A 57671-nucleotide genomic window follows, 5' to 3' on the forward strand; every position below is an offset into this window, starting at 1 on the left:
CCGGACGGTTTTCGACCAGGTCGTCCGGCAGGTCCGGCGCTGACCTCGGCATCGTGGGGTTCCCGTCGGGGCGAGGCAGGTCCCCGAGGCCGACCACACGGCTCTCTCGTGGACGCGGCTCACGCCGCAGACATAACCCAGGACACGACAGATGACCGACGCGTCCCACCCGCATCGCGACGACGGTCCGTTCGCCACCGCGGCGGCCGGCGACTTCGTGTGCTGATAATTTTCAGCACCGTTCTGAACGACCGCTCGACCGCTCGGCCTTGCCCAAAGCAGTCGGACTGCTGTCCACCACTTCCGCTGTCCGGCCGGAGTCGACCCAAGTGCGACGTACTGCCCGCCATAGCGTCTATCCGAAACCGGCCGTTCGCCTGCCCCCTGCAGCGCCTTCCAACGACCCCGATTTACGACGCACCTGCAACATCAGGGACCGCGCATCCCGTTAAGATCCCAGGCAGGCATCAATCTTCGCCGCTGACTGTGCGGGCCATCGTGGCTATGCTGCCGCTCACAATGGAAGTGCCGCTCATGAAAGCTCGGAGCCTGTGCATGATGCTCGTCGCGTTCGACATCGCGTGCGCGTCGCAGGGTGTGTGTGCCGAAGCTGTGACGGAGCCCGACCTGAAGGGCTTCGGCGTCAAGGGCGTGACTGGCGCTACGCTGGCCGACATGCTGGCCCGTTGCAGCGCGGCCGGGCACGGCGCGGCGCCGCTTGAGAAAGGTGAAACCCCGGCCCTGCTCGACGCCCGCTGCGCCCAACTCCGGCGCTCGTTGAAGACTCAGCCCGGCAACAGCCCGTCTCCGACACGCCGCTGATCAGAACCAGAACCGCAGACCGGTGAGGGCGCGCAGGTCGCCGCGTCCCTCGCCGTCGCGGCGCCGGTAGTCCGCGGTGCCGCCGAAGAAGCGCTGGTAGGCGACGCCGACGTAGGGTGCGAACTCGCGCGTGAACTCGTAGCGGAGCCGCAGGCCCGAATCGATGTCGGAGAGCCCCGAACCGAGTTCACGCCCTCGGTCCGCCTTGGAATACACGTTCGCCTCCATCTGTGGCTGCAGCACGAGGCGCTGGGTGACGTAGAGGTCGTAGGACGCGTTGGACCGGAGAGCGAAGTGGCCGCCGTCGCTGGCGTAACCCGTCAGCTCGAGGTTCCAGAAGCCCCAGGACAGGCCCTGCAGGCCCAGCGCCGCCCAGGTGCGGTTGCGCAGGCTGTCGATGTCGGAGCGAATACCTCCCTGCACGTCGAAGTAGGTCGACACCGGCCGGTCGTAGAGCAGTTCTTGGTCGCCGTCCGACACGAGGCCGCGGCCGTCTGCATTGTAACGCCCCTCGGTCTTGAGCCATAGCTTGTTGTAGTCGTCGCCGATCCAGCCCTGGCCGTCCCAACGGAAATAGGAGCCGTTCGCCAGCCGTCCCTCGAACTGGTCGAAGAAGACGTTGCCGTAGACGCGCTGGTCCGCGATGGGGTTGCCGTAGGGCGCGGCGCCGCCGAGCGTGTTCGCGGTGTCGAGGTGCGTGCCGCCGTTGATTAGGTCCAGCAGATCCTGCGCTGCGGCTGGCTCCGAGGCGATAAGGAGGGCGGCGAGAGGCAGGAGCCGAAGCATCGTCACGCGTCTCGCGGCAGCACGCGCAGCGTGCGGAACATGCCGGCCTCGAAGTGGTACAGGATGTGGCAGTGCAGCGGCCATTGTCCTGTCGCCACAGGCGTGATCAGCACGGACAGCTTCTCAGCCGGTTGAACGCTCAGCGTGTGGAGGTAGGGCCGATGGCGGCCCTGGCCGTTCTCCAGCTCCATCCACATGCCGTGCAGATGGATGGGGTGGGTCATCATGGTCTCATTGATCATGACGAGGCGGAAGCGCTCGCCCACCGTGACGTCGATGGGCCCGACCTCTGTGTACTTCTTGCCGTCGAAGCCCCAGATCATGCGCTGCATGTTGCCGCTGAGCTTGAGCGTGATGGTGCGCGTCGGCGGCCGGTCGTCGACGGCCGGCAGGATCGAGCGCAGGTCCGAGAAGCTGAGCTCGCGCCGAGGCAGGAAGTTCAGCCCGTCGCCGGGCGTGCGCATCCGCTCCGTGAGCATCTTGGGCTTCATCTGCACCTCGACCCCCGGTTCGTCGAGTTCAACGCCCTCGGGCGGCTTGGCCATGGGCTGGTGTCCGGCGAGCTTGCCGAGGTTCTTCTTGCCGATCACGTCGGCCGCGTGCTCGCCCATGATGCCGCCGATGCGCGACCCGTTCGGGTGAGACGCGCCGATCTGATCCTTCCCCATCATGCCCTGCATGCCCATGTCGGTCATGGTGCGCAGTGGGCGCGGATCGTGGACGGGGATCTCGGCTTCCATGCCGTCGCGCGGCGCCAGCGTGCCCCGCGCGTAGCCGGAGCGGCCGAGGTCTTCGGCATAGATCGTGAAGGCGCGATCCTGCGTCGGCCGCACCACGACGTCGTAGGTTTCGGCGACGCCGATGCGAAACTGGTCCACCGCCACGGGCACGACGTCGTTGCCGTGCACGTTGACGACGCTCATGGCGAGGCCGGGAATGCGCACGTCGTAGTAGGTCGCCGCCGAGGCGTTGATGAAGCGCAGGCGCACCCGCTCCCCGGGTCGGAACAGCGCCGTCCAGTTGGCGGAGGGCGGCTGTCCGTTGATGAGGTAGGTGTAGGTTTCGCCCGACGGCGCCTCCAGGCCCGACGGGTCCATGCGCGACTCGTTCTCGTGGAAGCGCTCCTTCAACACCGGTTCGAGGCCGGAGCGCTCGACGTCGGCGAAGAAGGACGTCACCGTACGCTTGCCGAAATTGTAATAATCGGACTGGTATTTGGTCTTGTTCTGGATGTCCTTGGGATCCTCGTCGGTCCAGTCGGACAGCAGGACCACGTAGTCGCGGTCTGCTTGTACGAAGTCGCGGCCGACGGGATCAATCACCAGCGCCCCATAGACGCCCTTCTGCTCCTGGTAGCCCATGTGACTGTGATACCAGTAGGTGCCGCTCTGCAGCACGGGGAAGCGGTACTGGTAGGTTTCGCCGGGCGCGATGCCGGCGAACTCCAGGCCCGGCACGCCGTCCATGTCGTTGGGCAGGATAATGCCGTGCCAGTGCAGGCCCGTGACCTCCGGCATATCGTTGCGGACGTTGAGCGTGACGACGTCGCCCTCGCGCCAGCGCAGGGTCGGGCCGGGCGTGCCGCCGTTGATCGTGTTGGCCCAAGTCTCGGTGCCGGTCTTGTTGGCTGTGCCGCGCGCGACGACGAGATCGTAGGACGAGGTGACCGGCACGATTGCCTCGCCGGGGCTCTTCAGCGCGAAGGCGGCACGGGCTTGCCGGAGCCCGAGCAGGCTGGATGCCGCCGCGGCGCCGAGCCCGGCGACGAAGCGGCGGCGGGTGAGCGCAGGACGCGGCGGGGCGGAACGGTGGGCCATGGCGCCTATCATGCAGCTGACAGTCGGGGCAGCGTCAAGCCGCCTGCCAGACCGGAGCATTTTTCATCCACGGTTGGGCAACACTGCCCCGTGGCAAGGTCGTTGGACGGCATCGTCCGCCACCGCGAGCCGGAGTCTGGTTCCGCGATCCGAGAGACTCGTCATGTCCTACCTGCACCAGATCGGCCATGCCCTGCTGATGAGCCTCGGCATGATGTGGCAGACCGGGTGGACCCTGGTGCTCGGCTTCACCGTGTCGGCCCTGCTGCAGACCGTGGTGCCGGCCGACAAGATGCGTGAAGCGTTGGGCCGCGGCGGCGCGAAGGACATCGCGGCCGCCACCGCACTCGGCGCTGCGTCCTCGAGCTGCTCCTACGCGTCCGCCGCAATCATGCGGACCCTGTTCAAGAAGGGCGCCGCGCTGTCCACCTCGCTCGCCTTCATGTTCGCATCCACCAACCTCGTGCTGGAGCTCGGCATCATTCTGTACGTGCTGATGGGCTGGCAGTTCACGGCCGGCGAATGGATCGGCGGTGTGGTGCTCGTCGCCGTGATGAGCCTGCTCTTGAAGCTGGTCTACCCGGAGGCGCTGATCGAGGAAGCGCGCCGGCACGAGGAGGCGGGGTCGGGACACCACCACATGTCCATGACGGTCGAGGGCGACACGTGGTGGGAGCGGCTGCGCAAGCCGGAGACGCGGGTCCGCATCGCCCAGAACTTCGCCATGGAATGGTCGATGCTGTGGAAGGACCTGCTGATCGGTTTCGCCGTCGGCGGCTTCCTCGCGGCCTTCGTGCCGGACGCGTGGTGGAAGGCCATGTTCCTCCAGGACGCCTCGCCCTGGATCAAGGTGCCGTTCGACGGGCTGATCGGCCCCGTGGTGGCTTGCCTGACCTTCGTGTGCTCGATCGGCAACGTGCCGCTCGCGGCCGTGCTGTGGGCGGGCGGTGCGAGCTTCGGCGGCGTGCTGGCCTTCCTCTACGCCGACCTGCTCGTGCTGCCGCTGCTGGACGTCTACCGCCGCTACTTCGGCTGGCGCATGGCGGCCTTCATGGCGGGGCTGTTCTTCGCCACGATGGCGCTCTCGGCGGTGGTCATGGATCTCGCCTTCACGGCGCTCGGCCTCGTGCCGTCCCACGACGTCGACGTGCGGGCACGGCTGACGACGTTCAGCCTGAACTACACATTTTGGCTCGACCTCGCCTTCGGCGCGCTCGCCGTGTACCTGTTCTGGGTGAACCGGCAGCACCCGATGGATCACGGCCACCAGGGTCATCAGGGCCACGACGCGTCGCGCGATGGACACCGGCGCGGCACGGCGCCTGCACGGGCCTGATGCAGGGCGCCGGTGGACCTTGGCGCCGAGCCCGTCCTCCAGCTAGAGCCTCGGCCGATGGGCGCGCTGAGCGGACAATGCCGGACAGGGCGGGTAACAGCTTGAGCAGGTAGATTCGCGTGTAAACGTCGAGCAGCTGGTGAAAGAATGTTGCTCTCTTTTGAAAATCGATCCAAGTCGAGGGTAGACGGCCACTTTGTGCGTGCGGGTATCGGACGTTTTCCGGGCAAGAACTCGTCTTCCCAGTCCTTGTGCAGGGTCGACATGAGGCTCGAGGACCGCACGGTCGAGCTGATGGCCAGCCGTTTCAGACTGGGGCTGGGGATCGGAGGACTGGTCGAGCGCGGAATGATCTACCGTCCGGCTATCCGACAGTGGCGCTGGCCTACACGGTGAGACGAAGGGACTCCTTGAAGACGATCGAACTCGACCGCAAGGCGGCGTATCCAGAGCCCGCCCAGATGGAAGATGTGCCCCGGCCGACGCCCGAAACCGCAGCGCTAGCACCGAAGCGGGGCGAGCGACGCAAGGCAGCCCAAGGCTCTCTCTTTCGCAGCTCCGAAGAGGCGGACGGCCCTACTTGCCGGTGCTGCTCGACATGCCGTTACCGCCGGCGCCGCCCGTCCCACCAGCCCCCCCGGTCCCGCCGACGCCGCCAGCAGCCGCCCCGGTCGTGCTGCCGGGCGACGCACCGGGCTGGGTCTGGTCGGGCATTTTATTCATGCCTGCGCCGCCGCCGGCCTGGCCGGTGCCGGGCATCGGCGTGCCGGTCGCGCCCGTCGAAGTGCCAGCGCCCGTTCCGGTGGCGCTTTGGCCCAGCGCAACTCCGGCCGAGAGCAGGCCTAAAATCGTCGTCACGGCAAAGATCGAAGCTGACTTCATCATCGTTCCTCTCTCGATGCCCGCGCCGATCCTCGCGAGGCGATTTCAGCAAAACGTGGACTGACTGAACGAGTCCGGTCGGCACCGAGGGAGCGAGAGCACATCGATCCGCCGTAGCTTTCCGGTCGGGGGGAGGACCTATTCCCACAGGCCTCCCCCCAGGCGCCTCACTTCGGCATGAGGACGCTGTCGATGACGTGCACGACGCCGTTCGACTGGTACACGTCCGGCGTCTCGACAAAAGCGCCGCCGCCCTTCTCGTCGATGAGGGCGATCCTGTCGCCGTCCATCTTGGCCGTCAACGTGCCGCCCTCGACGGTCTTCATGTTGTAGGTGCCGCCGCCCGCCTTGATGTCCTTGGCGAGTTCGGCCGCATCCACCTTGCCTGCCACAACGTGGTAGGTCAGCACCTTTTTGAGGTCGGCCTTCATGTCGGGCTTCATCAGCGCCTCGACCGTGGCCTTGGGCAGCTTGTCGAAGGCCGCGTTGGTGGGCGCGAACACCGTGTACGGGCCGGGGCCCTCCAGCGTGTCGACGAGCCCGGCTTCCTTCACGGCGGCGACCAGCGTGGTCAGGTTCTTCGCCTGCGATGCGTTCTGGACGATGTTCTTGCTGGCCATCATCGGCGCGCCGCCCACCATCGGATCGGCCGCGTAGGCCGCCGACGCCGTCCCCATCGCGAGGGCGGTGGCGAGGGTCAGGGCGCGCAGTCCCTTGGTCATCGTCGTCATGCTTTGCTCCTGTCAAACTCAGCACCGACGCGAGCGCCGTGTGCGAGAGAGGCAGGAGTTACGCATCTCATCCGGCAGGGTTTCGAGGATGGATGAAAGTTAATCGTTCTGCTCCGCGCTGCTGGGCGCCCCGAGATCGTCCTCTTTTGAGCATCGGATCCGGCATGGAACGATCTTCAGTGATGTCGCGTCAAGACGCGAACATGCCTGACCAACCAATCGCTGGTTAGCTGGCCACATCAGGAGGATGACGACTTTGCGAAAGCTCACTTTGACGGCGCTGGCCGCTTCGCTCCTGTCTTTATCGATGGCTGCGCCAGCCTCCGCGCTCCCGATCGACACAGCCCCAAGATCCATGCCCATGTCGCATATGAATACTGGAATCGTTCAGAACGTCGCTTTTCGGCACTTCGGCGGCTTCCATCGCGGCTTCCATCGCGGCTTCGGCGGCTTGCATCGCGGCTTCGGCGGCTTCCATCGCGGCTTCGGCGGCTTGCATCGCGGCTTCGGCGGCTTCCATCACGGCTTTGGCGGATTCCACCACCGAGGCTTCGGCTTCCATCGAGGCTTCGGCTTCCATCGCGGTTTTGGTCGTCCCCGTTTCTATGGTAGGCGTGGTATCTACGGTCGTCGCTTTGGGTATGGCGGCTACGGTGTTGGCGCCGGAGTCGCGGGGCTCGCAGCCGGTGCGATCATCGGGGGGGCTGTAGCAGCGGCGGCACGGGCCAATAGTTCTGTCGCATACTGTGAACGTCGGTTCAGGTCATACAATCCGGCGACAGGGACATACCTGGGCTATGACGGGCTACGCCATCGATGCCCGTGATGTCGAGACCATGCGAACGCACATAGCCCGTCCCAATCTGAGACGTCCGAGTAAGGGCGACTTCACTCTCGCCGCTGGAAGGAGTTTTTGAATTATGAACATCAAAATCGCTATGGTAGCTGCTCTGGCCATACCGTTGATGATCCCTACCACGACCTGGGCGCAGGGCATCGTGGGCGGCGCACAGAATGGTGCTGTTGCTGGACGTAACGCGGCTGGGCCCGTTGGTGGAGTCGTCGGCGGTGTCGTCGGTGGCGCAGTCGGTGGTGTCGTCGGCGGCGCGCGCGGCGTGCTCGGGCTGCCTCGCCGGCACAACCTGCCCGGTCATCACTACCGCCGCCATCGCTCCTATCGCTGAAACTGCAGGTTCCGCTCCGGCATACAGCCGCAATTTGCGGTCAACTGTCTCGCATCATGGTGAGCTGGTCAGCCGCTCGGGTCTCTGCGGCTTTCGGGGTCAGGGAGAGGCCGCTTTGCGTATTGGCCTCCCCCGTGCACCTCACGGCGTTGGATAAGGACCTGTGAACAGGTCTCCGCACGCCCGCCGCGCCCGTATCGTGACGGCCCGGCGCCGCCGGTGTTCCGCCGCGTCGTTCAGAAGATGGCACCTTTGGCACAGCGCGGCGAGGTCGCCGACGGCGTTGTTCGTCGGGTCGTGGTCGATGTGGCAGGCCGACAGGAACGCGCGGGTGCGCCGCACGGCGTGGTCGACGGCGCCGGCGCACCTGATGGGCCGCCCGAGTTTGATGAGGCGGTGAAGAGCGGCGAGGTCGATGGGGCTGAGATAGCGGTTATATAAGGACCGCCCGGCTCCAGGACCTCGGCGACTATCTGCAGCACGCTCCGAAGCAGACCTTTCTCGCCGCTGCGATGGGACTGAAGGCGCCTGTTACGCTCACGTTCCGTCAGTTGAACGAGGCCCGCTCGGCATGCAGCACCATCGAAGACCGAAGCGCGCCGCCCTTGTCGGCGGCGCGCTCGGCGCCCGACGCAAGCGCATCATTGCAATGGCACGGCGGCTTGCGTGTGGATGACGCCCTTCGCCCGTAGTTCGTCCCAGAACGCGGGCGGGATCTTCGCGTGCAGGGCGGCTTGGTCGGCCAGAATGTGGAACGGCTTGGCGGTGCCGACGATCAGCGCGGAAGCCTCGATGGGCGCGAGGCTGAACTGGAGCGCCGCGGCAACGACGTCGACGCCGTGGTCGCCGGCGACGGCGCGCAAGCGGGCGAGCTTGTCGCGCTTCTCGGCCGGGATGACGCTGTTGCCCTCGCCGTAGTTGTAGCGCGGCTCACCACCGAGGAAGCCCGCGTTGAGCGCTGAGCCGACCACGAAGCTGACGCCCGCCTCGCGCGCCGCCGGCAGCACGTGCTCCACCGCATTGGCATGGTCGATGAGCGAGTACTGGCTCGCCAGGAGGTGGATGTCGCTGTCCGCGCACTGGAGGCAGCGCAGGATCGGCTCCGGCCTGTTCACGCCCATGCCCCAGCCATCAATCACGCCCTCCTCGCGCAGGCGGGTGAGCGCCGGGAACGCGCCCTTCTCCGCATCCGGCCACAGCGCTTCCCAGTCGTCGGGCAGGTAGCCGTTGTCGGGGGACAAGTCGTGGACGAACACGATGTCGAGGCGGTCGAGGCCGAGCCGCTGCAGGCTGTCCTCGACCGACCGCAGCACGCCGTCTGCCGTGTAGTCGAAGTGCGGCGTGTTGGGCGAGGAGCTGAAGGGGAAGAAGCGCTTGGCCTCGTTGTCCCGGCTCGCCCGCAGCAGCTTGCCGACCTTGGATGAGATGACGAACTCGCCGCGGGGCTTGCGCGACAGGAAGCGCCCGAAGCGGCGCTCGGCGAGCCCGAGGCCGTACCAGGGCGACACGTCGAAGTATCGCACGCCGGCGTCCCAGGCGGCGGCGAGCGTCGCCTCGGCCTGCTCGTCGGTGGCGAACTCGAACTCGTTGCCGATCGCCACCCCGCCGAGGCCGAAGTCGTGCGGGGGGCGGTAGCGGGTCGATATCATGCTGCCTCTCTGTGTCCCGGGTCGTCCAAGACGCCCGCACCGTGCTTCATCGACCGCGGCCCGCGTGCGGCCGCTGTCGCGCCTCCGATCATCGCCGCAGGAAGGCGAGCAGATCCTTCGTCAGCCGGTCGCTCGCGGTGACGTTGAGGCCGTGAGGCTCGCCCTCGTATTCGATCAACGTCGAGCCCGCGATGCTCCGGTGCGCCGCCCGCCCGGCGGCACCGATCGGCACCGTCTTGTCGCCCGTCCCGTGGATGATCAGCGTCGGCACCTTGAAGACCGGCAGGTCGGGGCGGAAGTCGGTGGTCGCGAAGGCGACCGCGCAGTCCAGGGTCGGCTTGAGGCCGGCCATCATCGCCTGGCGGGCTGCGTCGTCCATCACCTCGTCGCTGACCGGGCTCGTCAGAAAGCCCGCGCCGAGGAACTGCGGCAAGAAGGTCCGGCGGAGGAAGTGCGGCCGGTCCCGCTTCAGCCCCTCCGCGATGGCGTCGAAGGTGCTCTGCGGCGTGCCGTCCGGGTTGTCGGGCGTCTGCAGCATGTAGGGCACCACCGAGGAGACCAGAACGGCGCGGCTGACGCCTCGGCCGCTGTGGCGGCTCATGTAGCGGGCGACCTCGCCGCCGCCCATGGAGAAGCCGACCAGGGCCGCGTCGTTCGACGCCCCGGTCTTCTCCATGACATCGGCGAGGTCGTCCGCGAGGGCATCGTAGCTATAGCCGGTCCAGGGCTGGGCCGAGCGGCCGAAGCCGCGCCGGTCGTAGGCGATCACCCGGAACCCGGCCTCGGCCAGCGCCATGGCCTGCGGGTCCCAGGTGTCGGCGGTCAGCGGCCATCCGTGAATCATGACGATCGGCCGGCCGCTTCCCCAATCCTTGTAGTAGATTTCCGACCCGTCCCGCGCGGTCAGGTATGTCATGGGTCGCCTCCGGCATGGCTTTCCCAGATCGCCGTCAACCATCGCGCCCCGATGCTGTTCCCCGCCGGGCAGACGTGACGGGCCGCCGTCGCCGCGGGCCGGCGGCCCGCGCTCATCGGCCCCGCCTCGCGCCGACAAGGCGGTAGGCCAGGAGCTTGGCCTGGTCGCCGATCAACGCCCACGCGATCGCGTAGGCGTAGACCCACAGGAGGTCGAGCCAGGGCAGCTTGGCGACGAGCAGGCCGAAGCCGACGATCAGCGCCGCCACGACCTGCGTGCTCACCACGGCGCCGAGCAGGATCGGCGACGGGTAAGGCTTCGTCCACAGCCGGTCGCGGGTGCGGGTCACGAACAGGGTCAGGTGGCCGGCGAAGACCAGCTTGACGAAGATCAGCGACTGCACTTCCGCATCGCCCATGCGCAGCCACACCTTGCCGATCACCAGCATGCCGAATGTCGACAGGACGCCGACGGCGCCCAGCACCGACGAAACCGTGAGCACGCGGCGCATGTCCCACTTCACCGGACGGTCGCTGAGCTTGGCGTTGTCGTAGGCGATCGTCATGATCGGCAGGTCGTTCAGCAGCGCCAGCAGGATCACGAGGATGGCGGTCAGCGGATAAAAGCCGAAGGCCAGCACGGTCGCCACAACGAACAGCATGATGCGGATCGTCTCGGCCACGCGGTAGATCGCGTAGGCGTTCATCCGCGCGAAGATGCGCCGCGCTTCCTCGACGGCGTGGATGACCGTGCCGAGGCCGGGCTCCGTCAGCACCAGCGCCGCGGCGGCCCGCGCCGTCTCGGTCGCGCCTTCGACCGCGATGCCGACGTTGGCCTGCTTCAGGGCCGGCGCGTCGTTGACCCCGTCCCCCGTCATGCCGACGAGGTGGCCGGCGTCTTGCAGGCCGCGCACGATGTCGAACTTGTGCTCGGGGAAGACCTCGGCGAAGCCCGCGGCTCCCTCCACGCGCTCCAGGTTCTCGGGCGACAGGCCGCGCTCGCGCTCCTCCCCCTCGCGCTCGCGCGCCTCGGCCTCCGTGCCGGTGCCGAGCACGCCGGCCTCGAGGATGTCCCCTTCGAGGCCCAGCGTCTTCGCGGTCTGGCGCGCGATGGCGCGATCGTCGCCGGTCAGCATCTTGATGGCGAGCCCGTGCCGCTCGGCCTCGGCAATCGTGCTCTTCGCGTCGTCGCGCGGCGGGTCCTCCAGGGGCAGCAGGCCGATCAGCTTCCACCCGTCCCCGTCGTCGCGCGCAACCGCGAGGGTGCGGTAGCCCTTCTCGGCCAGCTCGCCGATCGCCTTCTCGGCCTCCTCCTTCAGCTCGCCCGCGGGCGACACGAACTCCATGACGTTGACGGGCGCGCCCTTGGCGGTTTTGAAGCTGCGCCCGTCCTTTCGCGACTCCGCCTCGGTGCGCTTGTTGACGTAGTTGAACGGCGCGAAATGGACCTGCTCGAAGCCCTGCACCGCGTCGCGGTCTTCCAGTCCCTCCGCCACGGCGCGGTCGATGGCGTCGCCCCCGTCGCGCGGGGACGCCAGCGCGGCCGCCAGCACCACGTCCTGCGCCTCGACGTCGAAGGCCACCGGCTCCTGGAGCTTGAGCCTGTTCTGCGTCAGCGTGCCGGTCTTATCGGTGCACAGCACGTCGATGCCGGCCATCTCCTCGATGGCGTCGAGGCGCGACACGATGGCCTTGCGCTTGGCCAGCGCCAGCGCCCCCACAGCCATCGTCACCGAAAGGACGGCCGGCATGGCGACCGGGATCGACGCCACGGCGAGGATGAGGGCGAACTGGACGACGGTGAGAATCTCGCGGCCGCGCAGCAGTTCGACAGCGACCATGACGGCGATCAGCCCGAGGCTGAGGACGATTAGGTAGCGGGCGATGCGCCCCACCGCCTTCTGGAACTCGGACGCGCTGCCCGCGCCCTCGACGAGCTTGGCGGTCTTGCCGAACACCGTGTCCATGGCGGTCGCGACCGCGACGCCGGTCATGCCGCCCTGCTCGCAGTGCGAGCCGGAATACACGACGTCGCCCGCCGTCCGGTCCACGGGCAGCGACTCGCCGGTCAGCGCCGACTGGTCGACGCTGAGGTGGTCGCCCTCGATCAGCTTGACGTCGGCCGGCACGATCGTGCCGATGTCGAGCTTGAGGATGTCGCCCTTCACGACCTCGCGCGAGGGCACTTCGCGCCACTGCCCGCCCCGCCGCACCCGGGCCTTGCTGGCGAGGGTCTTCTTCAGGGCCGCGACGGCGTTCTCGGCCTGGTGCTCCTCCCAGAAGCCGACGCCGGCGTTGATGACGAGCAGAACCAGGATGACCGCGAGGTCGGTCCAGTGGCCGATGGCGGCCGACAGCGCGGCCGCGACCTCGATCATCCAGGGAATCGGTCCCCAGAAGGCGCCGAGGAACTTGAGGAGCGGGTTGGTCTTCTCCTCGGCGATCTCGTTGGGGCCGTCGCGCTCCAGCCGCTTCTTCGCCTCGCCGTCGGACAGCCCGTCCCGGTCGGCCTCGAGGTCGCGGAGGACGGCATCGAGGTCCTTGCGCTCGAACGGGCTGCGCTCTTGGCCGCCCCCGGCCCCGTCGTCGCCTCTGGTCCTATCGCCCGCCCCGGAAGCGGTGGGCCCGGCCCCGTCGGATTCAGGATCCGCACTGTCCTGCTTTGTCGCAGTGTCGGTCATGGGGAGCGTCGTCCTTTCGTCGACCTCTGATTTGGGACGGGTCGTTCTCGCCCGAGGGCCAAGCGGGTCCACGGCCGGCAGCGGCGTGGCCGGGCTGGCGCGGTCGCACTCGGCCCAGGGCTGGTGCCGGCCCGCCGGGGCTCCTCGGACGGGTGATCCCACGACGCAGCATCGTGACGTCGCGTCCGCCGTCCGAGGGAAGGGCTCGGGCCTTCGGCGAGGTCGGGCATAGGCCTCCCCGATGCCGATCAGCACCCATCATCGTTGAGAGCCGTTCCGGCGCTCAAGCCTTCAGCGGGTCGTGTCCCCAATTCATCAGCGATTGACGCCAGCGCGTGTCCGTCACGTCGCCGTCGGGCTTCTGCGCCATATGCCGGTGCACGTAGCCGACGACTTTTCGCATATGGGCATAGTCGTCGTCGGTAAGTTCGGCCTTCTTGGTGCGCTTGATCTCAACGATGCGGCGTCCGGCCTCGTGGCCCACCGACTCATGCTCCCCCTCGTGCGTCCAGCCGACGGCACGGCTTTCCTCCGTGGAAAGCCACTTTTCCAGCTCGGCCGGCTGCATGTTGACCGCCTCGTGGAACGCTCTTGCGATCTCGTCGTGGTCCTCGATGTCCATCGCACACCTCCGTGATGCGGCATCCTGGACAGAAGACCGGCCCGCGGTCCTTGTTCCTTTACGCGGTCACCTGCCGCGGCCCGGATCGCGCTCGATCTGAGAAGGAGGCGTCATGGTCCGATCATCTCCCGCACGCGCCGGGCGAGCGTGTCCACGGCGAAAGGTTTAGTCATCAACTGCGTGCCGGGGTCGCGCGCGCCGACGCCGAAGTTCGCGTTCTCGGCATAACCAGTGATGAACAGCACCTTCAGGGTGGGACGCTGCGCGCGGGCCCGCTCGACCATCTGCCGTCCATCGAGATCCGGCAGACCGACGTCGCTGACGAGCAGGTCGACACGTTGTCCCGAGCGCAGGATTTGCAGCCCGGACGGCCCATCCTCCGCCACCAGCATCCGATAGCCGAGATCCCCTAACACTTCGACGACGAGGTCGCGCACAACGGGGTCATCCTCGACGATCAGCACCGTCTCGCCCGACTCGGCGCGCCGCGACGATGACGCGCCTTCCGTAACGTCAGCCCCTGCCTCGTTCTGCGTCCGAGGCAGGTAGAGCTCGATGGTAGTGCCCCGCCCGGCTTCGGAGATGATCTTGGCGTGCCCTTTCGACTGTTTGGCGAAGCCGTAGATCATCGACAGCCCGAGCCCCGTGCCTCGGCCCGCGGGTTTCGTGGTGAAGAAGGGCTCGAAAGCTTTGGCGACGACCTCGGGCGGCATGCCCGTCCCGGTGTCGGTAACGCTCACGCGGACGAACTGCCCAGGCGTCACCTCGGGATGGTGCCGGGCATAGGCGTTGTCGAGACAGACGTTGGCTGTCTGGATGGTGATGCGCCCTCCTCCCGGCATCGCGTCGCGGGCATTGATACACAGATTGAGAACGGCGTTTTCGAGTTGGTGGGGGTCACACAGCGTCCGCCACAGCCCGTCGGCCCTGACGATCTCCAGACGGATCGCCTCGCCGATAGTCCGTCGCAGCAACTCATCGAGCGAAGCGACCAACGCGTCGGCGTCGACCACCGCGACGTCGAGCGGTTGCCGGCGCGCGAATGCGAGCAGGCGATGGGTCAAAGCTGCGGCGCGGCTGGCCGACGCGGAGGCCGCCCGAGCGTATCGCGAGACCGTGTCGGTGCGCCCCTGGTCGATGCGGGTCTGCATCAGGTCCAGCGAGCCGATGATGCCGGTGAGCAGGTTGTTGAAGTCGTGCGCGATGCCACCGGTGAGCTGGCCCACGGCTTCCATCTTCTGCGCTTGGCGCAGGGCGCCCTCGACCTCGGCCAGTTCCGCCTCGCGCGCGCGCTGGTCGGTCACGTCGCGGGCGACGCAGTAGAGCAGGCCGCCCTCGGGCACCGCGGTCTAGGACAAGGTCCGGTAGCGGTCATCCTTGGTTCGGAAGCGGTTCTCGAAGGCCAGCGTCGTGTTGCCGGCCGCGAGGCGGGCGACCTCGGCGCGGGTCTTTTCCCGGTCTTCGGGATGCTCCAGCCATTCGGAGGTGCGCCCGACGACATCGCTGGCAGACCAGCCGAGCACGCGCGTCCAGGCCGGGTTGACGCTGGTGAACACGCCGCGGCCGTCGGCGATGCAGAGCATGTCGTGGCTGACCTGCCAGATGCGGTCCCGCTCGGCCGTGCGCGCCGCGACCTCGCTTTCCAGTTTCTCGTTGGCGCGGCGGAGCGCTTCGGCGGCCTCGCGGCGGAGGCGGGCGAGTTGAAGGTTGGCGCCGATGCGGGCCAGGAGTTCGCGCGCCGAGAAGGGTTTGACGAGGTAGTCGTCCGCGCCCGCGTCAAGCCCCTCCACCTTGGCCTCGTCGCCGGCCCGCGCCGACAGCATGATGACGGGCACCTCGCGCAGCTTCGCGTCAGCCCGCAGGGCCGCGAGCAGCCCGAAGCCGTCCAAGCGTGGCATCATGACGTCGGTCAGGACAAGATCCGGCGCGGCATGGCGGGCCGCCTCCAGTGCGGCCTGACCATCTGGCACGACCTCGACGGTGTAGCCCTGTCGCGCGAGGAGGCGACGGACATGCTCGCGCATATCGTCATTGTCGTCGGCGAGAAGCACCCGGCCCTGGCCGCTGTCGAGAGCCCCGGACAGCGCCTCCGCCGCGCCGTTGTCGAGCGGCGGGGCGTTGACCGTCCAGCGACGCGCTTCCTCGACGAAAGCCTCCGCCCGCACCGCGGTCGAGGAGCCCAGGCGGGGCGCCCCGACGGCTTCCGCAGGCAAGTGATCGCGTCCGAACGGCAAGGAAACCGAGAAGGTGCTGCCCCGGCCCGGCTCGCTTTCCACCTCCAGCGAGCCCTGGTGAAGCTTGACGAGTTCCTGCACCAGCGCCAGCCCGATGCCCGTACCCTCGAAGCTGCGACCGCGCGCGCCCTCGATGCGATGGAAGCGCTCGAACAGCTTGGGCACCTCGTCGGGGGCGATGCCGGTGCCGGTGTCGGCCACGGACAGCACGGCGCAGGGACCGTCCCGCATCACGCTGACCGCGATGTCGCCCGTGAAGGTGTACTTGAAGGCATTGGAGAGGAGGTTGAGCACCACCTTCTCCCACATGTCCCGATCGACGTGGACCGACTCGCCGAGCGCGGGGCACTCGACCGAGAAGTCGAGGCCCGCCCCTTCGCAGAGAGAGCGGAAGTTGGAGGCCAGCTCGGCCGTGAAGGCGGCGAGGTCGACCGGCTCGAAACACGCGTTGGCGCGGCCAGCCTCGACGCGCGAAAAATCCAACAGCCCGTTGACGAGCCGCAGCAGGCGCAGCCCGTTGCGGTGGGCGACGTCGACCAGGGCGCGGTCTTCGGCCGGCAGGTTGAGCGTTGCCTTCGATAGAACTTCCTCCAAGGGGCTGAGCATCAGCGTCAGAGGGGTTCGGAATTCGTGACTGACGTTGGAGAAAAAGGCAGTCTTGGCCCGATCCAACTCGGCCAGCCGCTCCGCCCTGCGACGCTCTTCCTGGTAAGCGTCGGCACTGGCGATGGCGGACGATAGACTCGCTACGGCCTGCTCGCAGAAGGCGCGGTAGCGATCGTCGAAGCGGCGGCGCGCGCTGATCCCCAGAACGACGACGCCGACCGTCCCGGCGCTCGGCGAAGCGATCGGCAGCACGTAGGCTTGGCTCGGCGCTTCGGGCCAGGGGACACGCGGCAGGTCGGGGAAGCGCTGGTCGAGACCCTCGATGAGGCAAGCCTCGCCACCGAGCCGGACGGCGCGGAGCTTCCAAGGGTCGCCGGCCGGCTCGTCCTCGGATACGCGCGCCGGCGCAAAGGCATCGGAATCACCCGCGCCGACCGCCGCGGCGCGGTCGAGCCGGCCTCGCCCGTCGCACAGGTAGATGAAGGCGAAGGGCACGTCATGGAGATCGCTGCCCAGAACCTCGGCGGCTGCCGCGCAGGCATCGGCGCGCGTTTTGGCATCGAGCGCGCGCGCGGCGAGATCGCGCAGAAGCTGTGTTCGGCGGTCCGAGATCACGCGCGGGGTCGTCTCCGCGACAGCGGTGAAGATGCCCTCGACGTGTCCGCCCTCGCCGCGGATCGGGCTATAGGAATAGTAGAAGTAACACTCTTCGACGTAGCCGAACCGATTGAGCGGCAGCAGCTGATCGTCGGACCAGGTCGCCTCGCCTGTGTCCATCACGATCTGGAACATGGGACCGATGATGTCCCAGATCTCCGACCAGACCTCCCGCCCGGCGCGGCCGAAGGACCATGGGTGCTTGTTACCGACGACCGGCCGCCAAGCGTCATTGTAGATCAGCGCGAGATCTGGCCCGTAGTACAGCACGATCGGGAAGCGCGTGGTGAGGCAGATGCTCACCGCGGCTCGCAGGGCTTGCGACCAGCCAGCGACCGGTCCGAAAGCCGTTTGCGACCAATCCATCCCGCGCATGAGCGCGCCCATCTCGCCGCCGCCGGCCATGAAGCCAAGGTCGACGCGTTTGCCTGCCGCAGCAGCGTGGTACGGGGCGGGTGCGGAGGGCGCCGGCCGCCTATCGCGGGTCAAGTCGTCGCTTTCTTGAGTTTCGAGGCTGTTGAGGAGATCGGGCACGTCGGCGATCCATTGCGGATACCGGCCGTCCTGCCGACGGACTGCAACGAAAGCAAGGCACATCGATCCATTGCCGCCGCCGTGCCAGGCGCGGCCCGTCGCCGCGCTGATCGCGGGACCGATGATGTGATCGTTGAGGCCGGACTGGACGCCCGCAGATCCGATAACGATCTGAAAGCCAGAAGGTGGCGAGTGCGTGCCTCACGATGCGGGCGATCGCGATCTTTTACAATCTCTGGTTTGAGATCGGTGACGATCCTCGGTGGCGCGGCCGGAGAAGGGCGCGCCCGAGTCGAGCAGGAGACTTCCAGAATGAATGATATGACGGTCGACAAGACCAACACCGAGTCCTACCCGATGGAGGGCAAGTGCCCGTTCGGCGGCGACCGCATCGGCGGCGCCCAGGGCGCTCGCCCGACGCTCGACAACTGGTACCCGCACCGCCTGCGGACCGAGGTGCTGCACCAGAACGGCCTCGCGGCCGACCCGCTCGGGCCCGACTTCGACTACGCGGCCGAGTTCAACAAGATCGACCTCCAGGCCCTCAAGGCCGACATCAAGTCCTTCCTCACCACCTCCGTGCCGTGGTGGCCGTCCGACTACGGCAACTACGGCCCGCAGATGATCCGCATGGCCTGGCACGCGGCCGGCACCTACCGCATCGCCGACGGGCGCGGCGGCGCCGGCACCGGCATGCAGCGCTTCGCGCCGGTCTCGTCCTGGTGGGACAACGGCAACACCGACAAGTCGCGCCGCCTCCTGCAGCCCATCAAGCACAAATACGGCAATGCCCTGTCCTGGGCCGACCTGATGGTGCTGACCGGCAACTGCGCGCTGGAGATCATGGGCCTGCCGACCTACGGCTTCGGCGGCGGCCGGCTCGACGCCTGGGAGGCCGACAACGCCACCTACTGGGGACCCGAGGTCGTCGACATGGGCAGCCTGTCGGACTTCGAGAAGATGGTGAGCCGCGACGAGCGCTGGCGGGGGAAGAACGGCGACGCCGACTACGACCTTGAGAACCCGCTCGCCGCCTCGCACCAGGCGCTGATCTACGTCAACCCGGAGGGCTCCAACGCCGACGGCATCCCGCTCAACTCGGCCCGCGACATCCGCGTCACTTTCACGCGGATGGCGATGAACGACGAGGAGACCGTGGCGCTGATCGCGGGCGGCCACGCCTTCGGCAAGAGCCACGGCATGGTGGCCTCGAAGGAGATCGGCGCCCCGCCCGAGATGGCGCCCATGGAGGCCATGGGCCTCGGCTGGCACAACCCCAAGGGCGAGGGCCATGGCAAGGACACGATGACCAACGGCATCGAGGGCTCCTGGACGCCGAACCCGACCAAGTGGGACAACGCCTACCTGGAGAACCTGTTCAAGTACGACTGGGAACAGACGAAGAGCCCGGCCGGCTCGCTGCAATGGAAGCCGAAGGACCCGGACGCGCCGCGCACCCCCGACGCGCACGTTCCCGGCAAGACGCACCACCTCATGATGATGACCTCGGACATCGCGCTGAAGGTCGACCCCGAGTACCGCAAGGTGTGCGAGAAGTTCCTGGGCGACTTCGACGCCTTCACCCAGGCCTTTTCCAAGGCGTGGTACAAGCTGACCCACCGCGACATGGGCCCGAAGCACCGCTACCTCGGCGCCGAGGCGACGATCGAGGACGGGCTCCTGTGGCAGGACCCGCTGCCCGAGCGCGACTACGACCTCGTCGGCGACGCCGAGATCGCGGACCTCAAGGCGCGCATCGCCGCGACCGGCCTTTCCGTGTCGGACCTCGCCTTCGCGGCCTTCTCGGCGGCGGCGCCCTACCGCGACAGCGACAAGCGCGGCGGCGCCAACGGCGGCCGGCTGGCGCTCGCCCCGCAGAAGGACTGGGCGGTCAACCGGCGGGCCGCGCCGGTCATCGAGGCGCTTCGGGGCGTGAAGGCGAATTTCGATGGCTCGCGCACGGACGGGATGCGGGTGTCGCTGGCCGACCTCATCGTGCTCGGCGGCTGCGTCGCGGTGGAGCGGGCGGCGCGGGACGCCGGGGTCGAGGCCGCGATGCCGTTCACCCCGGGCCGGGTCGACACCACGCAGGCGCTGACCGACGTCGAGATGTTCACTTGGCTCAGGCCGGTGGTGGACGGGTTCCGCAACTTCGTCGGCGCGGAGTTCGCCGACGTGGCGCGGGGCGTGTCGCCCGAGGAGATGTTCCTCGACAAGGCGAACCTGCTCAAGCTGACTGTGCCCGAGTGGGTAGTGCTGACGGGGGGCCTGCGCGCGCTCGGCGCCAACCACGACGGCTCGGACCTCGGCGTGCTCACCGACCGCGTGGGCACGCTGACGACGGACTTCTTCCGCAACCTGCTCGACACCGAGGTCGTGTGGGAGAAGGCCGACGCGGAGGGGATGGGCTTCGTCGGCCGCGACCGGGCGAGCGGGGCGGAGAAGTTCCGCGCGTCGCGCTTCGACCTCGTGTTCGGCGCCAACGCGCAGCTGCGCTCGACCGCGGACGTCTACGCGGGCAGCGACGGCCAGGAGCGGTTCGTGCGCGACTTCGTCCGCGTGTGGGACAAGGTGATGATGCTGGACCGCTACGATGTGAAGGGCCACCGCCGCCACGCGCCCATGGCGGCCTGAAGGAGGCCCGGGGCCGCCCGTCAGTTCGGGCGTAGCTCCGGCGCGCCGCACGGGTCGAGAATACTCACACAGAGCCGGGCCGACCGGCTTCACGGCTGGGTGGCCTTCGCAGACCGCCTCGGTCGACCTAGCGGGGTTGCCGATTGCAACCCTTTGCACCGCATCCGCGGTTCCCGCGCCGGTAGCCCGGCTCGCATTCGTGTGCCGGCCGGCGTTCCAGATTTGCGGTGGCACCCTCGCGCGGCTACTGGCATCCAGGTTTGATCGACCATGACGAATGTGATCGTGATCCGTGCCGGTGGTCAAACGCTGGCGCTGGGCCTGCCCGAGCGCGGCATGCCGCTCATCCTCGGCCTGTTCGAGGGAGTGGGTGCGGACGTGTCGGATGGGCTGCCCACCCTGGTTCAGCCCCCGCTGCGCCACAACGGCGTCGACGGCGCCCCGCCCGAGGCGGCGCTGCTGCCCACCGGCGCCTTCGGCTTCTTCGGCTGGCCCGCCCTCTCCGGCCACCGCGACGGCCGCGACTGGACGCTGCTGTTCGCGGGGTGGGGCGCCGAGGAGCGGCCCGGCGCGGCCGTGCTGCGCGCGGTGGACGAGGACGCCGGGCTGGAGATCGCGCTCCACGTCGCCGGCACGGCTTCGGGCGTCTGGACGATGCGCTCGGAGGTGACCAACCTCGCCCGCACGCCCTTCGCTCTCGACCGCTGCATGGCGGGCACGATGGCCGTGCCCCGCGCGGCGGACCGACTGGTGGCGCATGACGGCGGCTGGGGCCGCGAGTTCCACGCCGTCGAGGAGCGGCTCGGCCTCGGCGCCTGGCTGCGCGAGAGCCGCCGCGGCCGCACCTCGCACGACCGCTCGCCGACGCTGTTCCTGCGCGAGGCGGACGGCCCGGCCTGGGGCTTCCACCTCGGCTGGAGCGGCAACCATGTCGTCTGCGTCGATCCGCTGGAGGACGGGCGGCGCCTCGTCCACGCCGGCGAGCTGTTCGAGCCGGGCGAGATGCGCCTCGAGCCGGGCGACGCTTATGCGAGCCCGGCGCTGCACTGGGCGCGGGCGGCGGACCTCGCCGCCGTCGCGGCCGCGTTCCGGGCCCACGTGCGCGCCGACGTGCTGCGCTGGCCGGGCGGGGCGATGCGGCCGCGGCCCGTGACCCTGAACACCTGGGAGGGCAACCACTTCAACCACGACCAGAACGACCTCATCCGCCAAGCCGAGGCCGCGGCGGCGCTCGGCGTCGAGCGCTTCGTTCTCGACGACGGCTGGTTCGGGCGCCGCGACGACGTCACCTCCTCGCTCGGCGACTGGGCGGTCGACCGGCGCAAGTATCCGGACGGGCTCGGGCCGCTCGTCGAGCGCGTGACGGCGCTCGGCATGGAGTTCGGCCTCTGGTTCGAGCCCGAGATGGCCGACCCCGACAGCGACCTGCTGCGCGCCCACCCCGACTGGGCGCTCAGGGTCGAGGGGCGGCCGGCGCCGCTGTCGCGCCACCAGCTCGTGCTCGACCTGACCCGGCCCGAGGCGGCCGACCACGTCTTCGCGCAGATGGACGCCGTGCTCTCCGCCCATCCGGTGCGCTGCATCAAGTGGGACATGAATCGCGACCTCGCGGCCGCGGCGGGCGAGGACGGTCGCGCCGCGGCCGCGCGCCAAACCCGCGCCGCCTACGCGCTGATGGACCGCCTGCGCGCCGCCCACCCGGAGGTCGAGATCGAGAGCTGCGCGTCGGGCGGGGGCCGCGTCGACTACGGCGTCCTGTCGCGCGCGCACCGCGTCTGGCTGTCGGACTGCACGGACGCGCTCGACCGCCTCGCCATCCAGTCCGGCGCGGCGCTGTTCCTGCCGCCGGAGGTGGTCGGCTGTCACGTGTCGGCATCGCCCAACCACACCACCGGCCGTCGGCACAGCCTCGCCTTCCGCGCCACCGTGGCCATCGACGGTCATTTCGGCGTCGAGCTGAACCCGCTGGAGCTGACCGACGGCGAGCGCGAGGAGTTGAAGGATTGGATTGCACTCCACAAGCGGCTGCGCCCGCTGTTCCACGGGCGGGGCGCGCTGTTCCGGCACCCGGTCGTTGACGGGCGCCACGTCCATGGCGTGGTCGGTGAGGCTCATGCCGCCGTGGTTGTGGCCCAGGCCGGGCAGATGATGCGGCAGGGGCCCGACAACATCCGCGTGCCCGGCCTGCCGCAGGGCCGCTGGCGCATCGCCGCCCTGCACCCGGCGGAGCCGGCCTTCACGCGCTCGACGCGCGAGCGCGACGCCGTGCTGCGCGGCGAGGTCGCCGCGACGGCGGACGAACTCGCGGCGGTCGGCCTGCCCCTGCCGCCGTTGAGGCCCGAGTCGGCCTTGGTCGTGGAACTCGCGGCCGAACCGGCGAAGTGACTGATCGTCTGCTCAGACCTTATGACAGCTCGAAAGCAGCCGGACCGCTGTCCACCCAACTTTGCCGTTGAGGGACGAGCTACACGGGCCGCTGAAAACTATCTCCGCTTGGTCCCGACTCTATCAGTTCGCCCAGGGGTCGACGCACTTCACTCCCTGTGCGAGATAGCCAGCGGCCTCACGGGTGGCGACCAGGCGGGCACCGCGCGCCTTGGCGATGGCCGCGACCTGCCCCACGGCCGTGGTGACCGCCTCACCGGCAGCCTGCCGCTTCGGGGTGAGATCTCCGTAGGCCGCTGCCGCGGCGCGGTCGAAGGGCAAGATGCGGCCGCCCAGGCCCTCCCCGAGCAGGCGAGCGACGGCCTGGCCCAAGGCGTCGCGGCGCCGTCCCTTGGGCAGGGAGGCGAGGGCGGCCGCGACCTCCGCTTCGCTGACCGTGGTGGTGTAGAGCTCGCCTCGTCGCTGAACGGCCAGCCATGCCATCACGGTCGGATCCGGCTCGGGCTTGAGGAGTTCGGCCAGCACCTCGGTGTCGAGCACGATCACTGGCGGCGCTTCCGAGGGCTGGTTGGGGCAGGTGTTATCGGCGGATCGATGACCGGCTCCGGGGCAGGGGACGCCACCACAGTCGATGCATCAGTTGTCTCGGTTGTGACATCATCCGCGTCGCTGAGCTGAGGCGGTTGCCGTGGTGCGGAGCGTGCCGGCAGCTCGAGGTCGACGCCCCCGAGCGGAGCGAAAAGGCCGCGCGCGAAGGCGCCGAGATCTGTGCTCTCGTCGTCGGGAGCGGACAGGGCGGCTTCGAGGATGGCGCGTGCCTCGGCCTCCATCGAGCGTGCATTGTGGGCGGCCCGTACGCGCAGCCGCGCCTTGAGTTCGGGCGAGAGGCCGCGCACGGTCACGGCATTGCCGGGCAGCTTGGAGAGTTGGTCGACGTTCATTCTGGAATGATCCAAAGCGGTGTTGCGGTGATAGCATCGAATCGTCTCACCTGCGATATCGATCTGCCGTGACGCAGCGTTGGTTCGATCCTTGCTATCATAGCGTCGATGTAGGTCGTAGCAGGCGTGCCCCGGCCCGCTCAGGCCTTCAAAGGGCTGTAGGCGCGTCTGGGAAGCCAGCGCCGGGCAGGGCGACTAACCAACGATAATTACACTTATCATTGACTGTGGATGACAAGGCCTCCAGGATTGCCCCATGACGTCCCTTCCGCTAGCCGGCCGCCCATCGTCACCGCTCCCGGCCCCGGACCTCGCCGTCGACCCCGAGGCGATCAGGGCCCGGCTCGAGGACCATGCGCGCGAGGCCGCCGGCGCCTTCGCACCCAACACCGTGCGCGCGCTCGCCGCCGACAGCCGCGTGTTCTCGGCCTGGTGCGCGGGGCAGGGGAGGGACGCGCTGCCCGCGGCGCCCGAGACGGTCGCCGCCTTCGTCGACGCCATGGCCGAGGTGAAGGCACCGGCGACGGTGCGCCGCTACTGTGCCTCGATCGCCTCCATGCACCGGGCTGCCGGGCTCGCCCCGCCGACCGCGACCCAACCGGTCAAGCTCGCGCTACGGCGCATGGCGCGCGCCAAGGGCGGCCGCCAGCGCCAGGCGGAGCCACTGAACCGGCCCACCCTCGATCGCATGCTCGCCGCGGCGGGGCAGGGGGGCGAGCCGACCGCGATCGCGCTCCGCGACGCCGCACTAGCGGCCGTCGCCTACGACACACTGCTCCGGCGCTCGGAACTCGTGTCTCTCTACATAGAGGATCTCGCGCCGGCCTCGGACGAGGGCGCCACGATCCTGGTGCGCAAGTCCAAGACAGACCAAGGCGGCGAGGGCACGGTGAAGTTCCTGGCCCTCGACACGGCACGGGCCGTGCGCGCCTACCTCGACGCGATCGGGGCGCCGACGAAGGGTCCGCTGTTCCGGCCCGTGACGCGATGGGGCAGGGCGGGCGAGACTGCGCTGGAGTCGCAGGAGGTTCCCAGGCTCTTTCGCAAGCTGGCCTCCGCTGCCGGGGTGAGGACGCCGCGGCCGCACTCGGGCCACTCGACGCGGGTCGGGGCCGCCCAGGATATGCTGGCCGCCGGCCTCGAACTTGGCGAGGTGATGCAGGCGGGGAGTTGGAAAACCGTCGCCATGGTGGCGCGCTACGGCGAGCGCCTGCTCGCCCGGCGCGGCGCTGCCCGCAAGCTCGCCGTACTGCAAAACAGAGCTTGAGTTATCCGAATTTGCGGGCTCTGACATCGAGAGTCAGTCGGCGCGCAATGTCGTAAGTGGGTGGACAACGGACCGGCCGCTTCGAAGCGGTCCTCCCGAGGAGCGGACCTCGCCCAAGGCCGTCAGGTCGAGGACTGGCGCGCACCGGCGTGAGCCCCGTCGAGCCGGTCGCCGCGCCCGAACAGCTTGGCCCGCAGCGTGCCGGCGCCGTAGGCCCGCTTGTGGATCCCGCGCTCCTGCAGGGCCGGCACGGCGATGCGCACGAAGTCGTCCCAGCACTCGGGCACCACCGTGCGGGTGAGGTTGAAGCCGTCGACCTCGCCCTCGTCCATCCAGGACCCCAGCTCGCGGGCGGTCCCTGCGCCGTCGCCCACCACCAGCGGGTAGCGGCCACCGAGCGCCACCTGGGCCAGAAGCTGGCGCTTCGTGAAGCCGCGGCTCTTCGCCACCTGCGTGGTCGACTGGATGCCGTTGCCCGTCCCGTAGTCGATCTCCTCGTCGAGCCCGTAGGGCGAGAAGTCGACGCCGGAGCCGGCCGCGAAATGGGCGAGGCCCGCCTCGGGGCTGGCGAAGCGCAGGTAGTCGGCGAACTTGTCGCGCGCCTCCGCGTCCGTGTCGCCCGCCACCACGCTGATCCCCATCAGCACCTTCACGTCGTCGGCCCGGCGACCGGCCGCGACCACCTCGGCCCTGAGCGCCCGCGCGGTGCGCCGCGCCGTCTCTTTGTCGGGCGCCGAGATGAAGACGCATTCGGCGTGGCGCGCTGCGAAGCGCTGGCCGCGCCCAGAGGCGCCAGCCTGGAACAGCACCGGCGTGCGCTGCGGCGACGGTTCGGCGAGGTGGTAGCCCTCGCACGCGTAGAACGGCCCCTCGTGGCGGACGCGGTGGATCTTCGCCGGGTCGGCATAGACGCGAGCCGCCCGGTCGCGGCGCACGGCGTCCTCGTCCCAACTGCCCTCCAGCAGCTTGTAGGTGAGGTCGAGATAGTCGTCGGCGCGGTCGTAGCGGCTGTCGTGCTGCGCGAGCGCGTCCTCACCCACGGCGCGGGCGGCGCTGTCGAGGTAGCCCGTCACCACGTTCCAGCCGACGCGCCCGCCCGTCAGGTGGTCCAGCGTCGCAAGGCGGCGGGCGAAGGTATAGGGGTGCTCGCCGGCGATGTTGACCGTGACGCCGAAGCCCAGATCCGTCGTCACCGCCGCCATGGCGGGCACGAGCAGCGTCGGCTCGTTGACGGGCAGTTGGATGGCCTCCCGCGCCGTGAGGTCGATGGAGCCGCCATAGACGTCGTAGACGCCGACGATGTCGGCGATGAAGGCGGCATCGAACAGCCCGCGCTCCAGCGTGCGGGCCAGATCCGTCCAGTGGTCGAGGCGCGTGTAGTCGGCCGATCAGTCGCGCGGGTGGGTCCACAGGCCGTGGTTGATGTGGCCGACGCAGTTCATCGTGAAGGCGTTGAGCACCATCTCGCGGCGGGGCGGCATAGACATCATCCTCGTCAGATCGCACCGTGGCGCGGCGGGCGCTCGCCCGTGAGGTGATAGCGGCCGACGGCCTGATACTTCCAGCGCACGGAATCGTGCAGCGTGTGGGTCCGCACGTCCCGCCAGTGCCGGTCGAACCCGTCTTCAGTGCCGGTCGCCGAGGTGCCGCCATACTCCAGGAGCCGCGTCGCGGCGAGCAGGCCGGCCTCGGTGGTGAGGATGCGCGCCTCCGCCACCGCCACCGAGGCCGCCGCGATCCTGTCCTCGTCCGGCGCCGCGCGGGCGGCGTCGACGCTCCGCCCGGCGCGGCGTAGCAGCGCTTCCGCGGCCCTGAGCCTGCTGGCTCACACGAAGGCGCGAAGCGAGACCGAGCACCGTATCCTGACGGAGAACGCCATCGACGTGGTGATGCGCCTCGATGCTTCGCTGCGCCGAACCTACGTCTCCGCGTCCAGCCGCACTGTGATGGGCTACGAGCCTTCAGAACTGCTCGACGGCAGCCCGCGCGACACCGTGGTCCCTGAGGACTGGGCTATCGTCGCGGCTTGGCTCGACGGAGTCCGCAGCAGCGGCACGAGCGGGGAGACCGTCTTCCGCGTGCGCCGGAAGGATGGGACCGCGCTCTGGGTCGAGGGTCGTTGCCGGACCCTGCCAAGCGGCGCCGGCTATATGACGGTGCTGCGAGACGTGAGCGGACGCAAGGCGGCCGAGGAGCGCACTGCGGTCCTCGCCGACGAATTGGCCCGCCTCGCCAATAGCGACGGCCTGACCGGGCTCGCGAACCGTCGTCGCTTCGATGCCGCGCTTATGGTCGAGACGGAATGCTCCGTCACGAGCGGTCGCCCCTTGTCGCTGCTGCTGCTCGACGTCGACCAATTCAAGGCGTTCAACGACCATTACGGGCATCAGCAGGGCGACTGTTAATTTCCACCAAGATCTGACCCAGGCTTTCCACTGAGAACTGACCCGTCCTGATGGTGGCTGGTTGGTCAGCGAGCGGTCAAGTCCTTTGCTTTCTCCTTGGTGGGTTTGGAGGCCTTTGCCGAACTGTTCCTGAAACGGAAGCTGTCGTTTCCGGTTTCCAGGATATGGCAGTGGTGAGTGAGGCGGTCGAGCAAGGCCGTGGTCATCTTGGCATCTCCGAAGACTGTGGCCCACTCCGAAAAACTCAGATTAGTGGTGATCACGACGCTGGTACGTTCATACAGTCTGCTTAGCAGATGGAACAGCAAGGCACCACCCGAGGCGCTGAACGGCAAGTATCCCAGTTCATCGAGGATAACGACATCCGAATGGACAAGTCGGCCGGCGATCTGTCCGCCCTTTCCTTGAGCTTTCTCCTGTTCAAGGGCGTTGACGAGTTCCACGGTGGAGAAGAAACGGACTCGCTTGCGATGTTGCTCGATGGCTTGGATGCCGAGGGCTGTGGCGATGTGAGTCTTGCCAGTGCCAGGACCTCCGACCAGAACGATGTTGTGAGCATCGTCCAGGAACTCGCAACGATGGAGCTGGCGGACGAGAGCTTCGTTGATCTCGCTGCTGGTGAAGTCGAAGCCGTTGAGATCGCGGTAGCTCGGGAAGCGGGCAGCCTTGAGCTGGTAGGCTGTTGAACGGACTTCCCGCTCGGCTGTTTCTGCCTTCAGGAGCTGCGACAGGATCGGCATGGCCGCCTCGAACGCCGGCGCGCCCTGTTGGGTCAGCTCCTCGACGGCTTGGGCCATGCCGTGCATCTTCAGGCTCCGCAGCATGATGACGATGGCTCCGCTGGCCGGGTTATGGCGCATGACGCACCTCCCTGGCCCGACGCAAAGCGTCGTAGCGTTCGACGTTGGCCCGCGGTTCGGTGACCAGCGTGAGCGCCTGGGGAGTGTCGACCGTCGGCGCAGTCGGCGGTGTGCCGTCGATCAGTCGGTGCAGCAGGTTGATGATGTGGGTCTTGGCCGGCACGCCGGCCTTCAAGGCCAGTTCGACGGCCGTGAGCACGGCTTCCTCGTCATGCTGGAGGACCAGGGCCAGGATCTCGACCATCTCGCGGTCGCCACCTGGCGTCTTGAGCAGGTGCTGCTGCAGGGCCCTGAAAGCGTCCGGCATCTTGGCGAAGGGCGCGCCGTTCCGCAGTGCACCAGGTTTGCGTTGCACGACCGCCAAGTAATGACGCCAGTCGTAAACCGTCTCGCTCCGACGATCATGGGACCGAGCGAAGACGCGACGGTGCTCACCGATGGCTTGTCCGTCGGCGACGAGGAGGATGCGGTCGGGATAAACGCGCAGACTGACTGGGCGGTTGGCGAAGGACGCAGGCACGCTGTAGCGGTTGCGCTCCAGATGGACGAGGCAAGTCGGAGAAACGCGTTTGGTGTACTCGACGAAGCCGTCGAACGGTCGAGGCACAGCCATCAGATGCCGGACTTCCTCGGCCCAAATTTCGGCGATCGTGCCGGGCTGCGATCCGTGCGGCGTCACAGCCCACAACTCCCTGCATCGTTTCTCCAGCCAGTCGTTGAGCGCATCCAGGGAAGGGAAGCTCGGCATGGGCTGCCAAAGCCGATGACGGGCGTCCTGCACGTTCTTCTCGATCTGCCCTTCTCCCAACCGGAGGCTGGATTGCAGAACTCAGCCTGGAAAAGATAATGGCTGACCATGGCCGAGAAACGGATGTTGACTTGTCGTTGCTTGCCGCGGCCGACCTTGTCGACGGCAGTCTTCATGTTGTCGTAGATGCCGCGTTGCGGCACTCCACCCAGGACGCGGAACGCGTGGACATGAGCGTCGAACAGCATCTCGTGGGTTTGTAGTAGGTAGGCCCGGAGGGTAAAGGCACGACTATAGGACAGTTTAACATGAGCGACCTGCAACTTGGTTCGCTCATCGGCAATCAGAGCCCAGTCTTCTGACCAGTCGAACTGGAACGCTTCGCCCGGCGTGAACGCCAGGGGCACGAAGGTGCCGCGACCACTGCTCAGTTGCTCACGCTGTCGGGCAGCCTTCCAATCACGGGCATAGGCGGCCACCCGATTGTAAGAGCCCTCATAGCCGAGCCCGACGAGATCGACGTGCAGCTGCCCGATCGTCCGCTTCTGTTTGCGCGTCTTGGCCGACTCGATGCGCAGCATCGCCGAAAGTTTGTCAGCATATGCGTCGAGTTTACTCGACCGCTTGGAAGCTTTGAAGCGGGGTTCGACGTTTTCTGAGCGCAGATACTTGCGGACCGTGTTTCGCGATAGCCCGGTGCGTCGGGCGATCTCACGGATCGAAAGCTGGTCCCGGTAGTGCCAGCGTCGGATGACGCTCAATAACTCCATGTCGATCACTCCGATGCCCCCCACACAGCCGCGTGGGAGGAGGTGAAAACATGGGTCAAATCTCAGTGGAAAAGTTCGTGCCCCCTGGGTCACTTCTCAGCGGAATTCAACAGGCGACGTCTGCCTGCGCGCGGTGGCCGACGCCGTGTCAGCCGCCGTCACTGCCCCCGAGGCCGTCGTGGCACGCTACGGCGGCGAGGAGATCGCGGTCGTGCTGCCCGGCACCGAGGCAGCCGAGGCGGTCCGGCAGGCCGAGCGGGCGCGCAGCGGCGTCGAGCGGCTTGCCACCGACCACGCCGGCAACCGGGGCGGCCTCGTCACGGTCAGCGTGGGGTGCGCGATCCGCGACAGCCGAAGGTCGGCCGAGCCGCGGGAGGCGCCGAAATTCGCGGCATTCGGCTGGCCCGGTCCCCCGGCAGGCCAGAGGACATTGTCTCGCTATCACGGCGAGGGCGTCGAGGAGTTGCTGTGACATGCTCGACGGCTTGGTCGTGAAGCTGGTCACGGAGGGCGGGATGACCGACGAGGGAGCGTAGGCCGCAGAGGTGCCGGTGGTCGGCGTGGCCGTTTCAGTGTCTTGGGCCGATGTCGTCCGTGCGTCGGATGGCACCGATCCTGTGTCCGACGACGAAGGGGTTCTCCAGTCGTCGAGGGACTCGTCGTGCCGGGACAGGAGGTGCCCGAGATCGGGATGCCGCTGATCGGGCTGACCATCGTCAATCCGTCGACTCGAGAAACGGCGGCAATCTGCACCGTGATGCCAGCAGGACAGCTTAGGATTTCCATTGGGACTCGAGCAGGACGTTGCATGTCCTGCTCGTCGAAGCGGGGATATCTCGATCCGCTGACCGCGAGCGAATACCCGGCGACAAAGGGGAGGACTGCCACAAGTCACGCATGATGGCTGCCGAGCGTTCGGGAGTTTGCGGAAAGTCGGGCAAATCGGGCCGTGCAAGGCCCCTGGGCCGACTTGCACATCAGGAAAACGAGGAGCCTGAAGAACGTCGCGACGGAACTGCGCACGTCGGTCCCCTTGAGCGACGACGTGGCCTCCGAAGCCTGATCGTCGTCCGAGCCGGGGTTTCCAGAGGATGTGGTCTGAAACGTCGTCCCCATCCCCTTCCGGTCTGGGGACGGTCATCGTCGGTGCGGACCGCAGGTCGCCTTCCGGCTGTCACCCAGGATCAGCGCCGCACGTTTCTCACGACCTCGTTGAAGACCGTGCGGCACGGCGCCGACAACTGAGCCCGCTTCGGCCGCATGCAGGTCAGGATGGCCGTCTCGTCCGGGATGGCGTCGGCGCAGAGCCTGAGCGCGTCGTCCCGGCAGACCGCCTCGGCCCGGGCCCGCAGGGCCGGGCTGACGTCCGCCGCAGCGGCGAGGGCCGCCGAAGGGACGACCAAGGTGGCGAGCGTGGCGAAGAGGACGCGAACGGGTGGCATTGGGGGGCCTTGTCATGCTTCGGGTGCCATGGCGCATCCCGTGACGGACGTGGTTGGGGGGCTAGCATCCGGTGGCCGGAAAACCGCCGGTCAGTCCGAAGAACGTGCCAAAAGACCATCGTCCTCGCTGGCTCGCCGAGCGTCGGTGCCGCCCTCCGCTACGAGGCGTTCTACGACGGCGTGCTGGCGCCGCAGCGTCACAGGTGCCCTCACCACCTCACGCTCGAAAACGTGACGGACGTGGACCTCCTCGACAAGGAAGAGCTGCTTCACCAGCACCAAGCGTTCCTCGACGACGGGGATGATCGTGATGTCGCCTTCCGCGCGTGCTGACGGCGCCTCCTCCACGACGCGGCCCACCGGCACGCGCGTGACCTCGACGCGGTAGCGGTCCAGATCCGCCTCGGCGATCTCCTCGACAGTCTCGGTGCGGGTCCCGACCCGGACCGTGCCGGTGAGCACGCGCCGCTTCGCGACCTCGATGCGCTCCTCGACCACTCGGAGGACGTGGGAGGCTTCGTCCCGGGACGTCGACGATGCCTGGGCAGCACGGTTGGCGAGGACGAGTCTTGCGTCTCGGAGGGTCTCGGTAGGGCTTCGTGCCGTTCCGCTGGGTGCCTTCGGCATTTCGGCCATGTCGCGATGTCGCCGCTTCGAGGATGGGGGGCGGCCCGGCTCCGTGCCGGACCGCTTCTTCCGTGGTCCCCGGATCCAGTCCGGGGACATGCGTCGGATCAGACGGCTTTCCAGCGCCGCATGGCCTCGGCACCCGGGACGCTGAGCATGACCTTGTCCTCGGCGGACTTGACCAGGTCCGCGGGCAGCAGGTGGTGTTGGCCGCCGCCGACGTTGTCCTTGCGCTTCAGCTTCATCATGGTCCCGTCCAGGCGGTCAATGACGCCGACGTGCACGCCGTCGGAGCCGACGACCTCGACGTCCTTGACCAGCCGCGAGACGAAGCCGGTCGTCGCGCCCGTGGCGGTGGCGCCCGCCGTGCGGCCGTCCTCGATGTCGACCTTGGTCGAGCGCAGGGTGTCGCGCACCGTCTCGACGCGGTCGCTCACGTCCTTGCGGATGCCGATCTCCTCGACCACGCGGGCCGACTTGCTGACCACAACCTCCTCGTCGACCTCCTCCAACTCGATGGTACGCTCGCGGAAGGCGTCGGCCCCCAACGCCGCCACGGGACGGTCGATGGCGTGGCGGTCGATGCTGACCGTCTCGTCCCGCAGGGTGACATTCTCGGACACCTGGTTCTCGACGACGTAGCTGTGCAGGCGGACCTTGCCGCGACTGACCGCGCGCTTGCCGACGTTGAGGCGCTCCTCGACGACCTGGACCACGTCCTCGTTGCCGCGTCCGACCGTGCCGGTCGACAGAGCCGGCTTCGAGGCCATGGGTACCGCGGCCGGGGTGACGGCCGGCTTCGGCGCGAGGACCGGGGCGCGCTCGACGACGGTCTCGGTCTCGACGACGCGCGTGGGCGCGGTCTTGCCGGCCAGGGCCATGCCCATCGCCCCCTCCGCGGTGGCCATCTTCGACGCAGTCGAGGAGCCCATTGTCGTCGTGGGCGCGGCAATCGTCGAGGTCGTCGGGGCACCCGTCCAGCCCTCGCTGCGCCAGGTCTCCTCGTGGCCGTCGAGGTCGATGGAGCCGTGCTCCTCGACGATGGCGACGGCGCGGTCGAGCTGGGCGTCGGCGACGTGGGCGGTCAGCAGCACGTGGCCGCGGCGAACGCCCTCGGCGTAGGTGTGGTGGTCGTCGGTGCCGCCGAACATGTCTTCGAGCGAGGCCCAGAAGCCGGTCTTCTTGGGGGCGGCAGCCGTCGTGATGTCAGAGCCGTACAGGCCATACTCGTCGCGAGCGTTCTCGGGCGACACGGTGACGTCCGACGCCGGGACGCCCAGAGCCCGCAGCTTGGTGGCGGCGCCGTCGGCGTAGTCGCGGCTCTCGTAGAAGGCGGCGATGGTGTGGTCGCGCTGGTCCGTGGCCATGGTGGTGTCCTTGGTGGTTCAGGGTAAGTCGGACGTCAGCTCGGTTCGCGTTGCTCGACGCCGGGTCGGTTGAGCTCCCCACCAGCACGAGCGGTGCCGGTGGGGATCTCGGGGCGGCGTCAGGTCACGCGGCGGAGTTGCCCTGGCGGCGGACGGTGCGGATGAACTGCGCCGTGACGGTCGGGTCGACCGTGCCGGCCTTGCCGCCGAACCAGGACGCGACCGCGCCGAGGATCAGGGCCAAGCTGCCCAGAAGCGCGCCGCGCGACACGGACTTGGCGGCGACGTCGGCCGCCTCGGCCGCCTGCTGCTTGGCCTGGGCGGCCTTGTCGCGGATCTGCCCCTCGTAGGAGGCGACGCGGGTCCGCGCCTGGTCGATCGGAATGTTCTGCTGCTTGGCCATCACCTGGGCGACCTTCTCCCGGGCGTCGGCGGCCTGGGCGTCGTCGCCCGTCACCGCCGCCTTGGCGAGGGACGCCGTGGCGTCCTTCATGGCTGTCGCCGGGTCGTTGGCCGGAGCCGACAGCGCCTGCTGCATGGCGCCGACCGGGTCGGTGCCCTGAGACAGCGCCGGGACGGCCGTCTGCGCCGCGGAGGACACGGCGTGGCCCACGCCGCCGATGGCGCCGCTGACGGTGTTGAAGGCGCCGCCAATGAAGCCGCCGACCGCCGTGGTGAGCAGGTAGAAGACGACCAGCGTCGTCAGGGCCCAGGAGGTCAGGCCATGCCAGGCGCCGGTGGAGGCCTTCGGGCGGCCGGACAGCCGGCTGGCGATGTAGCCGCCCACGAAGGCCGCGATGATGCCGGACAGGGCCCACCAGATGCCGGCGCCGATGGAGAAGCCGCTGGCGGTCGGGTTGTCGCCCGTGGTCGGGTTCAGGGTGGACGCCCCGACGCCGATGCCGATCAGGTTGAGGATGAGCTGCGTGACTAAGCCGGCGACGACGCCCGCCAGCACGCCGCCCCAGGACACGTCGTTGACGAGAATCGTGCGCGCGTCGTCTGCCGGCGACGCCGACCTGAGTTCACGATCGGCGGCATCGCTGAACGTACGGGTATCTCGGGCTGTTCCCGATCCAAGGTTCGACATGCTGGTGAGTCCTACGGCCGGCCGCTCGAAAACCCCGCCTCGACGCCGGCCATGGGCGATTTAGAGGGCCTACAGCACCGCCCACGCCCCGCTCGGCGGGGCCGGACTGCTTCCCCCCTGCCATCGAACAAGGTCCGAGGCCGGAAGGTCCTCCACGACGAGGTGCATGTGCTCGAACAACTGGGGCCATTGGTGAATGTTCCGGCCGTGAGAGCGCTATTTCGGTCGTCGAAATTGTCATTCGATAACTAAGTATAGCCCGATTCCGTGAGGATGCGGGGTTGACGGCGGGGTCGCTTTCGATTCGGTTTTGTGTCGATGATCAAGCGCCATTTCCTGAGCAAGGACGATCGTGCGCGGCTGACGGGCATCGCGCGGGATGGGCTTGAGGAGCATCGGGTCGCCCGGCGCGCCAACGCGATCCTTTTGTTGGACAAGGGCTGGAGTTGCGAGCAGGTTTCGGAGGCTCTCCTCCTGGACGACGACACGATCCGGAGCTGGTTCAAGGTTTATCGCGAGGGCGGCGTACCGGCTCTGGCGCGCTTCGACTTGGCGGGCGGGCACCGCGCCTTGACGGTGGAGCAGCTCACGGCCCTGAAAGCCTGGGCCACGGAGGCGCTTCCGGCGTCGACACGCGCGATCGGTCATCACATCCGGACGACGTATGGCATGTCGTACACGCGATCCGGTTTGATCAAGCTGATGGCGGCGCTGGATTTTGTCTGGCGCAAGCCTGACCTTGTGCCCTCGCATCTCGACCTTGCGGCGCAGGAAGCGTTCATCGAGCAGCATGAGCGGCTCCGCAACGGCCTTGGGGCCGACGAAGCGATCGTCTACGGCGATGCCGTTCACCCGACCCATCAGACGCGACCGGCGGGCGTGTGGATGCCGCGTGGCGCCGACGTCGCGGTTCCTGCGGCGTCGGGCCGTGATCGCATGAACATCCATGGTGTGATCGACCTGGAAACCGGCGCGACGCGGATGAAGGAAGTGCTTTCGGTCGATGCGCAAAGCACGATCGAGCTTCTGACCTCCATCGAGAACGCCTACACGACGATGCGTCGGATCCATGTCTATCTGGACAACGCCCGCTATCATCATGCCCGTGCTGTTCAGGATTGGATGAGGCAACCGGGACGGCGCATCGTGCTTCACTTCATCCCGAGTTACTGCCCTCACCTCAACCCGATCGAGCGGCTCTGGGGCGTGATGCACCAGAACGTCACCCACAACCGGTACTATGCCACATTCAAGGACTTCGCGGAGGCGATCCTGACATTCCTCAAGGAAACGGTCCCGAAGCACTTCAGTCGCTTCTCATCCCGAATCACCGATAACTTCCGCATCCGAGACCCAAAGGATTCTCGGGTCGTCGCGTCGTAGATGTATAGCTCTCCGACGCATGCGTATTTCGAGTGATCGACGAAACAAAACCAGGTTTTCGCCGATCTCTCCAGCGACCTGCACCACGACAGGCCACGCGCTCGAAGGCGGCCGATTCGACAGGACATCGCGCTCTGCCGATTGGGGCAGCGGAGGTGGGTCGACGTCGCCGGGGGGAGCCGGCGTCGGCGGCCCGGGATGTCGCCTGCCGACGAAGGTGGACGTGGCCGAGGGATGTCATGCCACTGCCATGGCGGCGATGAGGAAAGGGGCCCTGACTTGACCGACGAGCCGGCGGAACGGGTCGACGTCGCGTCCCCGACGCGGAGCAACTCCTGCAGGCGCTCGGGAACGGCGTCTATGGCATGGACCGCGACGGGCGCTGCACGTTCGCCAACCGCTCGGCCCTGACGCTCCTCGGGTACGAGGCTGCCGAGGCGTTGCTGGGCCGCGACATGCACGCCCTCGTCCACCACACGCGCCCGGACGGCACTGCCTTCTTGGCGGGCGAATGCCCGCTGCTGCGAACGCTGACGAAGGGCGAAGTCGTCACGCTCGACGAGGAACTGCTGTGGCGTCGCGACGGCACGTCGTTCTACGCCGAGTATGCCTCGCATCCGGTGGTGGCGGACGGCGTCGTCATCGGCGGCGTCGTGACGTTCGGCGACCTGTCGCACCGGCGCGACGGGCGGCGGCGCCTCGCCGTGCAGCAGGAGGTCAGCCAAATCCTGGCGCGCGAGATCGAGACCTCGAAGGCGCAGGCGCAGGCCCTGGCCGCCATCGGGTCCGGGTTTGGATGGGACGCCGGTGCCCTGTGGCTCGTCGCCGACCCCGACGAGGACCCGCGAGGTCGCCTGCTGCGCGCCGCGGTCTGGCACGGGGACGGGGCGGGCCGAAGCGTCCCGGCCTTCGGGGACGAGGCCGACGCGCTGCCGACGAGGGCGCTCGCGGAGCGCACGACCGTGCTGGCCGAGGCGCCCCCGGTCGGGACGGACCTGTTCGGTCCTGTCGCGTATGCCGAGGTCGCCTTCCCGATCCAGGTCCGCGACCGCGACATCGGCGTGGTCTCGTTCCGCAGCCGCCGGCCGATCGAACTCGCCCCGGGCTCGGACCGCGCCTTCGAGACGCTGGGGCGACAGCTCGGCCAGTTCCTCGAACGCCGGAGGGCCGAGGCGCGGCTCCGCGACAGCGAGACCCGCAAGGCCGCCATCATGCAGACCGCCCTCGACGGCATCGTGGTCATCGGCGAGAACACGCGCATCGTCGAGTTCAACCCGGCCGCCGAGCGGACGTTTGGATGGTCGGAAGGCGCCGCGATGGGCCAGGAACTCGGCGCGCTGATCCTGCCGGCGGACTTCCTCGTCGGCCACCTTCGGACGTTCGCCCGCTTCCTGGAGGACGGGGAAACGTCCGCCATGGGCCGGCACGTCGAGGTCGAGGCGGAGCGGTCCGATGGCGAGCGCTTCCCGGCCGAACTCGCCGTCACGCCGTTCAAGGCCGACGGCAAGCCGATGTTCACGGCCTACCTGCGCGACATCACGGAGCGGAAGCGGGCCGAGCGAGAGGTCGCCGCGGCGCGGGACGAGGCGCTCGACGCCAACCGCGCCAAGAGTCAGTTCTTGGCCAACATGAGCCACGAGCTGCGCACGCCGCTGTCGGCCATCATAGGCTACAGCGAGATGCTCCAGGAGGAGATGCAGGACGGCGGCGACCCCGAGGCCTTCGCGCCCGACATGGCGAAGGTCGAGTCCAACGCCCGCCACCTGCTCGGCCTCATCAACGACGTGCTCGACCTCAGCAAGATCGAGAGCGGCAAGATGGAGATCTACCCCGAGGAGTTCGACGCAGAGGCCATGGTGCGCGACGTCGCGGCCACGGTGTCGTCGCTCGTCGACAGGAAGGGCAACGTCCTCGCCCTGCGGATCGGCCCCGGCCTCGGCACCATGCGCTCGGACCTCACCAAGGTGAAGCAGATGCTGCTCAACCTCCTGAGCAACGCCTCCAAGTTCACCGAGGGCGGAACCATCGCCCTCTCGGTCAAGCGCGTCGCCGCGGGAGACGGGCCGGCTCGCGTCAGGTTCGAGGTGCGGGACAGCGGGATCGGCATGACGGAGGAGCAGATGGGCAAGCTGTTCCAGCGTTTCGCCCAGGCCGAGGCGTCGATCTCCGGCAAGTTCGGCGGCACGGGTCTCGGCCTGTCGATCAGCAAAGCCTTGGCGGTGATGCTGGGCGGCGACACCACCGTCGCAAGCGCCGAAGGGCACGGTAGCGTTTTCACCATCGTGCTGCCTGTCGCGGGACCGGCATGATGCCGGTGAGGAGATGACGTCATGAAGATCCTGCTGGTCGAGGACCATGAGGAGATCTGTTCTTCCTGTCCCGTCGATTGAAGCGACGCGGCTACGAGGTCGTGGTGGCGACGGATGGCCAGGGGGGCGTTGACAAGTCAAAGGCTGAAACACCGGACATCGCGCTGCTCGACATGAAACTGCTCACCATCGACGGCTGGACCGCAGCAGGCATGATGTGGGGCGACCCGGCCACCGCCACCGTGCCCATCATCGCGCTCACGGCCCACGCCATGTCAGGCGACCGTGAGAAGGCCATCGCGGCCGGCTGCACGGACTACTGCCCCAAGCCGATCGCCTTCTCCAACCTTTTATCGAAAATTGAGCGATACGGGCCCAATGCCTGAGACATGGCAGGGAAAAGGCGTCATAGAGACGTCGTCCGGTTTGGCCCCTGGACTAACCCTTCCCGCGAACCCGAATGTGAGGTGAAGATCGGGATCGACGCTGTCGCGCTGGCCCGCCTTGAGGTGCGGGACTGAACCGCGCCGGGTTTCCCGGAGGCTCCTGATCTTGCGAGAGTGGAGCCATGACGAAGCGCACACCCCCATTTTCCCCCGAGTTCCGCGAACGTGCGGTCCGGATGGTGCAGGAGCACCAGGGCGAGCATAGCTCGCGGCACGCGGCCATCCGGTCGATCGCGTCCAAGATCGGCTGTTCGGGGGAACCCTACGCAACTGGATCAAGGAGGCAGAGAACATGAAAAGTGCGAGGCCTGGTCCTGCATCGGACGAGCGCGAGCGCATCAAGGCGCTGGAGCGCGAAGTCCGCGAACTGCGGCAGGCCAACGAGATCCTACGGAAGGCGAGCGCATATTTTTGCCATGGCGGAGCTCGACCGCCGATCGCGGACATGAAGACGTTCATCGATGAGCATCGGGACGCTCACGGGGTCGAGCCGATCTGCAAGGTGTTGCCGATCGCCCCGTCCACATATTACGCCCACGCAGCTCGGCGAGCCGATCCCGACAAGCACTCGACGCGTGCCAAAAGCGATGCGGCGCTGATGATCGAGATTCGTCGCGTGTTCGATGAGAACTTCGGCGTCTACGATGTACGGAAGATCTGGCGGCAACTCGGCCGCGAAGGGATCGACGTCGCCCGTTGCACGGTGGCGCGCCTAATGCGAGTTCTGGGACTGCAAGGCGTCGTGCGGGGACGAAAGGTCCGCACCACAGTGCCTGATCCCTCGGCGGCCTGCCCGCTCGACCGGGTAAACCGGCAGTTCAAGGCACCTCGTCCCAACGCGCTGTGGGTGTCGGACTTCACCTATGTCGCGACCTGGTCCGGGTTCGTCTACGTTGCGTTTGTCACCGACGTCTTCGCCCGTCGTATTATCGGCTGGCGAGTTTCCCGCTCAGCCCAGACCAGCTTCGTGCTGGACGCCCTGGAGCAAGCTCTATACCAGCGTCGACCCGTTGGCGCTCTCGTTCACCACTCTGATTGTGGAGTACAGTAAGTCAGCATAAAGTACACAGAACGACTTGCAGAGGCCGGCATCGAACCGTCAGTCGGCAGCATAGGAGACAGTTACGACAATGCCCTCGCCGAAACCATCAACGGCCTGTTCAAAGCCGAGGTGATCCACCGGCGGGGTCCATGGCGGTCGTTCGAGGCCGTCGAGTATGCCACGCTTGAGTGGGTCGACTGGTACAACCACCGCCGGCTGCTCGAGCCGATCGGCAACGTCCCGCCGGCCGAAGCCGAAGCAGCGTTCTACGCCGCGCTTGAGGCCATCCCGATGGCGGCGTAATTTCCAAGCCAATCAGCCTCCGAGAAACCCGGCGCGGCTCAAAACACGAGCGCGGGCAGGAGCGGGATCTGTCATCCCAGTGATATGTGTACGTGGGCCAACGAGATTTATGCCCCGGCGAGGATAGTGCGCAAACGACGCGAGATGCATACACGTGTTCGTTGCACGTGAGATCGCTCCGCATCGAGCCGCCCGAACTCATGGACCTTTCTTCGCGCCCGACGTTGACGAGTGTTCGGCATCTCAGCCGATGAGGCGGAGAGAAGCCATGGACGGTATGAGATTTGAACTCGGCGAGTATGACCAGGTTGCAGTCACGCAGAATGCCACTGGCCTGAGGTGGACCTTCGATGTTCTGAGGGATGGATCGAACCGTCGTCACCTCGACTGGCCCATGGGGCCAACGCGCGAGACCCTCGCCGGCGCTTCTATGCGATCGATCTGCTTGTTTGCTCAGGAGGAGGCTCTGCATGCGGGGCGCATCGATTACTGAGCTGTCACGATCGTCTCATCGTTCATGGCCTCTCGAACGAGGTGTCCGCAAAATACGAAGCGTGGCAGGCATGGGCGGCTTTCTTGGCATCAAGAGATCGAGGATAGAGTGTCCACGTTCGGGACAGTTTGAAGTGTCTTGACTGGGGATGCTCTTCGCTTCCGTTGTAGTGATGCCTTAGCTTTCGTTTAGAACAGGACGAAGCTGGCCCTTTTGCTTTCCCTGGCTCGTCTGCCCTCTTTGTTTGGTTAGGCTGGCGGGTGAGGTCGGAAGGATGCCTTAGCCTCTCTTTCGTGCTCGATGGCAATCGCGCCTGACCCCGAAAGTCTCACTAGAGATGGAAGCCGATATGCCCGAGGCGGGTCTTGAACAGCTGAACCGGCGGTTGGCCGAGTTAGAGGCCGAGAACGCAGCCCTGCACCGTAGGGCCGATCCGGCCAGCCTCAGCGGCGAGACGGCCCGCATCGACGGTGAGATCGGGAGCGATGGTGACGTCACGGATCCTTTCGCGGCGGCGGTCCGCACCACCCGGATGCCGATGGTCATCACGGATCCGCGGCGGGCCGACAACCCGATCGTATTCGCCAACGATGCGTTCTGCCGTCTGACCGGCTATCCGCGCGAGGAGATTGTCGACCGCAATTGCCGCTTCCTGCAAGGGCCCGACACCGATCCCGACACGGTGCGGGAGATCCGTGATGCGGTACGGGCGGAACTCCCGGTCAAAGCCGACATCCTGAACTACCGCAAGGACGGTGAGCCGTTCTGGAGCCGGCTGCTGATGGCGCCGGTGCGGGATGGGGCCGGCACGTTGTCCCACTTCTTTGCGAGCCAGGTCGATGTGACGGCCGAACGTCGGCAGGTCGAGGGGCTGGAAACCGACAAGACCGCCCTCCTCGCCGAGGTGACGCGCGCCCTCCAGGGCCAGCAGAAAATCGAGAGCCAATTGCGCCAGTTGAACGATACGCTCGAACAGCAGGTCGCGGCCCGCACGCGCGACCTCGACCGCGTGTGGCGCAACGCGAGAGACCTCCTGGTCGTGGCCGACATGTCGGGCACGGTACTGGCCGTCAACCCGGCCACAGCATCGATCCTCGGGCGCTCGGAGCGGGACATGGTCGGTGCGAGCGTCGTCACGTTCCTCCATCCGGATGACCGTCCTCGCCTCGTCGACGGCGTGCTCGACCTCGACCCGAACGGCACGCCGCGCCACGCGACGAACCGTTGCCTACGCGCGGATGGGAGCGAAGTTTGGATCTCGTGGGTCAGCGTCGCGGAAGCCGGGCACATCTACGGGTACGGGCGCGACGTCACGGCGGAGCGCGAGCAGGCGGAGGCCCTGCGAGCCGCCGAGGACGCGCTGCGCCAAGCGCAGAAGATGGAGGCGGTCGGACAACTGACCGGCGGCCTGGCGCACGACTTCAACAACCTGCTGACCGGCATCTCCGGCAGCCTCGACCTGCTCGGCAAGCGCCTCCGCCAGGGCCGCACCGACAACCTCGACCGCTACATCGATGCCGCGCAGCAGGCGTCCCGGCGGGCCGCGGCGCTGACGCATCGCCTGCTCGCCTTCTCGCGGCGCCAGACGCTCGACCCCAAGCTGATCGGCGTGGATCGGTTGATCGATGGCATGGCGGACCTGATCCGCCGCACCGTCGGTCCGGCCATCTCGGTCAGCGTGATCACGGGGCCGGAGACCTGGAACGCGCTCGTCGACCCGAACCAGCTCGAGAACGCGCTGCTCAACCTGTGCATCAACGCGCGCGACGCCATGCCGGACGGCGGCCGGCTCACGGTGGAGACGGCCAACCGCGTGCTCGACGCGCGCGGCGGCGCCGTCCGGGACCTCGAGCCCGGCGCCTACGTGACGCTGAGCGTCTCGGACACCGGGACGGGCATGAGCCCGGACGTGGTGGCCCGCGCCTTCGATCCCTTCTTCACCACCAAGCCCCTCGGCCTCGGCACCGGGCTCGGCCTCAGCATGATCTACGGCTTCGCCAAACAGTCGGGCGGGCAGGTCCGCATCCATTCGCACGCGGGCAGCGGCACCACCGTGACGCTGTTCCTCCCCCGGCACGGCGGTCACCTGCAGCACGACGCGGGCGCCGAGGTCGCGACCGATCAGCAGCGGGCGGAGCCCGGCGAGACCGTGCTGATCATTGACGACGAGCCAACGATCCGCATGCTCGTATCGGACGTGCTGGCCGAGCTGGGCTACGCCTCGCTCGAAGCCGGCGACGGCGCGTCCGGCCTCGCGATGCTGCGCTCGACGGGCCGCATCGACCTGCTCGTGACGGACGTCGGCCTCCCCGGCGGCATGAACGGACGTCAGGTCGCCGACGCGGCCCGCGCGCTGCGCCCGGGCCTGAAGGTCCTGTTCATCACGGGCTACGCCGAGAGCGCGGCGGTGGGCGGGACGGACCTCGAAGCCGGTATGGGCGTCCTGACCAAGCCGTTCGCCATGGATGAACTGGCGAACAGGATCCGCGCGCTCCTCGGCGTCGCGTAGTCGCAGTCCCTATCCGGCCGCCCCGGACGGCGGGCGTGCCGGCGGTTCCGGACCGGACGTGGATCCGCGCTCTCACGGCGCCGTGGGATCGACCTCGTAGGCCCAAACGCGGAACGCCTGCAAGCTATGCGGCCCGAAGCTCGTGATCATGGCGACGTCGGCGGCGTCGCGGCCGCGCGCGACGACGATGCGGCCGATCCTGGGGACGTTGTTGCGGGGGTCGAAGGTCCGCCAGGCGCCATCGAGAAACACTTCGATCCAGGCGCTGAAGTCCATGGGATCCACCACCGGCACGCCGATGTCGCCGAGGTGGCCGTTCACGTAGCGGGCCGGGATGTTCATGCACCGGCAGAACGCGACCGCGAGGTGGGCGAAGTCGCGGCACACACCCACACCCTCCTCGTAGGCCTCAAAGGCCGAGCGCGTCGAGCGCGCCCGCTGATAGTCGAACCGGATGTGGCGGTGCACGAAGTCGCAGATCGCTTGGACCCGGGCCCAGCCGGGCGCCGTGCCGCCGAACAGGTCCCACGCCGTCTGGCTCAGGCGGTCGGTCTCGCAGTAGCGGCTGCCCATCAGGAACAGCATGGCCTCGTCGGGGAGGGCCGCGACGGGCATCTCCGCGGTGTCGGGCAGGACGGGGTCGAGTGCCCCGCTGTCCCTGATCGTCGCGTTCCCACGCAGGGTGATGTCGCCGGCTGGCGCCACGAGGCGACGACACAGGTTGCCGTAGACGTCGTGGTAGGTGTGCGCCTCGATGTAGGGCACTGTCTCCGCGGTCTCCGGCGCAAGGAGGTCCTGCAGGCGATCAGCCTGGACCGACATCATGCAGACCAGGGCGGTCGGCCTCGGGCAGGAGATCGTGATCTCGTAGCCGTAACGGATCAGCATGGGAGAACTTCCGGAAAGAACCCGGGACCATCCCAGAGTCCGAGCCGCGCGCCGAACGGTCCCGCGGCGAGCGGCCCTCGTGTCCCATACTGGATGGAAATCCTCCGGATGTCGCGCCGATCCTCCGCCGGACGAGGACATACTTGAATCACGGCAGGCCGAGGATGTCCTTCAACGCGCGCCCCAGCCCCTTGTTCTCCTCTCGGGCGGCCCGTGCCTCTCCGGGCTTCGACGCGTGGTGCTGCGCCGCATAGGCTTCCGCCTCGGCCTTCGCGCCTCTGACAGCGACCTCGACGCTCGCCGGCGGCACGCCGCCGGCCCATTCCGTGGTGATTTCGCCCGACGTCGATGCCGCGTTCAGCTCCGACATCGCGAAGTCGATCCGGTGCCCCGCATCGGTCGTGACGATGACGGTCTTGCCGTCGCTCTCGATCCTCGATGTCATCTGTTCCCTATCTGCCGCGCCCGCCGGATCGACGGTGCTGCCGCCCGGGCCTGCACATGCGGCTGGGTGCTGAAGTTGTGAAAGCCCGGCGATCGACAGGCCTGCGATCGTCGGCGTAATCTGTCCGCTCAGTAATCCATGCCGCCCATGCCGCCGCCGCCCATGGCGGGCGCATCCTTCTGCGGACGGTCCGCCACCATGGCCTCGGTGGTGATCAGCAGGCCGGCGACCGAGGCCGCGTCCTGCAGGGCCGTGCGGACGACCTTCGCCGGGTCGACGATGCCGGCCGCGATCATGTCGACGTATTCTTCCGTCTGGGCGTTGAAGCCGTAGGTCTCGGAGGAGTTCTCGCCGATCTTGAAGATCACCGTCGAGCCCTCGACGCCCGCGTTCTCGACGATCTGACGGATCGGGGCTTCCAGCGCCTTGGCGACGAGGTTAATGCCGGACTGCACGTCGGCGATGTCGCTCTTCAGGCCCTGCACGGCCTTCTTGGCGCGGAGGAGCGCCGTGCCGCCGCCGGGGACGATGCCTTCCTCGACCGCCGCGCGGGTGGCGTTGAGGGCGTCGTCGACGCGGTCCTTCTTCTCCTTCACCTCGACCTCGGTCGAGCCGCCGACGCGGATCACCGCGACGCCGCCCGCGAGCTTGGCCAGGCGCTCCTGGAGCTTTTCACGGTCGTAGTCCGAGGTGGTCTCCTCGATCTGCGCCTTGATCTGCGCGATGCGGGCGTTGATGTCGGACTTCGAGCCCGAGCCGTCGATGATCGTGGTGTTCTCCTTGTCGATGCGGATGCGCTTGGCGCGGCCGAGCATCGGCAGGCCGACGGACTCGAGCTTGATGCCGAGCTCCTCGGAGATCATCTGGCCCTGCGTGAGGATCGCGATGTCCTCCAGCATGGCCTTGCGGCGGTCGCCGAAGCCCGGCGCCTTGACGGCCGCGACCTTGAGGCCGCCGCGCAGCTTGTTGACCACCAGGGTGGCCAGCGCCTCGCCCTCGACGTCCTCGGCCACGATCACCAGCGGCTTGCCGGTCTGCACCACGGCCTCGAGCACCGGCAGCATCGCCTGCAGCGACGACAGCTTCTTCTCGTGGATCAGGATGTAGGGGTCGTCGAGCTCGGCGACCATCTTCTCGGCGTTGGTGATGAAGTAGGGGGACAGGTAGCCGCGGTCGAACTGCATGCCCTCGACGACGTCGAGCTCGGTCTCGGAGGTCTTGGCCTCCTCCACCGTGATCACGCCCTCGTTGCCGACCTTCTGCATCGCCTGGGCGATCATGTCGCCGATCGACTTGTCGCCGTTGGACGCGATGGTGCCGACCTGGGCGACCTCGTCCGAGGACGCGATGGTCTTGGCGCGAGACCTGATGTCGGCCACGGCGGCCGCGACGCCGAGGTCGACGCCGCGCTTCAGGTCCATCGGGTTGGCGCCCGCCGTGACGAGCTTGACCCCGCCTCGCATGATGGCGGCAGCCAGCACGGTGGCGGTGGTGGTGCCGTCGCCGGCCTTATCGTTGGTCTTCGAGGCCACCTCGCGCACCATCTGGGCGCCCATGTTCTCGAACTTGTCCGCGAGCTCGATCTCCTTGGCGACGGTGACGCCGTCCTTGGTGATGCGGGGTGCGCCGAAGCTCTTGTCGATCACGACGTTGCGGCCCTTGGGACCCAGCGTCGCCTTCACGGCGTCGGCGAGGATACCGATGCCGCGCAGCATGCGGTCGCGGGCATCGGAGGAGAAGCGCACATCTTTGGCGGCCATGGGATGGTTCTTTCACGCGGCGCCGCGGCGGCGCCGGCCGGCATCCCCGATCGGGATCAGCCTGCTCACCATGTGAGGAAGAGATCGAGGAATAGCGAGTTCGAAATTCGTCGATGATCGAAAAAAATCTTGATTTGAAGTCGTTTGATTTGGACCAAATGCCTCTTTGAATGCATTCACGCGAGAAACTTATTTTGATATGCCTTCGTTTTCGATAGAAGCACCGGCGAGCTCTTGTTCAGGGGGCGCTTCGCGCCATGTTCCGATGTGGGCGGTGCGTGCAAGACGAGCACCACCCCGGGCCAAGGCCCGCAGAGCGCGGCAAGGCCGCGCAGACGGGCACCTCCATGGGTCGGGAAAGACGCTTCGGGAAGCGCATTAACGAGCCTTCCTCCGTTCAGATCGTCCATGAGCTGAAGCTCATGGCCCTGCGCCAGTCCCTCGACGCCGCGGTGACGCGCGAAGCGGGCGAGATCCTTCCGGTCAGGGGGGAGGTCGGTGATGTTTCGCCCCCTGGGGCCGCCAGCGCTGCGGCGCCCCGTCCCGACGCGTCGTGAGGGCTTCCATGGCGACCCACCTTTTCGCGGTCGGAGAGCGGGTCTCGCTGAGCGCGGCCATGAGCAGCACCCGCGACTGCTCGACCGTGTTCACCGTGAAGAACCGCCTCCCCCACCTCGGCACGCGGTTGCAATACCGCATCAGGGCCGAAGCCGAACCACACGACCGCGTCGTGACGGAGGAACAGTTGAGCCACGTGGGCGACGATGCGAGCGTGGGCGAAGCGGAGCCGACCTCAGGTGTGCTGCCCTCCGATGGCCCGTTCGGGTCGACGGACGCCGGGTAGCCGTTCCGCGAAATTCCCTTCGCACAGTGACGCGGCGTCTATGACCCGGTGAGGCCCCGACCCGACGGGGCCGACGTGACCTTCGTGCTTCTCGTACGACGCGCGCCAGCACGAACGAGAAGTGAGAGACCGAAATGTCGACCCAGGGGCACGAAGCGCTGATCGCTGAACCGCCGCGGACTCCGGCCAAGGCTTGGATCCGCGTCCTCGCGCGATACAGGGATCCCAGCCCGCGCCGCAGCGCGGTCGAGATCGCCATCACCGTCCTGCCCTTCCTCAGCCTCTGGGCCTCGATGTGGGCCTGTCTTCAAGTGAGCTACTGGCTCGTGCTGGGCTTGGCCCCCTTCGCGGCCGCCTTCCTGGTCCGCCTGTTCCTCATTGAGCACGACTGCAGCCACGACGCCTGCTTCCGGCGCCGCGCCACCAACGACTGGGTCGGGCGAGCGATCGGCGTGTTCACCTTGACACCCTACGACTATTGGCGTCGGACCCACGCCGCCCATCATGCCACGGTCGGCAACCTCGATCAGCGCGGCATCGGCGACGTCACGACGCTCACGGTGGCCGAATACGAGGCGGCGTCGCGACCTCGAAGGCTGCTCTACCGCCTTTACCGGCATCCGCTCGTGATGTTCGGCCTGGGCCCCACTTGGCTCTTCCTGGTCCAGTACCGGTTTCCGGTCGGCTTGATGAAGGCCGGCTGGCGCCCGTGGGCCAGCACGATGGGCACCAGCGCCGCCGCGGGCCTGGTCGGCGCGGCCCTGGCCTGGTGGGTCGGCCTCGTCCCGCTGCTGATGATCCACGTGCCGGTCCTGCTGCTCGCGTCGACGCTCGGTGTGTGGATGTTCTACGTCCAGCACCAATTCGAGAGGACGAACTGGTCGGCGACGCCCGACTGGGCGCACGCCGAGGCCGCCCTGCACGGCAGTTCGCATTACGACCTGCCCATCGCCCTGCGCTGGCTCACGGCGAACGTCGGCCTGCATCACATCCACCACCTCGGCAGCAGGATCCCGTTCTACAGGCTGCCCGAGGTGTTGCGCGACCACCCCGAGTTGCGCGACATGGGGCGGATCACCCTCGTCCAGAGCCTGCGTTGCGTACCGCTGGTCCTGTGGGACGAGGGCAGCCGCCGCCTCGTTTCCTTCAGGACAGCGCGAAACGATGCGGACATACGTCCGGCTACCTGAGCGGCATGGCGATCCGCCACGATGTCGATCACGCCTGATCCCCCTCGACGCGACCATGCTTTGACGGCGGCCGCGCGGCCGGGCCGGCCGAGCGGCACCCCCCGGACCGCTCCGAGCGCGACGGCGACGCGCGTACCTTCTCAGCCGAAGCGCTTCCTGATCGACGAGGAGGTGCCGCCCGGGCGAAAGCCGCCGAGTCATTGGACGACGCGCCCGATACGGACGACAGGGCGCCCCCTTGATTCCGCGCCCATCGTCCCAAGCTCACCATCCATACAGATGGTGAGGGGATGGAAAGACGCCGGGAAGAGGGCCTGAACCGAAGTCGAAGGCCGCCGACAGCGAGAAGATCACCATCAATCTCGGCTTCGTCGATCTCGGCCACATCGACCTGATGGTGCAGGACGGCTTCTATTCGAACCGGACCGACTTCATCCGCACCGCCATCCGCAACCAGCTCGAACGGCACGTCGACGCCGTCGAGCAGTCGGTGGCTCGGCAAAGCCTGAGCCTCGGCCTGTCCCACTACAGCCGCCAGAACCTCGAAGCCGTGAAGGCGGCGGGGAACGGCTCGACATCCAGGTGCTCGGCCTCGCCACTATCGCGGCGGACGTCACGCCCGAGCTGGCGCGGCAGACCATCGCCTCCGTCCAGGTGCTGGGCGCGCTGCACGCGAGTGCGGCCGTCAAGGACGCCTTGAAGGATCGTACGAGCTGACCGCGCCCCCGTGGCGGATCGGCAGGACGCCGACACACCGCCTTCATCTCGGCCCCGCGTTGCGCGGGGATCGACCGACCCATGCCCGAAGGACCGCCGCCATGATCGCCAAGCCCAACCTCGACCTGACCCGTTTCGCCAGCAGGATGGCCGGCCTCGCCAAGGCGGGGGCGGCGCTGCGCGACGCCCTGCCGAAGATGACAGCCCCACTCGAAACCGGCCTGAAGCGCCCGGCCTGGTTCCCCGACCTATCGAACCTGCCGGGTGCCGGAACAGCCTCCGCCCTCGACGGGGCATCGCCGCCGGTGCGCGAAATGCTCGACCGCCTGTCCACTCTGAAGCCGGGGGCGGGCCTGTGCGGGATGACCTCGCTGGGGACCACCCCCGCGACGGTCGCCGTGCCCGAGGGCGCCCGCTTCGAGGAGTTCGTCCATCACGGGGCCGCCGGCACGCTCGGATACAAGCTCTACGTCCCCGCGGGCTACGCGGGCCAGGACATGCCGCTGGTCGTTATGCTGCATGGCTGCACCCAGTCGCCGGACGACTTCGCGGCCGGGACTCGCATGAACGAGGTCGCCGAGGAGCAGGGGTTGTTGGTGGCCTACCCTCGGCAGACGCAATCGGGCAACGCCCAGAAGTGCTGGAATTGGTTCGACGCCAAGGACCAGTCGCGCGATCGCGGAGAGCCGGCCCTCATCGCCGGGCTGACGCGCGAGATCATGCGCGACTTCGCGGTCGACCCGGCCCGCATCTTCGTGGCCGGCCTTTCGGCGGGCGGCGCCGCGGCGGCGGTCATGGCTCAGGCCTACCCCGATCTCTACGCCGCCGCCGGAGTGCATTCGGGCCTCGCGGCCGGGGCCGCCGTCGACATGATGTCCGCCTTCGCGGCCATGCGCCAGGGCGGCATCCCGAGGGCGTCCGGCGGCGGCCGCGCCCTCGTCCGCACGATCGTGTTCCACGGCGACGGCGACAGGACGGTGCACCCGTCGAACGGAGCCCACGTGCTCGCTCAGGCGGCGGGCGACGCCGTCCTCACCTCAAGCGTCACGGACGGGCGTTCGCCCGGCGGCCTGTCGTACGCCCGGACGGTCCGGTCCGATGCCGAAGAACGACCGATGCTGGAGGACTGGGTGCTGCACGGCGCTGGACACGCGTGGTCGGGCGGCAGCCCGGCGGGATCCTACACCGAGCCGCGGGGCCCCGACGCCAGCCGCGAGATGACGCGCTTCTTCTTGGGGCAAGCTGCGAGGACGAAGTCTGGCCGGTCCCTCGCCGTCGCCCGCTGAGCGGGGCGACCCTGGAGCACGCCGACTGCCCGCTCCGCCGCGGGGTCGGTCGCGCCGCCATCGCGACGGGGCGACGGGATCTCCGCAAAAGGCCCGGGTGTCTCCCCAGCCGCCGGAGCGGCCGAGCGCCGCCTTTCCGCTTCCGTGTCGGTCGATGTTAAATCCCGGGGACGAGCGTTCGCGCCGACGTCGCCGTCGACCCTCAAGAAGGATCTGAATGGAAAGCGCCACCGTTGTCCTGGCCATGCTGCTGGCTGTGCTCGTCAGCGGCGTGCTAGGTCGCCTTCTGCCCGTCCCGCTCCCCCTGATCCAGATCGCCATCGGGGTGGCCCTGCAGCTCGGGCCGTTGCCGAGCAGCACCCTCGAACCCGACCTCTTCTTCCTGATCTTCCTGCCCCCGCTGCTGTTCCTCGACGGCTGGCGCATCCCCAAGCGCGACCTGTTCCGGGATTGGATCACCGTGCTCGCCCTCGCCCTCGGCCTCGTCGTCCTGACGGTCCTCGGCATCGGCCTTCTTATCAGCTGGATGATCCCCGCCATCCCCCTCGCGGTCGCCTTCGCCCTGGCGGCCGTGCTCTCGCCCACGGATCCGATCGCGGTGTCGTCCGTCACGGCGCAGGCCCCCGTACCCCGGCGCCTGATGCACATCCTCGAAGGGGAAGCGCTGTTGAACGATGCCACCGGCCTCGTCTGCCTGCGCTTCGCCATCGCGGCCGCGTTGACGGGCACGTTCTCCCTGCCGCAGGCCGCGATGAGCTTCTCGTGGCTGGCGCTCGCGGGGCTCGGGATCGGCGCTGCGACGACGTTCATCCTGACCGGTCTTCAGGAGCTCCTGCGGCGGCGGACCGGCGAAGACCCCGGCCTCCAGATCCTGTTCAGCCTGTTGACGCCCTTCGGTGCCTACCTCGCGGCCGAACGGGCCCATGCCTCCGGCATCCTCGCCGCGGTCGCCGCCGGGATCGCGATGACCTACGTCGAGATCCAGGGCCGCAGCCTCGGCGCGACGCGCGTGCGGCGCACCGCCGTCTGGAACAGCGTCGCCCTCGCGGCGAACGGCGCGATCTTCGTTCTGCTCGGCGAGCAGCTGGTGAGCGTGTCAGATCACGCCCTGGAGGACGTTTCCGTCCGCAGCGTCGGCTGGATCGTCGTCTGGATCCTGACGATCACCGCCGGGCTGATGGTGGTCCGCTTCGCGTGGGTGTGGGTCTCGCTCCACCTCGCCATCCTCCGCGCGCACCGACGTGGCGACAAGCGCACCATCCCGGCGTGGCGCCTCGTGACCGCCACGACGCTCGCCGGCGTGAAGGGGGCGATCACCCTCGCCGGCATCATGACGCTTCCCGTCGCCATGGCGGACGGGAGCCCTTTTCCCGCGCGCAACCTCGTGATCTCCCTGGCGATGGGGGTCATCCTCACCTCCCTCCTCCTCGCGAGCCTGGTCCTCCCGCCGCTCCTCCGCGGGCTGCGCTTGCCTCCGGCGCCGACGCACGACGCGGAGGAAGATCTCGCCCGGGGCGTGGCCCGCGACGACGCCGTCAAGGTCATCGAGGCGCTCCAGCATCGCCTCGCCGAGGAGCAGGACGACGCCTCGATCGCCGTCGAAGCTGGCGCGCGGGCGATGGACCGCTACGAGGGCCTGAAGGCGGACCTCGGCGAGGATCGGACGGCAGCGGCGCGGGTGGGCCAGATCGCGACGACGGAGCGGCGCCTGCGGATGGCCGGGATCATCGCGGAGCGGGGCGCGCTGTACCGGCTCCGCCGTGCGGGCGCGATCGACGACGTCGTGCTGCGCCGGCTCATCCGCGAGATCGACCTGATCGAGGCACGCCTCACCGCATGAGTCGCGAAGGCGCACACGCCGAGTTCTTGACAGGGAGACGAGAACGGCTCCCACGTCCCATGGCGCTCGATGAGACGTGCTCCATGCCCGTGCCACCTCGGAGGTCCGCGCGAGGTCACGAGCCGGCCGAACACGCATCGTCCCGTCGACGGCAGGTTTTTGCATCGGCGCAGAAGGACGGCGAAAGGTGGAGGACCGACCGGGACCCGGGGGCCATCCTGGGCTATGCAGGGTCGGGCATGGCGGGACGGTGTGTCTCGCCTGCAGGGTCAAGGACGCACCTCATGTCGATTATCGACGCCGGCCCGCAGGCCACCCGCGCGCGCCACCCCCTCGATCACCTGCGCCAAACCTTGCAGGAGGCCAGGAGCGCCGATGATGCCGAGCGCGTCCACGTCGCGCTGATCGACGCCGTGGAGGGCCTGATCACCCATGCCGAGCGTCAGGCCCGGGTGATCGACGACATGCGCAGTGACCTCAGCCACAAGCAGGGCGTCGTGACGAAGATCGGCGGTGGGCCGTTCGTGGAGGTGCCCTCGGCCGAGCCGCTTCGCGAGTTCGCCGTCAGCGCGAACGGCGACCGCTGGTTTCTCGGCCGCGACGAGGCGAGCGGGAACCCCCACGTGGTCCACAAGGCCAACCTCCCGTCCGGCGGCGCCGCGACTCGCATCGAACTCGGCGCCTTCCTCAACCGCGGGCCGTCGGCGCCCGAGATGCTGGGCCTGCTGAAATTGATCGGCGGCCTGGTCGGGTGAGTGTGGCGGGTGGCCGTCGCCGAGGGTTGTCGTCGGCGGAATGCTGGTGGGATCCGTCGCCGACCTCCGGACGACCATGGACCCCGCGTGTGGAGGTTACGATGAAGCAGACCATCATGAGGACGCTCAGGCATGGAGTCGGGCAGGCCAGGGTCACGATCCTCCACGAGACCGGAAACATCGACGTCGTCGTGACCACCGAAGGAGGCGATGATCCACTGAGCGACGGACAGGTTATCGAGGCGCTCCGCAACGCCATCAAGGCCATGGATGAGATCGGCGCTCATATCGAGCATCACGTGGATGACCACGGATACTGAGTACCTCGATGTTCTGCCGGCGTGATCGGCATCGATCGACATCGACGGGCGAAAACGAGGGGACCTTTTACGCGCCATTCCACTTCACTTTCGGAGAGCCTCGACATGGAGAGTGCGGTCATGGAGCCTTCGACATCGCGTGACACCGCCCGCCGCCTCCGACTCCAAATCTCCGACAGCTCCGTGGACGCTACCGCGAAGTGCGCCTCGGGGCTGCGACCCTCGCGGTCCACCATGAGGGCGATGTCATCCATGTGGACCGGCTCACCGGCGTAGACCTGGTCCACCAGGGGCTGGAGATCGTCGCGTATCTCCGCCCAGACCCGCATGAAGCGGGTGCCGAGCGCGTCGGGGTGCTTGCTGCCGAGCAGTTCGACGTAGCTGTCGTTGTAGAGCATCGTCAGGTCCGGCCCCCACGCGACGAATATGGGCTGCTTGGCGGCCAGCATGACCCGGACCAAGGTCTTCAAGGGCGAGGGCCAGATCGGCACCGCGCCCGAGGGCATCGTCGCCCACTCGAAGGCGCGGATGCGATCGCCCATGGCCCCGCTACCGTGCAGCACAGCGTGCTCGTTCCTCGGCATCATCGCTCCCCCGCCCACTGACACGCATCATTCCCTATTAGCCCTGCGCACGATCCGAACGCTATCGGGGGTACCTTCACCTCTTGCGCGATACCGCACGCAGCATCCGAGGAGGCGGTCAAAGGGATGGACATCGCTGGAATCTAGTTGCGGCTGATAGACCGGTTCGATGGTCGTTCGGTCTGAACGTCTCCTTTCCGCCTATCCGGGTTCAGAAGCGGCCGGACTGCTGTCCACCCAAATTTGCCACTCGGGCAGCCGCGAGTCGCACAGTCGACGGCAAGCCTGGTCGGTTCGATCGCGCTCGCCAGTGTGCTACCAGTCGCCGTACCAGCGGCGGGACGTTCATGTTTCGAGATTGAGAAGGGCAGGGGGGAGGCGATGCAGAGAATCATGCTCGATGCGGAGGCCGGTCAGGTGTCAGCCGAACTGGCGCACCGGGGGATCGCGGCGGCGACACGGGTTCATGTGCTGGTGGACATCATGCCGGATGAACCCGAGCCGATCCCGCTCGCTGCCATGAACCAGGGGGGAGGGGCCTTTGACTGGCTCGGCGATGAGCCTGATCTTTATTCTGACGCCGACCTCGCCGCACCGCGGTCGTGAAGGTCAATGTTTTCCTTCGGCTCCATCGTGCTCACGCGCTTTCCATTCACCGACTTGTCGGGGGAGAAGCGCCGTCCTGCCCTCGTGGTGTCGCGCGATAACGATCGCAGGCAGGATCTCGTGCTGTGCTTCATTACGTCGAGGCCATGGACCGGATCCGACATGGCGTCCCTGGATCCGCTTCCCGGGACAGGGCTGAAAGTGCCTTCCACCATTCGCTTCGACAAGATCGCCACGCTCGGTCGCAGCGTCATAGCCGGCAAGCTTGGCGATGCACCTACGGCGTGGCTCGAACGGCATAGCGACATCTTCTACCGCGTGTTCGGCTTCCAGCCTCCGGCAGAGTAGGTCCTTGTTAGGCTATACATCTACGACGCGACGACCCGAGAATCCTTTGGGTCTCGGATGCGGAAGTTATCGGTGATTCGGGATGAGAAGCGACTGAAGTGCTTCGGGACCGTTTCCTTGAGGAATGTCAGGATCGCCTCCGCGAAGTCCTTGAATGTGGCATAGTACCGGTTGTGGGTGACGTTCTGGTGCATCACGCCCCAGAGCCGCTCGATCGGGTTGAGGTGAGGGCAGTAACTCGGGATGAAGTGAAGCACGATGCGCCGTCCCGGTTGCCTCATCCAATCCTGAACAGCACGGGCATGATGATAGCGGGCGTTGTCCAGATAGACATGGATCCGACGCATCGTCGTGTAGGCGTTCTCGATGGAGGTCAGAAGCTCGATCGTGCTTTGCGCATCGACCGAAAGCACTTCCTTCATCCGCGTCGCGCCGGTCTCCAGGTCGATCACACCATGGATGTTCATGCGATCACGGCCCGACGCCGCAGGAACCGCGACGTCGGCGCCACGCGGCATCCACACGCCCGCCGGTCGCGTCTGATGGGTCGGGTGAACGGCATCGCCGTAGACGATCGCTTCGTCGGCCCCAAGGCCGTTGCGGAGCCGCTCATGCTGCTCGATGAACGCTTCCTGCGCCGCAAGGTCGAGATGCGAGGGCACAAGGTCAGGCTTGCGCCAGACAAAATCCAGCGCCGCCATCAGCTTGATCAAACCGGATCGCGTGTACGACATGCCATACGTCGTCCGGATGTGATGACCGATCGCGCGTGTCGACGCCGGAAGCGCCTCCGTGGCCCAGGCTTTCAGGGCCGTGAGCTGCTCCACCGTCAAGGCGCGGTGCCCGCCCGCCAAGTCGAAGCGCGCCAGAGCCGGTACGCCGCCCTCGCGATAAACCTTGAACCAGCTCCGGATCGTGTCGTCGTCCAGGAGGAGAGCCTCCGAAACCTGCTCGCAACTCCAGCCCTTGTCCAACAAAAGGATCGCGTTGGCGCGCCGGGCGACCCGATGCTCCTCAAGCCCATCCCGCGCGATGCCCGTCAGCCGCGCACGATCGTCCTTGCTCAGGAAATGGCGCTTGATCATCGACACAAAACCGAATCGAAAGCGACCCCGCCGTCAACCCCGCATCCTCACGGAATCGGGCTATATCCCATAAACATCGATCGTGGAACGGTGATTCGCATAATATAAATTATGGAACGCAAGGTTCGGCCCTTGCCGCAGAGGACGAGGCCCGCTTCCGGGTGCGGCTGTCCGGGCGTCCGCGAAGCATCGCCAAGCGGCGCTGGGCCAGTGTCAACGGGAAGGCCGCCCGTTTATGGCACGTCCGAGCCTTTGGGCCAAATCCGTGCGCCGATCCCCGATGCGGCCTCCGAGTTCAATGGTGACACCAAACCCGAGTGCTGGGGCAGGGGAGGACCCGATCCTCAGGTGTTCCCTCCCCCGTTGCCGCTCTCCCTTCACCAGCGTATGCGTGCGACGGACACCGCCGGAAAAGGTGCAGGGTCGCTCCGGGCGGCCCGGAGAAGTCCACCCCCGTCGTGCGCGTCGCGGGCGGATCCTTGACGAATGAGAACTGTCACGAGGACGGCCCCACTCGCAAGTTGGGGAACGGGCGTTCGACCCACCACGTGCCGCCATGCGTCATCCATGCCGGCCAGAATGTATTCTGGAGCGCGGCCCATGCCGTTCGGCTGCGCGCTGAACCCCCGCACTGGACTTGGCGGGTCGTGCGATGCACGAGGACCGCCCGGTCGAGGCGGCCGAACGAGTCTCTTGACGGCAACCGCCGTTGAACGCCCGTGGCGTCGATCGAGCAGACTGGCCGGTAGCCTGAGTGTGTTTCGCCGAGCGGGACGGGGCACGTCAGCTCGATACGCGGCCCCTCCCCTGACGTCGTCGGGCGGAAACGGGCACTGCACGCCGCCGAGAGCATCCTCGGCCACCACCTCGACATGAGTTAGGCCCTGCCCCCGCCGCGTCATCGGGTCGTGTTCCGGACGGCACCAAGCACGTGCACGGTCGGGCATCGGTCGGCCGCGAGCCGCGCGGTGCGGGTAGTTCGTCGTCCCGACCGTCTCGGCCGGCTATCTCCTCCGCGCGCGATCCTGATCCACCTGACCCCAGCGGAACCCGTGATGCGCGCGATGGCGAGGAGGTGCTCATAGGGACGATGAACGAGCGTCGTCGCAGGTCCGCGGGAACCCAGCCCGTGCGTCGCGACTGCGGTGTCCGTCGAACCGGGGCGGGAAGAGGGGGAGTCGGATCTCGGCCCAGCACAGAGGTGAAGCGAACGCCGCGTACCGCATCGCTTGGTCCGACGTCCGCCCCCCGCAATCGCTTGGATTGCCCAGGGCGAACCAGGCCGTGAGCTCTGTCGGCGGTCGGTTGGCGAGCCGCGTGCCGGGCACCTCAACGGCGGTGGAGTGGGATCCGAACCCCGCACAACCGGCGCCCCGTCATGCTCTGCCCCATCCAGCCCATGGGAACATTGATCCAGCGCTCCAGTGCCCGGGGTGTCGCTGGGTATCATCCGGCTCCTCCCGCGCGTCGCGGCACATCCATTCAAAGCGGAGGCGCGTCGCCGTGGATGCGATGGACGTCGAGCGTCGCGAGGCCTCGGTGTCGTGCAGGACGGCCCAGTCTAGTGGGAACCGGGAGACCGCTTGGCTTCCTCGCCCATACATCTGCGATGCAGCCAGATCCGCCTCGGCGAAGTCCATCGCTCGCCCGCCGTCCGGAAGAGCGGGACCGTCGACCGGGAGTGTCTTTTCGATGCGCGATCGCACTGCCCGCCGTGGAATGCTACGCCGGCCATCGGCCCGGCCCCGGGTCGACCTGCGTCGCGCATCCGGACGACCCCCGGGCTCGCTCCCCTCCCGCGCAGGCGTGCGTGGCGCAGCCTGCCCGCGAGGGTCCACGATCCCCTGCCCGCCTCAGACCGGACGTCGACATCGTCCGGCAGCATCGGCCGTGGGCGAGCCGCGTCGATCGCCTCGCAGTGGATCGGCGGGTCCGGGGCCGATGCGACGAGCTCTACGCGGTGATGAACACGAGCGTCCGTTGAGCGGGGATGCAGCCGGAGTGGTCCGTCCCCGTCCGGGGACATGGTCGTGTGGCTGGCGCCGTCGAGGCTTCGACGCATCGGGGGAGGGCCGCTGGCAGCCGGGCCCCAGCCTGCTGCCCTGGCTCAACGGTCGACGCGACACCCGCCGGCCGTCCATGCACCGATGCGAGGTCTTCAGTCGTCGGCGAGCGGCGTCGTTGGGCGGAAGCGCCTCCGGTGATCGTCGTCCGGAGGAGCTGGTGGAGGCTGGGCCGCATCGAGCACTGATGGCCCGAGGTTCGGAGGAGGCGCGCTTCGGCGCGCAGCTCGAACCGGCGGCAGGCAATCCGATGGCGTCTGTGCTGCCTCCTGGCCCCGTTAGCCGCGGCTAACAGCGAACCGTTCCAAATTGGAAGCTCAGGCGCCAGCGGGCCGTCGGACTATGACCCGAACGCCGACCTCAGCGAAGACGCCGAGATTCGACCAGCCTGCCCCGTCCGGCCGGTCCGGAGGCGGGCTGAGGAACCCGATCGCGCGAGGACCAGCGTGCCGCACGACGATCC

Annotated in this window: 45 protein-coding genes, 6 pseudogenes and 1 other annotated feature; of the genes and pseudogenes, 26 read left to right on the forward strand and 25 right to left on the reverse strand. The window is 67.8% G+C overall.

The annotated features are described in order from the left end of the window. The first annotated feature begins 555 nt into the window (after positions 1-555). Complete coding sequence (locus L7N97_RS28760) at positions 556-822, forward strand: hypothetical protein (RefSeq protein WP_237482754.1); 267 nt, start codon at positions 556-558, stop codon at positions 820-822. Here L7N97_RS28760 and L7N97_RS28765 read toward each other — a convergent pair whose 3' ends face one another. Next, positions 823-1608 carry a copper resistance protein B gene (locus L7N97_RS28765; protein WP_237482756.1) on the reverse strand — a complete coding sequence of 262 codons (786 nt, stop codon included), beginning with the start codon at positions 1606-1608 and terminating at the stop codon, positions 823-825. It lies immediately after the preceding gene. Positions 1609-1610: 2 nt separating this feature from the next. Beyond that, positions 1611-3425, reverse strand: a complete 1815-nt coding sequence (locus L7N97_RS28770; RefSeq protein ID WP_237482757.1) for a copper resistance system multicopper oxidase — start codon at positions 3423-3425, stop codon at positions 1611-1613. A 163-nt stretch (positions 3426-3588) separates the two neighbouring features. On the opposite strand from L7N97_RS28770, the gene L7N97_RS28775 reads away from it, so the two are divergent. Together L7N97_RS28775 and L7N97_RS28780 are read left to right on the forward strand one after the other, a co-directional pair. Continuing rightward, a complete protein-coding gene (locus L7N97_RS28775; RefSeq protein WP_237482759.1) occupies positions 3589-4761 on the forward strand; it encodes a permease in 1173 nt (390 codons plus the stop codon). Positions 4762-5341: 580 nt separating this feature from the next. After that, positions 5342-5707, forward strand: a complete 366-nt coding sequence (locus L7N97_RS28780) for a hypothetical protein (RefSeq protein ID WP_237482761.1) — start codon at positions 5342-5344, stop codon at positions 5705-5707. A gap of 103 nt (positions 5708-5810) precedes the next feature. Here L7N97_RS28780 and L7N97_RS28785 read toward each other — a convergent pair whose 3' ends face one another. Beyond that, positions 5811-6365 carry a fasciclin domain-containing protein gene (locus L7N97_RS28785; RefSeq protein WP_237482923.1) on the reverse strand — a complete coding sequence of 185 codons (555 nt, stop codon included), beginning with the start codon at positions 6363-6365 and terminating at the stop codon, positions 5811-5813. 310 nt (positions 6366-6675) lie between these two features. After that, positions 6676-6954, reverse strand: coding sequence for a hypothetical protein (locus L7N97_RS28790; protein WP_237482933.1), 279 nt, complete (start codon positions 6952-6954; stop codon positions 6676-6678). Here L7N97_RS28790 and L7N97_RS28795 point away from each other — a divergent pair. The 3 genes from L7N97_RS28795 (at position 6868) to L7N97_RS30420 (ending at position 7999) form a co-directional block, all read left to right on the forward strand. Further along, complete coding sequence (locus L7N97_RS28795) at positions 6868-7200, forward strand: BA14K family protein (protein WP_237482925.1); 333 nt, start codon at positions 6868-6870, stop codon at positions 7198-7200. The genes L7N97_RS28790 and L7N97_RS28795 overlap by 87 nt on opposite strands. Positions 7201-7294: 94 nt before the next feature. Continuing rightward, on the forward strand, positions 7295-7558 hold the full coding sequence (locus L7N97_RS28800; RefSeq protein ID WP_237482763.1) for a hypothetical protein: 264 nt from the start codon (positions 7295-7297) through the stop codon (positions 7556-7558). A 219-nt stretch (positions 7559-7777) separates the two neighbouring features. After that, positions 7778-7999 carry a hypothetical protein gene (locus L7N97_RS30420; RefSeq protein WP_309242882.1) on the forward strand — a complete coding sequence of 74 codons (222 nt, stop codon included), beginning with the start codon at positions 7778-7780 and terminating at the stop codon, positions 7997-7999. A gap of 200 nt (positions 8000-8199) precedes the next feature. On the opposite strand, the gene L7N97_RS28810 is transcribed toward L7N97_RS30420, so the two are convergent. The 6 genes from L7N97_RS28810 to L7N97_RS30025 all read right to left on the reverse strand — a co-directional run bounded on the left by L7N97_RS28810 (position 8200) and on the right by L7N97_RS30025 (position 17456). Next, positions 8200-9207: an aldo/keto reductase gene (locus L7N97_RS28810; RefSeq protein WP_237482764.1), complete on the reverse strand. Its 1008-nt coding sequence runs from the start codon at positions 9205-9207 to the stop codon at positions 8200-8202. A gap of 88 nt (positions 9208-9295) precedes the next feature. Further along, positions 9296-10123, reverse strand: a complete 828-nt coding sequence (locus tag L7N97_RS28815) for an alpha/beta fold hydrolase (RefSeq protein WP_237482766.1) — start codon at positions 10121-10123, stop codon at positions 9296-9298. Positions 10124-10235: 112 nt separating this feature from the next. Continuing rightward, a complete protein-coding gene (locus tag L7N97_RS28820; protein ID WP_237482768.1) occupies positions 10236-12803 on the reverse strand; it encodes a plasma-membrane proton-efflux P-type ATPase in 2568 nt (855 codons plus the stop codon). Between the two features lie 283 nt (positions 12804-13086). Next, entirely contained in the window at positions 13087-13425 is a 339-nt protein-coding gene (locus L7N97_RS28825; protein WP_237482770.1) for a DUF3140 domain-containing protein, read from the reverse strand. A 110-nt stretch (positions 13426-13535) separates the two neighbouring features. Then, positions 13536-14768: an ATP-binding protein gene (locus L7N97_RS28830; RefSeq protein ID WP_309242883.1), complete on the reverse strand. Its 1233-nt coding sequence runs from the start codon at positions 14766-14768 to the stop codon at positions 13536-13538. Between the two features lie 6 nt (positions 14769-14774). Next, on the reverse strand, positions 14775-17456 hold the full coding sequence (locus L7N97_RS30025) for a response regulator (RefSeq protein ID WP_309242884.1): 2682 nt from the start codon (positions 17454-17456) through the stop codon (positions 14775-14777). Positions 17457-17768: 312 nt separating this feature from the next. On the opposite strand from L7N97_RS30025, the gene katG reads away from it, so the two are divergent. Continuing rightward, complete coding sequence (katG, locus tag L7N97_RS28840; protein WP_237482772.1) at positions 17769-20090, forward strand: catalase/peroxidase HPI; 2322 nt, start codon at positions 17769-17771, stop codon at positions 20088-20090. A 270-nt stretch (positions 20091-20360) separates the two neighbouring features. After that, positions 20361-22475 (forward strand): alpha-galactosidase, encoded by a 2115-nt coding sequence (locus L7N97_RS28845; protein WP_237482774.1) that lies wholly within the window; start codon positions 20361-20363, stop codon positions 22473-22475. Between the two features lie 123 nt (positions 22476-22598). Here L7N97_RS28845 and L7N97_RS28850 read toward each other — a convergent pair whose 3' ends face one another. Together L7N97_RS28850 and L7N97_RS28855 are read right to left on the reverse strand one after the other, a co-directional pair. After that, a complete protein-coding gene (locus tag L7N97_RS28850; protein WP_237482776.1) occupies positions 22599-23021 on the reverse strand; it encodes a type II toxin-antitoxin system VapC family toxin in 423 nt (140 codons plus the stop codon). After that, positions 23018-23416 (reverse strand): FitA-like ribbon-helix-helix domain-containing protein, encoded by a 399-nt coding sequence (locus L7N97_RS28855; RefSeq protein WP_237482778.1) that lies wholly within the window; start codon positions 23414-23416, stop codon positions 23018-23020. The genes L7N97_RS28850 and L7N97_RS28855 overlap by 4 nt, the downstream gene beginning before the upstream one ends. A gap of 256 nt (positions 23417-23672) precedes the next feature. Between L7N97_RS28855 and L7N97_RS28860 the strand changes: the two genes are divergently transcribed. Continuing rightward, positions 23673-24683 (forward strand): tyrosine-type recombinase/integrase, encoded by a 1011-nt coding sequence (locus tag L7N97_RS28860; protein WP_237482780.1) that lies wholly within the window; start codon positions 23673-23675, stop codon positions 24681-24683. A 122-nt stretch (positions 24684-24805) separates the two neighbouring features. On the opposite strand, the pseudogene L7N97_RS28865 reads toward L7N97_RS28860, so the two are convergent. Both L7N97_RS28865 and L7N97_RS28870 read right to left on the reverse strand, forming a co-directional pair. Continuing rightward, positions 24806-26164, reverse strand: a pseudogene (locus tag L7N97_RS28865) (LLM class flavin-dependent oxidoreductase). A 14-nt stretch (positions 26165-26178) separates the two neighbouring features. After that, positions 26179-26481 carry an acyl-CoA dehydrogenase gene (locus L7N97_RS28870; RefSeq protein WP_237482927.1) on the reverse strand — a complete coding sequence of 101 codons (303 nt, stop codon included), beginning with the start codon at positions 26479-26481 and terminating at the stop codon, positions 26179-26181. On the opposite strand from L7N97_RS28870, the gene L7N97_RS28875 reads away from it, so the two are divergent. Continuing rightward, positions 26384-27088, forward strand: a complete 705-nt coding sequence (locus L7N97_RS28875; protein WP_237482782.1) for a diguanylate cyclase — start codon at positions 26384-26386, stop codon at positions 27086-27088. The genes L7N97_RS28870 and L7N97_RS28875 overlap by 98 nt on opposite strands. Positions 27089-27153: 65 nt before the next feature. Here L7N97_RS28875 and istB read toward each other — a convergent pair whose 3' ends face one another. Continuing rightward, the gene (gene istB, locus L7N97_RS28880) at positions 27154-27948 is read right to left on the reverse strand and encodes an IS21-like element helper ATPase IstB (protein WP_237478210.1); all 795 of its coding nucleotides are present in this window, start codon (positions 27946-27948) and stop codon (positions 27154-27156) included. After that, positions 27938-29466, reverse strand: a pseudogene (gene istA, locus L7N97_RS28885) (IS21 family transposase). Before istA ends, istB begins: the two are co-directional and overlap by 11 nt. A gap of 118 nt (positions 29467-29584) precedes the next feature. Here istA and L7N97_RS28890 point away from each other — a divergent pair. Then, positions 29585-29938, forward strand: a pseudogene (locus tag L7N97_RS28890) (diguanylate cyclase); the annotation flags it as partial. Between the two features lie 712 nt (positions 29939-30650). Here L7N97_RS28890 and L7N97_RS28895 read toward each other — a convergent pair. The 4 genes from L7N97_RS28895 to L7N97_RS28910 all read right to left on the reverse strand — a co-directional run bounded on the left by L7N97_RS28895 (position 30651) and on the right by L7N97_RS28910 (position 33875). Next, a complete protein-coding gene (locus L7N97_RS28895) occupies positions 30651-30908 on the reverse strand; it encodes a hypothetical protein (protein ID WP_237482784.1) in 258 nt (85 codons plus the stop codon). A gap of 90 nt (positions 30909-30998) precedes the next feature. Beyond that, positions 30999-31406, reverse strand: a complete 408-nt coding sequence (locus tag L7N97_RS28900) for a YsnF/AvaK domain-containing protein (protein ID WP_237482786.1) — start codon at positions 31404-31406, stop codon at positions 30999-31001. 236 nt (positions 31407-31642) lie between these two features. Next, on the reverse strand, positions 31643-32902 hold the full coding sequence (locus L7N97_RS28905; protein ID WP_237482788.1) for a DUF2382 domain-containing protein: 1260 nt from the start codon (positions 32900-32902) through the stop codon (positions 31643-31645). A 124-nt stretch (positions 32903-33026) separates the two neighbouring features. After that, the gene (locus L7N97_RS28910) at positions 33027-33875 is read right to left on the reverse strand and encodes a PhnA-like protein (protein ID WP_237482789.1); all 849 of its coding nucleotides are present in this window, start codon (positions 33873-33875) and stop codon (positions 33027-33029) included. Between the two features lie 435 nt (positions 33876-34310). On the opposite strand from L7N97_RS28910, the gene L7N97_RS28915 reads away from it, so the two are divergent. The 6 genes and pseudogenes from L7N97_RS28915 (at position 34311) to L7N97_RS28940 (ending at position 42477) form a co-directional block, all read left to right on the forward strand. Beyond that, on the forward strand, positions 34311-35375 hold the full coding sequence (locus L7N97_RS28915) for an IS630 family transposase (RefSeq protein WP_237482112.1): 1065 nt from the start codon (positions 34311-34313) through the stop codon (positions 35373-35375). A gap of 335 nt (positions 35376-35710) precedes the next feature. Continuing rightward, entirely contained in the window at positions 35711-37684 is a 1974-nt protein-coding gene (locus L7N97_RS28920; protein WP_255722533.1) for a PAS domain S-box protein, read from the forward strand. Between the two features lie 21 nt (positions 37685-37705). Next, positions 37706-38070, forward strand: a pseudogene (locus tag L7N97_RS28925) (response regulator). A 182-nt stretch (positions 38071-38252) separates the two neighbouring features. Further along, a pseudogene (locus L7N97_RS28930) lies at positions 38253-39475 on the forward strand (IS3 family transposase). Further along, positions 38533-38650: a sequence feature (AL1L pseudoknot), on the forward strand. Its footprint overlaps the pseudogene before it by 118 nt. Before the next feature lie 268 nt (positions 39476-39743). Next, positions 39744-39968: a hypothetical protein gene (locus L7N97_RS28935; protein ID WP_237482801.1), complete on the forward strand. Its 225-nt coding sequence runs from the start codon at positions 39744-39746 to the stop codon at positions 39966-39968. 385 nt (positions 39969-40353) lie between these two features. Beyond that, complete coding sequence (locus L7N97_RS28940; protein WP_237482803.1) at positions 40354-42477, forward strand: PAS domain-containing protein; 2124 nt, start codon at positions 40354-40356, stop codon at positions 42475-42477. Between the two features lie 72 nt (positions 42478-42549). On the opposite strand, the gene L7N97_RS28945 is transcribed toward L7N97_RS28940, so the two are convergent. The 3 genes from L7N97_RS28945 to groL all read right to left on the reverse strand — a co-directional run bounded on the left by L7N97_RS28945 (position 42550) and on the right by groL (position 45570). Next, positions 42550-43365: a transglutaminase-like domain-containing protein gene (locus tag L7N97_RS28945; RefSeq protein WP_237482805.1), complete on the reverse strand. Its 816-nt coding sequence runs from the start codon at positions 43363-43365 to the stop codon at positions 42550-42552. 148 nt (positions 43366-43513) lie between these two features. Then, a complete protein-coding gene (locus tag L7N97_RS28950) occupies positions 43514-43810 on the reverse strand; it encodes a hypothetical protein (RefSeq protein WP_237482807.1) in 297 nt (98 codons plus the stop codon). A 128-nt stretch (positions 43811-43938) separates the two neighbouring features. Continuing rightward, complete coding sequence (gene groL / locus L7N97_RS28955; RefSeq protein WP_237482809.1) at positions 43939-45570, reverse strand: chaperonin GroEL; 1632 nt, start codon at positions 45568-45570, stop codon at positions 43939-43941. A 616-nt stretch (positions 45571-46186) separates the two neighbouring features. On the opposite strand from groL, the gene L7N97_RS28960 reads away from it, so the two are divergent. The 7 genes and pseudogenes from L7N97_RS28960 to L7N97_RS28990 all read left to right on the forward strand — a co-directional run bounded on the left by L7N97_RS28960 (position 46187) and on the right by L7N97_RS28990 (position 52522). Then, positions 46187-46414 carry a hypothetical protein gene (locus L7N97_RS28960; protein ID WP_237482811.1) on the forward strand — a complete coding sequence of 76 codons (228 nt, stop codon included), beginning with the start codon at positions 46187-46189 and terminating at the stop codon, positions 46412-46414. 134 nt (positions 46415-46548) lie between these two features. Next, positions 46549-47604: a fatty acid desaturase gene (locus L7N97_RS28965; protein WP_237482813.1), complete on the forward strand. Its 1056-nt coding sequence runs from the start codon at positions 46549-46551 to the stop codon at positions 47602-47604. 349 nt (positions 47605-47953) lie between these two features. Continuing rightward, positions 47954-48321 (forward strand): annotated as a pseudogene (locus L7N97_RS28970) (CopG family transcriptional regulator). A gap of 101 nt (positions 48322-48422) precedes the next feature. Then, entirely contained in the window at positions 48423-49607 is a 1185-nt protein-coding gene (locus tag L7N97_RS28975) for an extracellular catalytic domain type 1 short-chain-length polyhydroxyalkanoate depolymerase (protein WP_237482815.1), read from the forward strand. 217 nt (positions 49608-49824) lie between these two features. Next, positions 49825-51447, forward strand: coding sequence for a Na+/H+ antiporter (locus L7N97_RS28980; protein WP_237482817.1), 1623 nt, complete (start codon positions 49825-49827; stop codon positions 51445-51447). A gap of 284 nt (positions 51448-51731) precedes the next feature. Next, positions 51732-52202 (forward strand): hypothetical protein, encoded by a 471-nt coding sequence (locus L7N97_RS28985; protein ID WP_237482818.1) that lies wholly within the window; start codon positions 51732-51734, stop codon positions 52200-52202. Positions 52203-52303: 101 nt separating this feature from the next. Continuing rightward, on the forward strand, positions 52304-52522 hold the full coding sequence (locus L7N97_RS28990) for a hypothetical protein (RefSeq protein ID WP_237482820.1): 219 nt from the start codon (positions 52304-52306) through the stop codon (positions 52520-52522). Here the strand turns inward: L7N97_RS28990 and L7N97_RS28995 are convergent. Next, positions 52498-53064, reverse strand: a complete 567-nt coding sequence (locus L7N97_RS28995; RefSeq protein ID WP_237482823.1) for a hypothetical protein — start codon at positions 53062-53064, stop codon at positions 52498-52500. The genes L7N97_RS28990 and L7N97_RS28995 overlap by 25 nt on opposite strands. A gap of 423 nt (positions 53065-53487) precedes the next feature. On the opposite strand from L7N97_RS28995, the gene L7N97_RS29000 reads away from it, so the two are divergent. Together L7N97_RS29000 and L7N97_RS29005 are read left to right on the forward strand one after the other, a co-directional pair. Then, complete coding sequence (locus L7N97_RS29000; RefSeq protein WP_237482825.1) at positions 53488-53712, forward strand: hypothetical protein; 225 nt, start codon at positions 53488-53490, stop codon at positions 53710-53712. Between the two features lie 6 nt (positions 53713-53718). Next, positions 53719-54060: a type II toxin-antitoxin system PemK/MazF family toxin gene (locus L7N97_RS29005; RefSeq protein WP_237482827.1), complete on the forward strand. Its 342-nt coding sequence runs from the start codon at positions 53719-53721 to the stop codon at positions 54058-54060. A gap of 20 nt (positions 54061-54080) precedes the next feature. Here L7N97_RS29005 and L7N97_RS29010 read toward each other — a convergent pair whose 3' ends face one another. Next, positions 54081-55145 (reverse strand): IS630 family transposase, encoded by a 1065-nt coding sequence (locus L7N97_RS29010; RefSeq protein WP_237482112.1) that lies wholly within the window; start codon positions 55143-55145, stop codon positions 54081-54083. Positions 55146-57671 lie beyond the last annotated feature (2526 nt).

Origin of the sequence: Lichenibacterium dinghuense, from assembly GCF_021730615.1 — a bacterium.
Taxonomy (GTDB): Bacteria; Pseudomonadota; Alphaproteobacteria; order Rhizobiales; family Beijerinckiaceae; genus Lichenihabitans; species Lichenihabitans dinghuensis.

Bases quoted from the DNA above. Each gene is read 5' to 3' on its own strand.
- L7N97_RS28875 (WP_237482782.1), top strand. From the start codon at position 26,384: ATGCGCGCCTCCGCCACCGCCACCGAGGCCGCCGCGATCCTGTCCTCG.
- L7N97_RS28760 (WP_237482754.1), top strand. From the start codon at position 556: ATGATGCTCGTCGCGTTCGACATCGCGTGCGCGTCGCAGGGTGTGTGT.
- L7N97_RS28790 (WP_237482933.1), bottom strand. From the start codon at position 6,954: ATGGAAGCCGAAGCCTCGATGGAAGCCGAAGCCTCGGTGGTGGAATCC.
- L7N97_RS28960 (WP_237482811.1), top strand. From the start codon at position 46,187: ATGAGCAGCACCCGCGACTGCTCGACCGTGTTCACCGTGAAGAACCGC.
- L7N97_RS28765 (WP_237482756.1), bottom strand. From the start codon at position 1,608: ATGCTTCGGCTCCTGCCTCTCGCCGCCCTCCTTATCGCCTCGGAGCCA.
- L7N97_RS28980 (WP_237482817.1), top strand. From the start codon at position 49,825: ATGGAAAGCGCCACCGTTGTCCTGGCCATGCTGCTGGCTGTGCTCGTC.
- L7N97_RS28945 (WP_237482805.1), bottom strand. From the start codon at position 43,365: ATGCTGATCCGTTACGGCTACGAGATCACGATCTCCTGCCCGAGGCCG.
- L7N97_RS28845 (WP_237482774.1), top strand. From the start codon at position 20,361: ATGACGAATGTGATCGTGATCCGTGCCGGTGGTCAAACGCTGGCGCTG.
- L7N97_RS28965 (WP_237482813.1), top strand. From the start codon at position 46,549: ATGTCGACCCAGGGGCACGAAGCGCTGATCGCTGAACCGCCGCGGACT.
- L7N97_RS28825 (WP_237482770.1), bottom strand. From the start codon at position 13,425: ATGGACATCGAGGACCACGACGAGATCGCAAGAGCGTTCCACGAGGCG.
- L7N97_RS28990 (WP_237482820.1), top strand. From the start codon at position 52,304: ATGAAGCAGACCATCATGAGGACGCTCAGGCATGGAGTCGGGCAGGCC.
- L7N97_RS28895 (WP_237482784.1), bottom strand. From the start codon at position 30,908: ATGCCACCCGTTCGCGTCCTCTTCGCCACGCTCGCCACCTTGGTCGTC.
- katG (WP_237482772.1), top strand. From the start codon at position 17,769: ATGAATGATATGACGGTCGACAAGACCAACACCGAGTCCTACCCGATG.
- L7N97_RS28775 (WP_237482759.1), top strand. From the start codon at position 3,589: ATGTCCTACCTGCACCAGATCGGCCATGCCCTGCTGATGAGCCTCGGC.
- L7N97_RS28935 (WP_237482801.1), top strand. From the start codon at position 39,744: ATGGACGGTATGAGATTTGAACTCGGCGAGTATGACCAGGTTGCAGTC.
- L7N97_RS28820 (WP_237482768.1), bottom strand. From the start codon at position 12,803: ATGACCGACACTGCGACAAAGCAGGACAGTGCGGATCCTGAATCCGAC.
- L7N97_RS28855 (WP_237482778.1), bottom strand. From the start codon at position 23,416: ATGAACGTCGACCAACTCTCCAAGCTGCCCGGCAATGCCGTGACCGTG.
- L7N97_RS28810 (WP_237482764.1), bottom strand. From the start codon at position 9,207: ATGATATCGACCCGCTACCGCCCCCCGCACGACTTCGGCCTCGGCGGG.
- L7N97_RS28915 (WP_237482112.1), top strand. From the start codon at position 34,311: ATGATCAAGCGCCATTTCCTGAGCAAGGACGATCGTGCGCGGCTGACG.
- L7N97_RS28860 (WP_237482780.1), top strand. From the start codon at position 23,673: ATGACGTCCCTTCCGCTAGCCGGCCGCCCATCGTCACCGCTCCCGGCC.
- L7N97_RS28815 (WP_237482766.1), bottom strand. From the start codon at position 10,123: ATGACATACCTGACCGCGCGGGACGGGTCGGAAATCTACTACAAGGAT.
- L7N97_RS29000 (WP_237482825.1), top strand. From the start codon at position 53,488: ATGCAGAGAATCATGCTCGATGCGGAGGCCGGTCAGGTGTCAGCCGAA.
- L7N97_RS28950 (WP_237482807.1), bottom strand. From the start codon at position 43,810: ATGACATCGAGGATCGAGAGCGACGGCAAGACCGTCATCGTCACGACC.
- L7N97_RS29010 (WP_237482112.1), bottom strand. From the start codon at position 55,145: ATGATCAAGCGCCATTTCCTGAGCAAGGACGATCGTGCGCGGCTGACG.
- istB (WP_237478210.1), bottom strand. From the start codon at position 27,948: ATGCGCCATAACCCGGCCAGCGGAGCCATCGTCATCATGCTGCGGAGC.
- L7N97_RS28975 (WP_237482815.1), top strand. From the start codon at position 48,423: ATGATCGCCAAGCCCAACCTCGACCTGACCCGTTTCGCCAGCAGGATG.
- L7N97_RS28995 (WP_237482823.1), bottom strand. From the start codon at position 53,064: ATGGGCGATCGCATCCGCGCCTTCGAGTGGGCGACGATGCCCTCGGGC.
- L7N97_RS28985 (WP_237482818.1), top strand. From the start codon at position 51,732: ATGTCGATTATCGACGCCGGCCCGCAGGCCACCCGCGCGCGCCACCCC.
- L7N97_RS29005 (WP_237482827.1), top strand. From the start codon at position 53,719: ATGTTTTCCTTCGGCTCCATCGTGCTCACGCGCTTTCCATTCACCGAC.
- L7N97_RS28800 (WP_237482763.1), top strand. From the start codon at position 7,295: ATGAACATCAAAATCGCTATGGTAGCTGCTCTGGCCATACCGTTGATG.
- L7N97_RS28770 (WP_237482757.1), bottom strand. From the start codon at position 3,425: ATGGCCCACCGTTCCGCCCCGCCGCGTCCTGCGCTCACCCGCCGCCGC.
- L7N97_RS28785 (WP_237482923.1), bottom strand. From the start codon at position 6,365: ATGACCAAGGGACTGCGCGCCCTGACCCTCGCCACCGCCCTCGCGATG.
- L7N97_RS28905 (WP_237482788.1), bottom strand. From the start codon at position 32,902: ATGGCCACGGACCAGCGCGACCACACCATCGCCGCCTTCTACGAGAGC.
- groL (WP_237482809.1), bottom strand. From the start codon at position 45,570: ATGGCCGCCAAAGATGTGCGCTTCTCCTCCGATGCCCGCGACCGCATG.